Source organism: Micromonospora sp. NPDC048905, assembly GCF_040649655.1.
GTDB lineage: Bacteria > Actinomycetota > Actinomycetes > Mycobacteriales > Micromonosporaceae > Micromonospora.
Genome location: NZ_JBEZFV010000014.1, coordinates 54,563 through 109,304 on the forward strand (window position 1 = coordinate 54,563; position 54,742 = coordinate 109,304).

Genomic DNA, 54,742 nt, shown 5'->3' on the forward strand with positions numbered 1-54,742 from the left:
CGGTGTCCAGGGCCGACGGGTTACCGTGGGCCGGATCGGCGCCGGCGGCGAGGAGCGCGCGGACCGCCTCGGTGCTGCTGCGGAAGACCGCGGCGGCCAGCGCGGTCTGACCGCGGTCGTTGGCCCGGGAGTGGTCGGCGCCGCGATCGAGCAGGGCGGCCACCGTGTCCGGGTGGGCGTGGTACGCGGCCAGGATCAGCAGCGTGTCGCCCTTGTCGTTGGTGAGGTTGACGGGCAGGCCGGCGTCGAGCTGCGCGGCCAACTCCTCGGTGGAGCCGGCCCGGGCCAGGTCGAACATCCGGTGCGCGAACGCCAGCGTCTCGGCGTCGAGGTGGTCGGTCACCGGTCCAGGTTAGTCGCCCCGGTCCTGGTAGGTTGCTCGGCCGGCACGCTGGGGGAGGGGCCGATGGCGGAGACGGTGTACGTGGGTAACGCGGGTGTCGACGGTGCCGCCGACGCCGGTTGGCTGCTGGGGCACTTCGTGCCGCCGGGGGAGGTCCGGCACAGCACCGAGGTCGAGGTGAAGTGGGGCGTGCATCCGCCCGGGCAGGCCCGGTCGCGGTGGGCCACCGGAGAGCGGCGTACCACCCTGCTCGTCCTCGTCGAGGGGTGTTTCCGGGTGGAGTTGCCGGACCGGACGGTACGGCTGGCCGCGCCGGGCGACTACGTGGTGTGGGGCCGGGGGGTGGACCACTCCTGGTTTGCCGAGCGCGCGTCGGTGGTGCTGACCGTGCGGTGGCCCTCCCTGCCCGGCTACCGGGTGGATCCTCCGGTCCTGCGCTGATCGGCTCCACGGCAGCCCCGCTGCGGCCACGGTGCCGGCAGGTGGGTGGAACAGCTAGGAGCCGAGGTACTGCAGGATCGCGAGGATGCGGCGGCTGTATCCGGTGGCGTGGGTGAGGTCGAGCTTGTCGAAGATGGTGTTGACGTGTTTCTCGACCGCGCTCTGTGAGATGTGCAGGCGCGCGGCGACGGCGGCGTTGGTGTGCCCCTGAGCCATGTGGTGCAGTACGTCGCGCTCCCGCGGGGTGAGACGGTTGAGCGGGTCGGTGTGTCGGGTCGCGGAGATGAGCTGCCGGACGACCTCGGGGTCGAGGGCGGTGGAGCCTGCGGCGACACGGTCGAGCGCGTCGAGGAAGTCCTCGACCTGGGCGACCCGGTCCTTCAGGACGTAGCCGACGCCTTCGGACCGGTCGGCGAGGAGCTTCGCGGCGTAGCGCTTCTCGACGTACTGGGAGAGGACGAGTACGGCGATGTCGGGCCATCGGCGGCGGATCTCCAGCGCGGCCCGTAGCCCGTCGTCGGTGTTGGTGGGTGGCATGCGGACGTCGGTGACGACGACGTCGGGGCGGTGCTGCTCGACGGCGCTGACGAGCTGGTCGGCGTCCGCGACGGCGGCGACCACCTGGTGTTCCTCGTCGGCGAGGAGGCGGGCCAGCCCTTCGCGGAGCAGGGTGGAATCTTCGGCGAGAACTATGCGCACGGCAGCACCGCCCGGATCGTCGTCGGACCGCCGGCTGGGCTGTGCAGGTCGAACTGCCCGTCCAGAGCGGTGACCCGGCGGGCGAGCCCCTGTAGGCCGTTGCCGTGCGGGTCGGCGCCGCCGGCGCCGTCGTCGCGTACGCGCATCTCGATTCTCGCGTCCCGTTTCTCGATCTCGATGGTGATCAGGGTGGCTCGGGCGTGTTTGGTGGTGTTGGTGATCGCTTCGCAGGCGACGAAGTAGAGCACGGTCTCGATCGGTCGGGTGGGCCGGACGGGCACGTCATAGCTGATCTTGACAGGGGTGGCGGATCGTTGCGCCACCATGGTCAGCACCTCGTCCAGGGTGGTGTGGTCGAGCGCGGAGGGGTAGACCCGCCAGGCCACGTCCCGCAGCTCGTCGATAGCGCGTTGCACGTCCTCGTGCGCCTGTCCGAGAAGTGCGCTCGCCTTGTCCGGGTCGCGGCTGCGTCGCGCCCGCCCCAGCAGCATGCCGAGCGCGACGAGGTGTTGCTGCAACCCGTCGTGGAGATCGCGTTCGATGCGCTGGCGTTCGGCGTCGACCGCGCTGAGGACGCCGGCTCGGCTGACGGTCAGGTCGCTGATCCGCTGGTGCAACGCCGCCCGGGTGTGAGATTCGAGCAGGCTGTGCGCCAGCCAGCGGTCCAGCCTGGCGACGCTGGCGATCGCCTGAAGGTTCACCAGCAGCAGGGCCGCCCCGACGAGCCCCTGCAGCAGGAGGGTGGCCACGGTCATGCTGCCCGCGACGAAGGAGCGCACCACGATGGCGGCGAGTGCGGCGCCGACCACGAGCAGGCCGGCGGTGAGCAGGCCGAGCGCCGCCGGCAGGAGGCGGGCGGCGAGGTAGCCGAGCACGCGCGGTCCGCTCGCCTGGGTCGGTGGCGGGGGTGGCTGCGACGCGCTGGCGGCCAACCGGTGCTGCTCCCACTCCGCGATACGTCTGGCGTACCGGACGGTGCTGGTGCCCGTGCGCCGGCGGACCGCCGGCGCCGGCGAGAGCGCGACCACGGCCAGCCCGGCGAGGAGCAGGAACAGGACCTCGGCCCCCGCGGTGAGGACGCCGAGCACCACGCCCGTGGTCGGGCGGGCCACGGCGGCGATCCACGATCGCCGACCGTGCGCGGCTCGCTCTGCCATCCGGCGGTCCCCCCATGGCTCAGGTCGTCTCGGGTCCAGGTCGTCTCGGGTCCAGGTCGTCCGGGGTCGGTGGCGGCCGGTCACGAGGGCCGCGCCCCCGGCCGCCACCCAACCGGGCTACCGGTCCACGCTCGCCATGATGACCTGTGTGTCGGCGTCACCGTCGCGGGGTGTGCCAGCGATCCCACGGCGGCTGGTCAGGAATCGTGGGGCCCACCAGTTCGCCTCTCCGAGCAGTCGCATGAGTGACGGCAGGACGACCGCGCGGATGATGGTGGCGTCGATCAGGATCGCGGCGGCGAGTCCCACGCCGAGCTGTTTGAACTCGACGATCGACAGCGTGGCGAAGACGCAGAAGACGGCGACCATGATGATCGCGGCGCTGCTGACGGTGGACGCCGACGAGACGATGCCCTGCTCGATCGCCTGCCGGGTCGGTACACCGTGCTGAACAGCCTCGCGAATGCGGCTCACGACGAACACGTGGTAGTCCATCGAGAGCCCGAAGAGGATGACGAACAGCATCAGTGGCAGCCAGGACACAACCGCGCCGTTGGAGGTGAAGCCGAGCAGGCCCTCCGCCCAGGTGTACTGGAACACCAGCACCAGCAGCCCGTACGAGGCGGCCACGGAGATCGTGTTGAGCAGGACCGACGTCAGCGCCACCACGACTGACCGGAACGTGCAGAGCATGATCAGGAACGTCGTGGCGAGCACGAACCCGACGACCGGTGGCAGCGCCGCCGCCATGCGGTCACGGAAGTCGGCGTCGCTGGCGGTACGTCCGGTCACTGCCCACCGCGTTTCCGGGACGGTGCCGACCGTCTGCGGTAGCAGTTCGCCGCGCAGCCGCCGCAGAGACTGCGTCGCCACGCGACTGTCGCTGGCGCCCGCCACGTGGACGGTGGACAGGAAGACGGTGCCGTCGGCCGACCTGCGGACGGTCGGGGGACGGTCCTGGGCGAACCGGCTGTCGCCCCTGATCCGCCTGGAGAGCTCGGCGAGTTCCCGGTGCACCGCCGCGCCGCCGGCGGTGGTGGTGCGGACCGCGACGACGTGACTGGTGCCCAGGTCGTTGCTCGGGAACGCCTGCGCCAGGCGGTCGACGGTGCGCAGGATCGGAATCGAGCGGGGCAGGTCGGTCATGGTCGGCTTCTTGAGGTTCATGTCCAGCGCCGGGATGGCGACGAGGACCAGTGCTCCGACGGAGATCACGAGGGTCGGTAGCGGCGCGCGCAGCGCCGGCCGTAGGACCGCGGCCCAGAGGCGGCTCCGCTGCGCCCGGTGGATCCGCCGACCGAGGAAGGGCACGCGTAACCGGTCCACCCAGCGCCCGAGGGCGACCAGGATCGCGGGCAGCACGGTGAGGGAGCCGACCACGGCAACGCCGACCACCAGGATCGAGCCGGTCGCCATCGAACTGAACGTGTTGTCGCCGACCAGGAACAGGCTGGCCATGGCGACCATGACGGCGACGCCGGAGACCAGTACCGCGTGCCCCGAGGTGGCGGCCGCGATCTCGACCGCGCTGCGATGGTCACGCCCGCGCGCTCGTTCCTCCCGCTCCCGGCGGAGGTAGAACAGCGAGTAGTCGACGCCGACCGCCAAGCCGATCAGCAGGATGATGCTGCTGACCATCTCCCCGGCCGGGAAGAGGTGCGAGGCGAATTCTGCCAGCCCCATCGCACCGGCCACGGCTGACAACGCCAGGACGACGGGCACTCCGGCAGCGATCAACGCGCCGAAGCTGAACAACAGGATCACCAGCGCCACCGGCACGCTGATCAGCTCCGCCCGGACGAAATCCCCCGCCAGCGTCTCGGTCAGTGCCTTTCCCAGGGATGCCGACCCCACCTGTTCCACCCACAGGTCGGGATACCGCTGCTGCGCCTGCGTCGTGGCCTCCAGCAGCGGTCCGACGCGAGCGTCCGCGTCGTCCGCCGACCCGGTCATCTCCACCTCGACCAGCACTGCACCGCGATCGGGCGAGGTGACCGGGTCGGCGACCGTCGCCACCTCGGGCAGGACGCGCATCCGCGCGGACAGGTCGATCGCCGCGGTCTGCGCACGCCGGAGATCGAGATCGCCCGCCCGCGCCGTGATCAGGACGCTCTCCGCCGCCGGGGCGTCGGGGAAGGCGCCGGCCTGTTCGATGCGATCCGCGCGGGCCAGTTCCCCGTGCAGGCTGTCCTGCGTGGTGGCCTCGACCGTGCCGACCAGGCTGCCACCGATCACGCTGGCTGCCACGAAACACAGCCAGGCCGTGATCGCCAGCCAGGGATGGTGGGCGCTCCACCGGCCGATCCGCGCGGTGAAAGGCTTACCGGCGAGCGCGCGGACCGGGGTGACGACGTTCTGGATCATGTCGACGACGTTATGGACTCCCGGTGGCCCGGACCATGAGGTCGACCGCCGACCTCAGCGGGGCGACCACACCAGCCGGGTGTGGAAAACCGCACCCCTGAGCTGGTCGTCGGGAGCGGACCGTCGTCCCACCAGGCGGTATTACCTACTAAACCTATAGGCTTTGCCGTCTAGAGTACGAGGGCACCCCGCCGAACGACCCGCGAGGAACCGCCATGACGCACCGCCGCCCGGAGCCCGACCTGCTCACCGTCGCCGCCCGGTGGGCCGACCCGGCCGGCTGGCCGGTCGCGTTGCGCTTCGACCCTGCCGAGCGCTGGTACGCGCGCCTCGACGTCGGCGACGACCACGAGGTGTGGGCCCTGAGTTGGCTGCCCGGGCAGGGCACCGACCTGCACGACCACGGCGGCTCCGCCGGAGCGTTCCGGGTCGTCGACGGCGCGCTCACCGAGGAGACGGTCAGTCTCGGTCGGCTACGCCCACGGCTGCTGTCCGCCGGCGCCGGTCGTCGCTTCGGCCCCCGACACGTACACCAGGTGACCAACCAGGGCTCGGTGCCGGCGGTCAGCGTGCACGTCTACCGGCCGGCGCTGCTGCGGATGACCCGCTATCACCTCGTCGACGGACGGCTGCGGGTCGCCGAAGTCGCCGAGGCTGGCCGGTCCTGGTGAGCGCCGGCCAGCCACGATTCATACCTGTCACCGGAAGGAACCCATAATGCAGCTAACCGCCGAGCACCGCCCGGCCCCCGTGCCGCCGCCGGGCTCTCGGGGCATCGACGAGATCCTGGACGCCGCGCGCGCCCGCCTCGACCGGCTGGACCCGGAACGGGCGCACCTGGCGTACCGGACCGGAGCGCTGCTTGTCGACATCCGGCCGGCGGCGCAGCGGGCCGCGCACGGCATGGTGCCGGGTTCGCTCGTGGTCGAGCGCAACGTGCTGGAGTGGCGCTTCGATCCGCGCTGTCCGGCACGCCTGCCGCAGGCGGTCGACTACGACGTGCCGGTGGTGATCCTCTGCCAGGAGGGTTACACCTCGTCGCTGGCCGCCGCCGCCCTACAGGACATCGGCCTGCACCGGGCCACCGACGTGGCGGGTGGGTTCGCCGCCTGGCGGATCGCCGGTCTGCCGGCCCTCGGCCCGACCCCGCTGCACCGCACCACCCCTCACGCGTCCCCGGTCAACACCGGGCGAGCGCGCCACTGACCGTCACGCCGTACCCGGCGTGGCGGGCGTACCGCCACTCAGGAGGCACCATGTCCGTCGTCGCCATCCCCACGCGCCGTCACCCCGGGCTGCGCCCCGCGCGGCCGCGCACCGCACCGACCCTGACCATCACCCTCGACCTCGTCCCCGGGCCGCTGAGCCCGCGGCTGGCCCGGCTGGTGCAGTTGCTCGGTGAGCTGGCCGAGTCGGGTGAGGGTCAGCTGCGTACCGTCGAGAATGTCGCGGCGGTGCCGCGACCGGCCCCGAGGCCGGCCATCGCCGAGCCGCCCGCCGACACGGACCACGTGGACATCCTGGCCGGCTCGCGGCTGGTCCGCCGCGGTGGCCGGGTCGTCCCACTGACCCGCATCGAGTACGAGCTGCTGCTGTTCCTGGCCGAGCGGCCGCGCCGGGTCTTCACCCGCCTGCAGCTGTTGTCGAGCGTCTGGGGTTACGAGCACGCGGTGGCCCGGACCGTGGACGTGCACGTGCGCCGGTTGCGCGCCAAGCTGCCCGGGGCGGAGCTGATCACCACCGTCTACGGGGTCGGCTACCGACTGGCCGACGAGGCGGGGATCAGCGTCGACCACAGCCGCTGAACCCCACTGCGGCGACCCGGCGATCGTCCCGCTGAACAGGACGGGGACCCCCGTATCGGTGCATCGCGTGGGCTCTGCTGTAATCATCTGACTTCACACGCAGAGCGAGCATCTGGCTCCGATGTGTAAGTCAATTGTCACAGTCATGCAACGCGGTCGCCTCTTGACCCTCGCCCAAGCGCCGGGAAACATCGATGAAGCGGCGTCCCGGGCCGTGGGGAGATACCCGGATCAGCCCAAGGAGGACCATGTCGGTCAGCCCTGCCTCGTCGCGCGCCGGATGGCATACGTCCCAACCCCCGGTGCCCGGTCGACCGCCCGGTGGCCAGCGTCGCCCGGCCAACACCGCCGCGCCCGTGCTCACCGTGACGCTGTCCATCCCGCTGGCCTCTGAGGAGTCGCTGACCCCGGCGGCACGTCGGCTGCTCGACGCCGCCCGGGAGATGCTGGAGCGGGGCGAGGGCGTGATCATCGGGACCGTGCCGGCCGAGCGTCGCCCCGACCAGGCCTCCCCCAACCGGTCGCCGACCCTGGCGCTCAGCCCGACCATCCCGGCCCTGCACATCCTCGCGTCGTCCCGCTCGGTGCTGCGCGACGACGAGCCGCTGCCGCTGACCCGGTTGGAGTTCGACCTGCTGCTGCACCTGGTCGCCCACCCGCGCCGGGTGTTCACCAGGCTGCAACTGCTCAACGCCGTCTGGGGCTACGAGCACGCCGGCGTCCGCACCGTCGACGTGCACGTGCGTCGGCTGCGCGGCAAGGTCGGTGTGGACGTACCACTGGTCACCACCGTCTACGGCGTGGGTTACCGGTTGGCCGACGACGCCCGGGTGACCATCGACCGCTCCGGCTGACCGGCGTCACCGGCCCGTCCACGCCGGGGCAGGATGGTCCGGTGCGCATCCGCCCCATCTCGCCCGACCTGCTCGTCGACGAGCTGACCGGCCGGCTGGCCGACGCCGCGACACGCGCCGCGACCGACGGCGCCGGACCCGCGCGGTTGCGCGTGGCCGTGGACGGCGCTCCCGCCGCGGGCGTCGACGACCTGGCCGACGCGCTCGTCGACCCACTGCGCGCCCGGGGTCGTCCGGTGCTGCACGTCCGCGCCTCCGACTTCCTCCGCCCCGCCTCGCTGCGCTTCGAGCTGGGCCGCACCAACCCGGACTCCTTCTACGAGAACTGGGTCGACGAGGCCGGGCTGCGTCGCGAGGTGCTCGACCCGGCTGGTCCGGGCGGCACCGGGCGGCTGCTCCCGTCGCTCTGGGACGCCGACGCCGACCGGGCCAGCCGCGCCCGTTACGTCCACCTGCCACCCGGAGGCGTCGTCCTGGTCAGCGGCCCGCTGCTGCTCGGCGGTGGCCTGCCCTTCGACGTCACCGTCCACCTTCAGGTGTCCGCGGCGGCGCTGCGCCGGCGTACCGAAGCCGGACAGGTGTGGGCGCTGCCGGCCTTCGACAGGTACGCCGAGGAGGTCGCCCCGGCGAGCTTCGCCGACGTCGTGGTGCGGGCCGACGACCCCCGCCACCCGGCGCTCGTGGAGGCCGACGGCGACGCCTGAAAACCGTCGGGAAATCGTCGGTTTGCTCGGCTCGTACGGCGGGTACTCGCCCGGCTCACAGAGCGCGGGTGACCGCCCGCGTACCGAATGCGACCGTGACCCGGGGCACGATGCCGCCGGCATCCGGTTCACCGTGAGCCTCAGGCCCAGGAAAGGCAGGCAGCGATGCTCGTCGACGACACGGTCGGTACGACCCGCCCCCAGGCGGAGATCGACCAGATCCGGCTCTCCCTCCAGGCGCGCTACGACGAGCTGACCGCCGAGTACGACCAGGCTGTGCTCCAGAGCCAGGTGCTGCGCCTGGTGGAGGTCGGTGACACCGCGGGCGACGACCAGGCCGACAGCGGGACCAAGACGGCCGAGCGGGACACCGCGCAGTCGCTGTTGCGCACCATCCTCGACCGCCGCGCCCAGTACGAGCACGCCCTCGGCCGGCTCGAGGAGGGCACCTACGGCTGGTGCGAGGGGTGCGCGGCGGCGATCCCGGTGGAGCGGCTGGAGATCTTCCCGGCCGCCACCACCTGTGTGACCTGCAAGCAGACCCGTGAACGGCGGGCGGCCTGAGTAACGCCAGCGGTTGCCGGTCGGCCCACGACGCGATGGACTTGAGCCATGGGTGACATCCTGGTGGGCACCGCGTCCTGGACCGACCGCACCTTGCTGGACTCGGGCTGGTATCCGCAGACCGCGGACAACCCGGAGAAGCGGCTGGCCTACTACGCCCGGAAGTTTCCGCTCGTCGAAGTGGACGCCACCTACTACTCCCCGCCCGCCGAGGCGACCGCGAGGCTGTGGGCCGAACGCACCCCGGACGGCTTCACCTTCAACATCAAGGCGTTCAGCCTGCTGACCGGACATCCCACCCGGGTCAGCGCGCTCTACAAGGACCTGCGGCCGGAGACCGACAAGAAGAACGTCTACCCCGACGACCTGCCCGCGCAGGCGTACGAGGAGGTCTGGACGCGGTTCCTGTCCGCGCTGGACCCGCTGGTCGAGGCGGGCAAGCTGGGCGCGCTGCTGTTCCAGTTCCCGCCCTGGTTCACCATCAAGCGGGCCAACAAGGAGTACCTGCTGGAGGTGGCGAAGCGCTGCGCGCCGTTGCGCCCGGTGTACGAGTTCCGGCACGCCTCCTGGTTCGACGGCGACAACGCCGACGAGACCCTGGCCTTCCTGCGCGAGCACGACCTGCCGTACGTCTGCGTGGACATGCCGCAGGGCCACCGCTCGTCGCTGCCCCCGGTGCTGGCCGCCACCGCGGACCTCGCGGTCGTGCGTTTCCACGGGCACAGCGACAAGTGGACGAGCAAGGACATCCACGAGAAGTTCGGCTACCACTACTCCAAGCGGGAGTTGGCCGACTGGGCGCCGAAGCTGCGCGAGCTGGCCGACCAGGCCGGGCAGACCCACGTTTTGATGAACAACTGCTACCGCGACTACGCGCAGACGAATGCCACGACCCTGGCCGGGCTCCTCGGCGCCGACTGACCGCCGGCGGGGCGTCGCGGATCACCCGATCGGGGTGGTGCCGGCTCACCCGCCCCGCCGGCAGGGTGGACACGGTGGTGCCGGTCGCCCGCAGGGTGGCCGACGCCGGAGACGACACGGAGGTGACGGGGGATGACGGTTCGAGTGGTGACGGATCGACGGCGGGGAGCCGTCCTGCACGTGGTCGGCACGCCCGACAACGCCCGGAGCGCCCCGCAGGGCAGCCCGGTGCGGGCCCGACGCGGCCCGGTGGGACCGCCACGTCGTACCGACGACCGACGGTGGGACAACACGGAACGGGGGGCCTCCGATGGCTGACGCGATGATCTCAGCGTTCGAATCCTCGCTGGACAAGACGAACCTGATCCTGAAGGACATCGAGAACGCCTACGGCTGGCCGAAGGATCGGCGCAACCAGTCGTACGCGGCGCTGCGCACGGTGTTGCACCTGTTGCGCGACCGGCTGCCGGTGGACGAGAGCGTGGAGTTCGCCCAGCAGTTGCCGGTGCTGGTGCGGGGCATCTACTTCGACGGGTGGGTCCCGTCGGACGTGCCGATCAAGCTCAACCGGGACGACTTCCTCTACGAGGTCCGCCAGGGCTTCCCGTACGACGCGGAGGGCGGCGCGGAGCGTGTCACGCAGGTGGTGCTCGACACCCTGCGCCGACACGTCACCCAGGGCGAGTGGCAGGACGTGAAGGACACCATGCCGGCCGACCTGGCCGTGATGATGCCGTGACGACCTGACGCGCCAGAGCCCGCCCGACGACCTGTCGGGCGGGCTCTCAGCCGTTTGTCGGGTCCGCCTCGGCGGCGGTCGGCACCCGGGACACCGGATGTCCGGCCCGACGGGCCAACGCGGCGAACGCGACGGCGTCCACGATCGCGGCGCCGCCCGGGTCGTTGTTGAAGTAGACGTACGCCGGCTCGTCCGCGTCGAACGTGTCGGCCAGCCGGTGCGCCCAGGACCGCAGCGCCGCGCGACCGTACCGGGGCCAGGGCCGCGCCCGGCCCTCGTGCAGCCGGAGGTAGCCGAAGTCGGTGGTGCGCCAGAGCGGGGCGACCGGCCGTCCGAGCCGGTCCGCCCAGACCAGGGCCGCCCGACGCCGTTCCAGCACCGCCCGGGTGGCGTCGGTCCACCAGGAGGGGTGCCGGGGCTCCACCGCGACCCGCACGTCCGCGGGGAACAGCCGCAGGGTGGCGTCGAGCGCGGCCACGTCCACCCGCAGGTTAGGTGGTAGTTGCAGTAGCACCGGGCCGAGCCGGTCGCCGAGGGCGGTGGCGCGACCGAGGAACCGGGCGACCGGCTCGGCCGGCTCACGCAGCCGCTTGATGTGGGTGAGATAGCGGCTCATCTTCACCGCCACGCAGAAGTCCGCCGGGGTGCGTGCCCGCCAGGCGGCGAAGGTGTCCCGCTCCGGCAGCCGGTAGAAGGCGTTGTTGACCTCCACCGTGGCGAAACCCTCGGCGAAGTGTTCCAGCCAGAGTCGCTGCGGCAGCTGCTGCGGATAGAAACGGCCCCGCCAGTCCCGATACTGCCAGCCGGACGTACCCACCAGGATCACCGTCCCATCGTGACACTCTCCGCCACGGCTCGCGAACCGCCCGTGTCGTCCCGCTTCGACGTCTACGGTGAGGGTTAGAGAAGATCGCGCGTGGGGTACCACCCGCAGCACGACGGACCCCGGCGTACGGCGGGGGCGGCACACCCGAGGGAGTACCGATGGCACTCAACGACGACGACATGCAGACCACGGGCGGCGGCGGCCTGGAGGGCCCGGCCGACGGTGGCGCGACCCCCGGTCACCAGGACGGTGGCGCGGACGGTGGCGCGGAGGGCCCGGCCGACGGTGGCGCGACCCCCGGTCACCAGGACGGTGGCGCCGATGGTGGCGCGGAGGGTCCCGCCGACGGCGGTGCGACGCCGGGTCACCAGGACGGTGGCGCCGACGGCAGCGCGCGGTAGCGGCACACCATGACGCACCTCGATCCGCCGGGCGGCCACGGCCGCCCGGCGGTTCCGTCCGCATCCGCCGCCGCGGCGCTGGCCCGTTGCGTCTCGGTCGAACCGGCCAAGTTCGCCGCCGCGCACTGGGGACACACGCCGCTGCTGTCCCGCGCCGCCGAGCTGCCCGACCCGGCCGGCTTCACCGACCTGCTCAGCCCCGCCGACGCCGACGAGCTGCTGAGCCGGCGCGGTCTGCGTACCCCGTTCCTGCGGGTCGCCAGGGACGGCCAGTTGGTGCCGGCGGCGCGCTGGACCGGCGGCGGCGGTGCCGGCGCCGAGATCGGCGACCAGGTGCTCGACGAGCGGGTCCTGGAGCAGTACGCCGCTGGCGCCACCCTTGTGTTGCAGGGTCTGCACCGGATCTGGCCGCCGCTCGTCGACTTCGCCCGCGACCTGGGCCTCGCGCTCAACCAGCCGTTGCAGATCAACGCCTACCTGACGCCGGCCGGCAGTCAGGGATTCGCCACCCACTACGACACGCACGACGTGTTCGTCCTCCAGGTGGACGGCCGCAAGCACTGGCGGATCCACCCGCCGGTGCTGCCCGACCCGCTGGAGAAGCAGCCGTGGGGTGGCCGGGCCGACGAGGTCGGCGCGACCGCGCAGGGCCCCGCCGCGCTGGACGTGGTGCTCGCCCCCGGCGACGCCCTCTACCTGCCCCGGGGTTGGCTGCACAGCGCGCAGGCACAGGACGCCAGCTCGCTGCACCTGACCGTGGGCATTCGGGCGCTCACCCGGTACGCCCTGGTCGAGGAGTTGCTCGCGCTGGCCGCCGAGGACCAGCGGCTGCGGGCCACCCTGCCGTTCGGCACCGACGTCGCCGACCCGGACGCCATCGAGCCGGAGCTGACCGAGACGGTGGAGGCGCTGCGGGACTGGCTGCTGCGCGCCGACCCGGGCGCGGTCGCCGCGCGGCTGCGCCAGCGGGCCTGGCCGGCTGCCCGCCCGGCACCCATCCGACCGCTCGCCCAGGCCGACGCGGTGGCCGCGCTGGACGCCGACGCCCGGGTCACCCTGCGGCCCGGCCTGCGCTGGCAACTGGTGCCGCACGGCTCGGACACGGTGGCGTTGCGGCTGTTCGACCGCACGATCACCCTGCCCGCCGAGTGCGAGGCGGCGGCTCGTGTCCTGCTCAGCGGCGCGGTCACCCGGGTCGGTGACCTGCCCGGCCTTCCCGACGACGCCGACCGGGTCACCCTGACCCGCCGCCTGCTCCGCGAGGCCGTCCTGGTCCCGGCCTGACGGCCCGGCCCGCGGTCGCTGGACCGGTGTGGTGCGGCCTGGTGTGGCGCGGCCTGGTCCGGTGTGGCGCGGCGGGTGATCGACTCGGCTTTCTTGAAGTCGCGGGGTCCGGGCGGCGGGGATGGCCCGTCTTTCCGGACCCGAGTCCATCATCGCCGGCCGCGGCGCCCCGTGGAAGACCGCGGCGACGGCCGGCGGACCCCCGCTGGACGACCGCGCTCAGCGGCCGAGCGCCAGCAGCAATGCGGTCGTGACCAACCCCGCGCCGAGCACCACGATGATCGGCCGGGGTCCGAGCACCGCGTGCCGCCGGTCGGCCAGCACCCGCGCCGGCGCCAGCCCGACCAACGGCCCGAACAGGGTCACCACCAGCGCCAGCACCGGCATCCCGACCGCCAGGTCGCCGCCGTACCCGACGCCCAACGCCCGTGCCCCGGCCCCCAGCGCGTACGCGAACACCGCACCGCCCACCCCGCAGAGCGCCAGCAGGGGGTTGACCGAACCCGGCAGCTCACCCGGCTGGCCGGCCCGGTCGAGCAGGTCCCGGGCCCGGGTGAGGAGCGCCAGCGCGTCGGTGGCCCCGCCGCTGTTCGCCGGAGCGGGCGGGCCGCCGAGACGACGGGCGCCGAGGCGGGTACGCACCTGCTGCCACAGGTGCGCCACCTCGGCGTCGACGCGTTCCTGCTGCTCGCGCGCCTCGACGAGTTCCACCTCGGCGTGCTGGACCTGCTCGGCGGCGTCGGCGACGGCCCGCTCGGCAGCCGCGCACTGCCGCTCGTACCAGGTGTGCGCCTCGGCGCGCTGCTCACCCACCCGTGCGGTCAGCTCGGCCAGTCGCCGCAACTGCGCCGCGTACGTCTCGCTGGCCACTGGTTCGTTCATCGCGACGGTCCGTAAGGGATGATCACCTGTCCGGTGCGGTGGACCGCCCGGTCGAAGAAGAGCCCGCGCCACGGGCGGGGATACCAGTCCGGGCCGCCGGTGCCGGGGTAGAGCGAGGAGCCCAGCTCGCCGCCGTGCGCGTCCAGCGCCACCCAGGCGCCGATCTGGTCGGTGCGGGCGGCCGGACCACCGAGGTCGGCGCGCATCCGGGCCACACCCCGCCACCAGGCCAGCACGTGCGTCCGTCGTTCCGGCCCGTCGTGCAGGATCCGGCGTAGCTGTTCCAGGCCGGTGCGCCGGCCAGCGCGGGCGGCCAGCGCGCCGGCCGCCGCGTCGACCGCGAACAGCAGCAGGTAGTGCGGGCTTCCCGGCCCGGTCAGGCTGTCGGCCGTCTCGGCCATCAGCTCGCCCACGGTCTCCTCGTCGTACCAGGCGGCGTCGTCGGCCAGGTCGTCGTAGAGGGCGCGGGCCATCGGGTCGGCGTCCGCGTCGAGGCAGGCGATGGAGAACCGGGCGGTGCCGGGCGGATGTTGGCGGGCCAGTGACCGGGCCGCCGCGTCCAGTACCGCGCACGCCTCGTCCACCCGGGTGCCGAGCACGGCGAGGTTACGCCCCGGGGCGCGCGGCAGGCGCAGCGCCGCCGAGCGGGACTGCACGTCGATGATCTCGCCGAGCAGGGCCACCGGGCTGCGCGGCACGCTCCCGTCCGGGGGTGCGGCGAGCGCCCGGAAGTCCGGGGCGTCCGCCAGCCGGGGGATCGCGTCGCCGTCGAAGAGTCGGGCCGGCGCCGCGTCGGGCGGGCGCATCCGCCACAGCCGGTGCTGCAACCCGCTCCACGTCTCCCAGTCGCTGGCCGACGGGATCCGGGCGACCTCGTTGCCCTCCACCATCCCCGACTCGGCGTTGACGACCGCGTGCCAGCGGGGCAGCGACTGTGCCGCGTCGTTGCGTTCGGCGAGGATCCGCAGCGCCTTGGGCAGCGCGATGCGCAGGGTGAACTGGGCGACGAGCGCGGGCCGCCCCCACAGCGCCTCGATGCCCCGCACGTCCTGCGAGGCGAGCACCAGGTGGATGCCCTGCGACCGGCCGCGCCGGGCCAGGTCCTCCAGCAGGTCGGCCGCCTCCCGGGCGACCACGTCCCGACCGGCCAGCAGCATCTGGAACTCGTCGACCACCGCGACGATCCGCGGCCAGTGCCCGGTCGGGTCGACCGCCCGCAGCTCGGCCAGCTTGGTGACCTCGTGCTTCTTGGCCGCGTCGGCGCGCCGGCGCAGCTCCTCGGCGAGGAACCGCAGCAGCGCCAGGCCGAACTCCCGGTCGGTGTTCACGTTGATGCCGACCAGGCGCATGTGCGGCAACCAGCTCGGGTCACGGCGGCCCTGCGCGAACCGCGCGAAGGACACCCCCTCCTTGAAGTCCAGCAGATAGAACTCCAGCTCGGCGGGGGAGTAGCGGGCGGCGAGCGCGCCGATCCACGCGAAGATCAGGTTGGTCTTGCCGGTGCCGGACGGCCCACCGATCAGCGCGTGCGGCGGGTAGTCGCCCAACGACAGCCGTACCGGTCGACCCTGCGGCCCCTCACCGATCGGGGCGGTCAACCCGTCGGCGGAATCCTCCCGCCACATCAGCTCGGGCGGGGGCAGCAGGTCCGCGAACGGGGTCGGCGGCGGGCCGGCGTTCACCTGGACGGCGATCTCCCGGCACGTCTCGGTGACGAGCGTCGCCGGTGGCGGCGGATCCAGCCGGACCGGCAGCCCGGCCGACCCGCCGATGCGCGCACCGGCGGCCCCGGCGACCACCCGGGTCACCGTCGGGTCCTCCGGCACCGGCACCCCGTGCACCACCAGGTGCACCCCGCAGGCCGCGCCGGCACGGACCACCCGGTCCAGTTGGCCGCGCTCGTGCCGGTTGAGTTCGTCGCCGCCGAGCAGCACCGCCACCCGCCACGGTTCGGGTCGCCGGCCGGTCGCGGCGGCCAGTTCCCGCAGCGAGGCGTACTCGCCGGCGAGCACCGTCTCGTTGATCCGGCGGATCTGCTCCACCAGGTCGTCGAGCAGGGGACCCAGCCCACCGGGGCCGACGAAGGTGAGCAGCCCCGCCGTGCCCAGCGGCGCGAACCCGGCCAGGCCGCCGCCGAGCTGCTCCGGGTCGTACCCGACCAGCCGTACCGCCCCGGGGTCGGCGCGGCCGGCGGCCCGCAGCAGCAACGCGGACACCACCGCGTCGCAGCCGGCCCGATCGTCTCCGGAGAGGTGGACGTGGCCGGCGTCGAGCAGCGGCACCAGCGCGGGCACCGGATCGACGCCGTCGATCCGGACCGTGCCGACCCGCAGCGCGCCGGGCGGCTCCGCGCGCCGCGTCGGCGTCGGCGCCCACCCCACCCAGTCGGCCCCCGCGCAGCCGGGCGCCTCCTGCCGGGCCGCCTCGGCGGCGCGCCGGGCCAGCTCGGCGATCCGGGCGGAGTAGCGGGCGTCGATCTCGGCGATGCGGCGGTCCCGCTGGGCGCCCACCCGCTCCGGTACGGCGGCTGCCGCCCGCTGGACCCGGGCCAGTCGTTCCCGCCCGGCGGTCAGTTCCGCCTGGGCGGCGGACAGCCGGGTACGGGTGGCTCCCAGCGCCTCGGCCAGGCTGTCCCGGATTCGCCCGGCCAGCTGACCACGCCGGTCAGCCATCGGAGCTCCGACGCGTCGGCGCGTCCCGCCACGGGCTGCCCGAACGCGGCGGCAACCCACCGGAGCGCTGTCCACCCGCATCCCCCGGCCGCCGAACCGCACCACCAGGACGCGCACCCACGCCGCCGTGCTGACCCGCGCCGCCTGGCTGACCCGCTCCGCCGTGTTGACCTGCGCGGCCCGCACCGCGTTGCTGGCCCGCGCCGCCCGATTGGCCCGCGCCGCCCGGTTGACCCGCTCCGCGTTGGTCGCCCGCGCCGGCTGGTTGGCCCGCGCCGGAGGGCAGGTCCCGGCCGAGACGGGCGAGCAGCAGCCCGGTCGCCACACCGGCGGTCACCGCGGAGTCGGCGGCGTGCGGCGGCTCCCCGGAGGCACGCGGCGGCGGCATCCGGCACACCCGGGTCAGCAGCGTCTCCAGCACCGGCGGCGGCAGCCCGGGCAGCAGGTCGCGGACCCGCCCGTCCAACTCCCCGCGCAACCGACCGAGGTCGGCGGCGCGCGGCGGATGCCCCAGCAGCTCACCGGCCAGCTCGCGCAGCAGCGGCGGCGCCAGCGCCGCCATCCCCAGCCCCACGTCGGCCGGCGCCCGCCGCAGCTCCGTGCGGAGCCGGTCCCGGTCGCCGGAGCGGACACCACCCACCACTCGGCGCAGCAGTTCCTGGGAGTCGTTCACCCGCTCGTCGGGCTCGTCGTCGGCGCCCTCGCGCCCGCCGGTCAGCTCCGCCACCCGCACCGACCACCAGCGGCGCATCCGGACCTGCTCGGTCGGCTCCGGGGCGACCGCGCTGGGACCGGCCGCCGGCGGCGTGTCGTGTCGGGGAGCGCGTTGCTCGGGGCGGGGCGCCGGAGCGCCGTCCGCGCCCAACCCGATCGCCGCCAGATACGCCGAGAGCTGCTCCTGCGCCACCCGTAGCGCGTAGCCGGCGCTCTCGGCGTGCTCGGTCGCGGCGGACAACTCCGGCACCCCCATCGGGTTGGCCGACTCCTGGCGGACCCAGCGCAGTCGCTCCGCGGCCAGGCCGAACTTCTCCAACGCCTGTCCGAGCAGGGCCAGCGGGAACTCCTCGCTGGCGGCGCGGACCTGCCCACCGACGTCCTCGATGATGGACATGGCGGCCTACAGGGTCGCGACGTAGAGCTGCGCCTGCTCGACCGCGACAAGTGTCGCGGCGAGACACTCCTCCAGCTCCTGGCTGGCCTGTGTCAGCGACGCCTGGGCCGCCTCCACTGTCTCGTGCCCGCTGCCCTCCAGCGCGCCGGCCAGGGTCTGCTGCGCCTCGGCCAGTTTCTCGCCGGCCGCCTGCACGGCTGTCTGCCCGTCACCGATCTGTTGGAGGGCGACATCGATGGCAGCCTTCAGCTCGGCGACGCTCGCCACGGCGGAACCTCCTGGGGGCGGGGAGATCTCCATTAGAGCCTATCGGCCGCCGCGAAAGAACATCCGCCCTGTCGGTGTTCCTGCCCGCCTGTCCGGAAGGCACCTGGAAGTGCCGGGAGTCCGTTCTGTGGGACTCCCAGTGCGAGAACTTCTCAGTTCTCCCGGAGCCAGCGCGGTCCGTACACCTCCGCGCCCAGGGCCGTGACCCGCTCGCGCAGCTCCCGGTCCGCGGTGACCACCAACCGACGCCGAAGCGGTGCGCCCGCGACCAGGTCGACCACGCTGTCGTCGCCGGAGCCGGGTGCGGAGACCACCCGGACGCCGTCGGTCCCGGGTACGTCCCGCGCGGCACCCTCGACCACCAGCACCACCTCCACCGGTGCCGGCAGTCGGGCCGGCAACCCGATGGTCGCCACCGGCGCGAGCGAGTCGCGCAGACGGGCGGCCGCACCGGCCCGGTCACGCCACCACCCGTTCGGGCGGGAGCCCACCACGTTGGCGCCATCCACGATCAGCAGCGGGGTCTCATCCATCCGGCCAGCCTGCCACCAAACGGCCTGTCCCGACCCGACGCCACTCCCGGGATGCCGGTACGCCGTCTCCCGCGGCGTTTGTCGGGGCGCGCGCCGGGTAGCCCCTGCCGACCGTGCCGCGCCCGACTGCGGAGGACAGACATGATGGGACCCGGTGACACCGGCTCCGACCCGTGGGACGAATTCCTGGCCAGGTACTTCGGTCGGGGCGAGGGAGGACGCCGACCGCCGCACCGGGTCGACATCACCCGACTCATGACCGCGGACGCCCGGGAAATGCTGGCCGACGCGGCCCGACGGGCCGCGCAACGCCACAGCAACGACCTGGACACCGACCACCTGCTCTGGGCGGCGCTGCAACGCGAACCGCTACGTGACCTGGTACGCCGGGCCGGAGCAGACCCGGACACCCTGCTCAACGCGCTCGGCGGCAAGGGCGACGGCGCGCCACGCGGAGAGGTGCCGCCCAACCTGTCGCTGACCCCGGCCGCCAAGCGGGCGCTGCTCGACGCCCACCAACTGTCCCGGGCGATGGGCGCCAACTACATCGGCCCCGAGCACATCCTGATGGCGCTGCCGCTCAACCCGGAGTCGCCGGCCGGTCGGATGCTGGCCGCCGGCCGGATCCAACCCGAGTCGCTGCAGGCCGCCAACGCCGAGCGTGGACCGATGACCGGGCCCAAGCCGGATCGCGGCACGCCCACCCTCGACCAGTACGGGCAGGACCTCACCGAGCTGGCGCGGATGGACCAGATCGACCCGGTGGTGGGACGCGCCGACGAGATCGAGCAGGCCATCGAGATCCTGTCCCGGCGCACCAAGAACAACCCGGTGCTGATCGGGGAGGCCGGCGTCGGCAAGACCGCCATCGTGGAGGGGCTGGCCGAACGGATCTGCGACGGGGACGTGCCGCAGACCCTGCTCGGCAAGCGGGTCGTCCAACTCGACCTGGCGGGCCTGGTCGCCGGCACCCGCTACCGGGGCGACTTCGAGGAACGGCTGAAGAAGGTGATCGACGAGATCCGGGCGCACCGGGACGAGCTGATCATCTTCATGGACGAGATCCACACGTTGGTCGGGGCGGGCGGCGCCGGCAGCGAGGGCGGCATGGACGCGTCCAACATGCTCAAACCCGCCCTCGCCCGCGGCGAGCTGCGGGTGATCGGCGCGACCACCCTCGACGAGTACCGCAAGAGCATCGAGAAGGACGCCGCGCTGGCCCGACGCTTCCAACCGGTGCTGGTGCCCGAGCCCAGCGTCGACGACACCATCGCGATCCTGCGTGGCCTGCGCGACAGGTACGAGGCCCACCACCAGGTGCGCTTCAGCGACGAGGCGCTCGTCGCCGCCGCCGAGCTGTCCGACCGGTACGTCACCGACCGGTTCCTGCCCGACAAGGCCATCGACCTGATCGACCAGGCCGGCGCCCGGGTGCGGTTGCGGACCCGTACGCCCGCCTCCGACGTGCGGGAGCTGGAGCAGGAGCTCGACGAGGTACGCCGGGACAAGGAACAGGCCGTCACCGACGAGCAGTACGAGCGCGCTTCCGCCCTGCGGGACCGGATCTCCGAGCTGGAGGGGGACATCCGTCGCGCGAACGGTGACGACGGCTCGTCCACCTCGCAGGTGCCCGAGGTGGGTCCGCAGGAGATCGCCGAGGTGGTCTCCCGGGCCACCGGCATCCCGGTCAGCCAGCTCACCGAGGAGGAACGCGACCGGCTGCTGCGCCTGGAGGGGCACCTGCACCAGAAGGTGGTCGGCCAGGACGACGCGGTCACCGCCGTCGCCGAGGCCGTCCGTCGCTCCCGGGCCGGGCTGGCCGACCCGGAACGACCGATGGGCAGCTTCCTGTTCCTCGGCCCGACGGGTGTCGGCAAGACCGAGCTGGCCCGTGCCCTGGCCGAGGCGCTGTTCGGCGAGGCGGACCGGATGGTCCGGGTGGACATGAGCGAGTTCCAGGAACGGCACACGGTCAGTCGACTGGTCGGCGCTCCACCCGGATACGTCGGCTACGAGGAGGCCGGTCAGCTCACCGAGGCGGTGCGCCGCCGCCCGTACGCGGTGGTGCTGCTAGACGAGATCGAGAAGGCCCACCCGGACGTGTTCAACATCCTGCTCCAGGTGCTCGACGACGGGCGGCTGACCGACAGTCAGGGTCGCACGGTGAACTTCAAGAACACCGTGCTGATCATGACGAGCAACCTCGGCTCGGAGCTGATCACCGGCGCCCAGCGCTCGGTCGGCTTCGGCAGCGGGGACGTGGGCAGCGAGCAGGAGAACGACGAACTGCGGGAGCGACTGATGCGCCGCCTGCAGGAGAACTTCCGCCCGGAGTTCCTCAACCGCATCGACGAGGTCATCATCTTCCGCCGGCTGGAGGCCGAGCAGCTGCGCGACATCACCGCGCTGCTGTTGGAGGAGACCCGCCGCCGCATGCACGCCCAGGACCTCCAGGTGGAGTTCACCACCGCCGGCATCGACTGGCTCGCCGAGCACGGCTACCAGCCGGAGTTCGGCGCCCGTCCGCTGCGTCGGGTCATCCAGCGGGAGGTCGACAACCACCTGTCCCGGATGCTGCTGGAGTCGGCGATCTCACCGGGGCAGAAGGTCACGGTGGACGTCCGCGACGGGGCGCTCACCTTCGACGTGACCGCGGGCGAGCGGGGGTACACCGCCGCCACGACCACCCACCCGCGATGAGCGGGCCGGCGCGACGAGACGAGCACGAGGACCCGCACGAGCCCACGAAAGCCCGGGACGAGGACGACCATCCCGACCCGATCCTGGCGCCGCCCACCGCGAACCCCCGCCGTACGCGGGTGCCCGCGGAGGGCCTGCATCCCAAGACCGACCAGGACGACCCGGAGACGTCCGGGAAACCGCCCGGAGAGGAGACCTGATGGTACGCGAAGCGCGGCTCGACCCCGAGGTGGAAGTCCTCTGGGAGGACTTCCACGCCGAGGTCAACGTCCCGTCGGAGCAACTGCGGACGTGGTTGCTGACCAGGGGTTCCGGGGAGGAGTCGTTCAGCCCGAACCCGAACCTCGACCTGCCCCAGCCGGGCCGGGAGATCCTCAAGGTGCTGAACAAACGCAAGGTCGACCTCACCCCGGAGGACATCGAGGTGATGCGGGAGGCGGTCGAGCGGATCCGCGAGCTGATGGACGCCAAGCCGTCGCGCGGCAACGCCGACGACACCTGGCGGCACTCGCTGCTCGACCTCGGACACGACCCGCTCGTCGAACTCTGAACGACACCACGCGCGAACGGTGCCGTCCCGGCCGGGGACGGCACCGATCGCGTCTGCGCTACTGGCCCTGGTCCGGTTCCAGGCTGGCGATGGTCAGCCCCGCCGCGTCGGCGGCGGCGTCGCGGTCGGTGCGGGTCTGGTCCTCCCGGGTGAGCAGGTTGGCGTACTCGGTGACGGCGGCCGGGTCGGGCACCTGCGGCAGGCGGCGCAGGAACGCCTCCACCGCACGGGTGGCGGCGGTGTGCGCGGCGGCCGCCTCGCGGAGCAGTTCCCGGTCGTCGGCGGGCGGGTAGAGGTCGGTCATGTCCGCCAGATACCCGGCCCACGGCGGTTCGCACCGCCACCGGCCGGTTACCTCCCGCTCAGCCCGGTCGGACCCCGGTGGGCTGCCGGACGCCGAACGCCGGGTGACGCAGCAGCCAGTCCAGGTACGCGGGATGCGGGGCCAACGAGTCGACGTACGCCGCCTTCGCCGTCTGCACCATCAGGTCGGCCTCCCGGGCGGCGGGGGAGTCCGGATGCCAGCCGAGCAGGAGCCGCCAGCGCAGCGGTACGCCGGCGAGACGGCGGGTGACCAACCCGGCCACCGGGCGGAACGTCGCCTGGCACAGCGCGATCGCCACCCCGGCCTCCACCAGGTCGACGCAGCCGCGGATGTCGGTCTCGTACACCTTGCGGGGGGTGAATCCGGCGCGCGCGCAGGCGGTGGCGAAGCAGTCGGCGAAGCAGCCGTCGCCCGGGGCGGCCACCCACTGCTCGTGCCGCAGGTCCGCCAGGCGCACCTCGTCGTGCGCGGCGAGGGGGTGCGTCTCGGGCAGCAGCACCAGCACCGGGTCGATGGCCACCTCCTGCCAGCTCAACCCGAACCCCGCCGACGGGCTGGCGTCGCCGCACACCCCGGTGAGGGCGAAGTCCAGTCGGCCGCCCGCCACCAACTGCGCCAGCTCGTCCACCGACCAGGAGGCGAGCGTGGTGATCTGGGCCGGCGGCTGCTCGGCCGCCAGACGGTGCACCATCCGGCCCAGGATCGGGCTGTTCACCCCACCGAACCGGTAGCACGGCGGCGCGTCGCCGGCCCCGGCCAGCCGGGCCGCCTCGTCCTGCAACCCCTTCATCGCCGGCAGCAGCACCCGGGCCCGAGCCAGCACCAGCTCACCGAGAGCGGTGGGCCGGGCGCCGCGCCGGTCCCGGTCGAACAGCGGGCCGCCCAGGGTCCGCTCGATGCGCTGGAGCTGGGCGGTCAGCGCCGGCTGGGCCAGGCCGAGCGCCGACGCCGCCTTCGTCACACTCCCCGTCTCCGCGATCGCGCAGACCACCCGCAGGTGACGCAGCTCCAGGTTCATACCGTGACGGTAGGACTACACGTCAGTCGGCGGAATAGCCCGAGCGGATCGGTGATAATGAATGCACCTGGGATCGCCGCCGCCGTCAGTCCCGCGGCGACTCCGGCAGGTCCGCCAGGTACGTCGGCCGGCGGGTCACCGCGTCGAGCACCTTGTCCACCACCCCGACCGCCGGCTCCACGATCCGGTTCCACGGAGGGGTGGCCGGAGTGCCCGGGTGCGGCCGGGTCGGTGCGGCCTCCTCGGCGATCTCCAGCCGGTTGCCCAGCCGGATCAGCTCCTCCTGGGTCGCGACCGCGCGCAGCTCGGTGACGAGCGCACCCACCCCGTCGACGTGGTGGCGGACCCGCTCGGCGATCTCGGCCAACGCCTCGTCGGTCGCGCCCTTCAGGGCGCTGAGCAGACTGGCGTCGGCGTTGATCTCGGCGTCCACCCGCTCGGCGGCCGCCGGCAGCGCGGCGCGTACCGCCGGCAGCAGGTACTGCTCCTCAGCGGAGAGGTGCCGCGACAACGCGGCGGTGAGCACCGGCAGCCCTTCCCGCGGTGTGGCGTCCGGGCCGGTCAGCTGGTCCAGCAGCGCCACCAGTTGACGGTGCTCCCGATCGACGATGTCGGCGATGTTGCGGCCACCGGGTCGGTAGCCCTCCTCGGGTGCGGGTGCGGGCGGCAGCGGCGGCAGGGGAACGGCGGACATGGTGCCCTCCTCGACTGGCGGGCGGAAGCTCCGGCAGGGATGTGCGGTCGTGGGCGGCGGTACCCGAACCCGCTCCCGGCGAAACCGGGCCCGTCGATGCGCCGGCGCGTGGCCACCGGTGTGCCGGCCCGCGTGCACCGGTGCGCCGCCCGGCCGACCGGGGCCGGCTGGTATGAAGAGGCGATGACGAGCGATGCGGCCTCCACCCGACCCGACCCCAGCGCGGAGGTCGTGGACCTCTGCCGCGACCTGCTGCGCATCGACACCACCAACACGGGGGACAACGACACGAGCGTCGGCGAGCGCCGCGCCGCCGAGTACGTGGCGGAGAAGCTCGCCGAGGTGGGCGTGGAGTCCGTCCTGCACGAGGCCGCGCCGGGCCGGGCGAACGTGGTGGCCCGCATCCCCGGCACCGACCCGAGCCGGGGCGCGCTGCTGGTGCACGGCCACCTGGACGTGGTGCCCGCCGACGCCGACGAGTGGTCGGTGCACCCGTTCTCCGGCGAGCTGCGCGACGGTTACCTCTGGGGCCGCGGCGCGATCGACATGAAGGACTTCGACGCGATGGTGCTCGCCGTGGTGCGGCACTGGCAGCGCACCGGCGTACGGCCACCGCGGGACATCGTGCTCGCCTACACCGCCGACGAGGAGGCGGGCAGCGACTACGGCGCGCGTTTCCTGGTGGAGAACCACCAGGACCTCTTCGACGGCTGCACGGAGGCGATCGGGGAGGTCGGCGGTTTCTCCTACTCGGTCAACGACAGCCAGCGGCTCTACCTGATCGAGACCGCCGAGAAGGGCATCGACTGGCTGCGGCTGCACGCCAAGGGTCGCCCCGGGCACGGCTCGATGGTGCACGACGACAACGCGGTCACCGCGCTCGCCGAGGCGGTCGCCCGGATCGGCCGGCACCGCTTCCCGGTGGTGGTCACCGACACCGTGCGGGCCTTCCTGGAGGAGGTCTCCGACCTGCTCGGCGTCGAGCTCGACCCGGAGGACCCGGAGACGGCCATCGCGAAACTCGGCCCGATCGCCAACATCATCGGGGCGACCATCCGCAACACCGCCAACCCGACCCGGCTCGACGCCGGCTACAAGGACAACGTCATCCCCGGCCGGGCCACCGCCACGATCGACTGCCGCAGCCTGCCCGGCCAGTCCGAGCTGCTGGAGCGGCAGCTGCGGGAGCTCGTCGGCCCGGACATCGCGATCGAGTACATCCAGCGGCAGCCCGCGCTGGAGACCACCTTCGACGGCGACCTCGTCGAGGCCATGTCGGCGGCGCTGCGCGCCGAGGACCCGGGGGCGCGTCCGGTCCCGTACATGCTCTCCGGCGGCACCGACGCCAAGGCGTTCTCCCAGCTCGGCATCCGCTGCTTCGGGTTCGCCCCGCTGCGGCTGCCCGCCGACCTGAACTTCTCGGCGTTGTTCCACGGCATCGACGAGCGGGTTCCGGTCGACGGACTACAGTTCGGCGTGCGGGTTCTCGACCGGTTCCTCCGCACCTGCTAGCCGCGCCCGGCGCTGCATCCGGCGCGCGACCTCCCCAACGTGAAGGGACTGCCCCACATGACCGACCAGCACGGTGAGCTGGACGCCGCTCTCGAGCGGGTGATCGAAGCGGCCCGCCACCACCTGGCCGCCGTACGCGCCGCGCAGGGCCGCGTCGACGACGACGACGTCTGGCAGGCGTACGTGGCGTTGAACAACGCCTCCTTCGCGTACGACGAGCGGTTGCTCGACGCCTTCGGCGAGGTGACGCCGTGGGATGTCGACTCGATCGACCCGGACGAGGCCGACGAGCGCTTCGGCGGCCCCGAGGGTTCCGAGGCCAGCGACCCGCACCCCCGGGTGATCTCGGTGCGGCAGCGTCGCGACTACCGGGTGCCGAGCGTCGCCGCGCTGCTGCGGGTGGCCGAGGCGGCCCGCCGCGAGGGCACCCCGGAGGACGACGAGCCGGCGCCGGTGGAGGGCGTCGGCGAGGCGGTGCTGGAGTTGCTGCAGAGCGGCGACGGCTCGCTCGGCGCGCTGGACGTCCCCGAGCTGGAGCCCCTCGACGGGGTGGTGATGGTCAGCGAGGTGGGCACGCCGGTCGATCTGGAGTCGTTCGACGACGACGACGCGGTCGGTCCGTTCCAGCCGGCGGTCGACGACCGCCTGGTCGGCCGGCTCGACGAGCACCCGTTCGTGGAGCTCGACGACGATCACGACCACGCCGGGCACCAGCACTAGGGCGCACCAAGGCCGTTCGACGCCCGGGGTCCACGTGGCCCCGGGCGTCCGGCCGTCAGTACGACAGGCCCGGCTGCGGCTGGTTGACCCGCCGCCGCCGCAGCACCACCTGCCGCGTGCCGTCCCGGTACAACCGCACCCGGGCCAACTCCCATCCGGAGAACTCCGCCTGGATCGCCAACTGCGCCGCCGCGGTCAACCGGTCGACGTTCGGCGGCAGCCGCAGTGGCGCGTATTCGTAGTCCATGCCATCCATGCTGCCCAGCCCAGCGGCTGTTCGCCACCCCCTTGGGGGTGACCAACGACGCTGCCGTGGGGTGGTTCGTGCCGACCTGTGCGCCCCTGCCCCGTGCAGCGTGCTGTCCGTGCCACGGGGTGGTGCCGGGTGGCCGGGAATCGTATCGTCGGTGCGCTCGACTCGTGGGGGAGGAACGGCATGCCGCCGGACATCGACGTCGACGTGCGGGCGGTCCGTCGACTGGAGACCGCCGCCCGCCGCCTCGACAGCTCGCTCGCCGCGGTCGAGGCGGACTGGATCAACCAGCGTGTCTTCGGGCAACCGCCGGCGGGCCGGTCGGGAGGGGACGCGTGATGTCAGGGGAGCGGGGCCGGCTGGGTCGGTTCACCGACGCGGTGCTCGGCGGCGCGCGGGCGGCCCGGGACAAGGCCCGTGAGCTGCGCGACGAGTTCCGCACGAGCGACGAACCCGAACGGGCCCTCGTCGCGCCACTGCTGCCCGGGCAGGAGCTGCGGTACGTGGGGCTCGGCCCGGTCGGCGCCCCGCAGACCCACAAGGCCGGGCGGCAGCTCGCCGGTGTGATGGCCGACGAGTTCGTCGACTCGCTCGACCCGAAGGTGCTGTTCGGGTTGCTCAACATCGTCAACCCGGTGGTCTGGGTGGACGCGGTGCTGACGCCGGTCCGGCTGGCGGCGGGCCTGCTGCTGCTGCCCGCCAAGGCCGCTGCCGTCGCGGCCGGTGTGCCGGAGGCGGCCGAACCGGAGCCGGTCCCGTCACCGCAGCGGGCGCAGCGGGATCCCATCCCGCTCACCGAGGAACAGGAGGCGTTCCGCGCCCTGTTCCGGCTCAGCCTGTACCGCCCGCTGGCCGACCAGCTCGCCGAGATCGCCTACCGCCGCCGGTACGTCTTCAGCGGCGACCTCGCCACCCTCGCCGGCAGCCTGCTGCTCTTCCTGGAGCGGTACAACGGCACCCCGCTGGCGGTGACCGACACCCATCTGCACCTGCTGCGGATGGGTCCCCGCCCGGACGCCGACCGCCCCGACCGGCGCCAACCGCGGGTCCTGTGGAGTGTGCGACGTGACCGGGTGGCCCGGATCGACTCGGAGCGCGGCGCGGCCGGGTTCGTGCAGCTGACCTCCACGATCGTCTTCGACGACGACTCGTGGATCCGACTCACCCAGCCCGCGGTCCGCGACGACCAGTCGCGCTTCCTGACCGCGATCCACGACCTCCCCGGGCAGCGCCCGTCGCCCTGACGCCCTGCCCCGGCATGCACCTGCCGCCGTGCCGCGCCCAAGATCGCGCCGTGCCCAGGATCGCGCTCGATCCATGATGTAGTGGCTACGTCGTCGTGGGATGCCACCGCATCCAGGATCGAGCACGATCTTGCCGAGTGCCGCAACCGGGGGCGAGGAACATCGCCGGTCAGCCGTCGCGTTCGGGGTAGCCCAACGGCACCGCCGAGACGTCGTCCAGCGCGGTGGTGATCTCCTCCGGCAGGGTGATCCGTTCCACGGGCAGCGCGCCGAGCAGTTGGCCGACCGTGCGTGCGCCGAGGATCGGCGCGGTCACCCCAGGCCGGTCCCGGATCCACGCCAATGCCACCTCCAGCGGTGACACCCCCAGGCCGCCAGCCGCGGTGGCCACCGCCTCCACGATGCTGGAGCAGCGCGGCTCCAGGTACGTCGAGACGAACCGCTCGAAGTGCGGCGACGCGGCTCGGGAGTCCGCGGGACGGCCGTGCCGGTACTTGCCGGTCAGCACGCCCCGACCCAGCGGTGACCAGGGCAGCAGGCCGAGGCCGAGCGCGTCGCACGCGGGCAGCACCTCCCGCTCCACGCCCCGCTCCAGCAGCGAGTACTCCACCTGGGTGGCGACCACGGGTGCCCGCCCCGGCCAGGCGGTCTGCCAGGCGGCGGCGCGTGCGGTCTGCCAGCCGGAGAAGTTCGACACGCCGACGTAGCGAACCTTGCCGCTGGCCACCGCGTGGTCCAACGCCGCGAGGGTCTCCTCCAGCGGGGTGTCCGGGTCGTACCCGTGCACCTGGAACAGGTCGACGTGGTCGGTGCCGAGGCGGCGCAGCGACGCGTCCAACGTCCGCAGCAGGTGCCCCCGGGAGCCGTCGCGACGTCGACCACTGCCCGGGCGCAGCCCCGCCTTGGTGGCGATCAGCAGCTCGTCGCGGGGCACGAGGGTGCCCAGCAGCGACCCGATCACCGACTCGGCGTCGCCGTCGCCGTACACGTCGGCGGTGTCGATCAGGTTGCCGCCCGCGTCCAGGTAACTCTTCAGCTGGGCGGCCGCGTCGTCGGCGTCGGTGTCCCGGCCCCAGGTCATGGTGCCGAGCGCGAGCCGGGAAACCGCCAGCCCGCTTCGGCCGAGCGGTCGCTGTTGCATGGGTGAACCTTATTTCGAACCTGCCGCCACGGATATCCTCGCTCCCGTATCTCTGCCGGTTCTGCCGGTTCCGCCGCCGTGGGCTGCCCCGATGGAGGGGGAGCGAAGGTGTCGAGCCGGTGATCGAGTCCGTTTTCGGCATTGCGTAACCTGGTGCGACCTGTGCCACGGATGGGGGAGGACCAGTGCGACTCGGGCTCAGTCTCGGATACCAGACAGCGTGGAGCACACCGGCCGACCACCTGGCCCTCGCCCAGGAGGCGGACCGGCTGGGCTACTCGGTGGTGTGGGCGGCGGAGGCCTACGGCTCCGACTCGCCCAGCATGCTCGCCTGGATGGCCGGCCAGACCGAACGGATCGACGTCGGCGCCGCGGTGATGCAGATCCCCGCCCGTACGCCGGCCGCCACCGCCATGACCGCCGCCACCATCGACGCGCTCTCCGGTGGCCGGTTCCGGCTCGGCCTGGGTGTCTCCGGTCCGCAGGTGTCGGAGGGCTGGCACGGTGTGCGCTTCGCCAAGCCCCTCGCGCGGACCCGCGAGTTCGTCGACATCGTGAAGCTGGCCATCGCCCGCAAGGAGGTGGCCTACGACGGGCAGCACTACACGCTGCCGCTGCCGGACGGCCCGGGTAAGGCCCTGCGGTTGGGTTTCCATCCACCCCGCGAGCACATACCGATCTACCTGGCGGCGGTCGGCCCGAAGAACCTGGAGCTGGCGGGTGAGATCGCCGACGGCTGGCTGGCCGTGTTCTACGCCCCGGAGTTCGCCGAGGAGCAGCTCGCCTCGGTCCGCGCCGGTCGGGCGAAGGTCGGCAAGGAGTTGGCCGGGTTCGACGTGGTGCCCTCGGTGCCCGTGGTGATCGGCGACGACGTGGCCTCCTGCGCCGAGCTGGTCCGCTGGTACGCGGCGCTGTACGTGGGCGGCATGGGCAGCCGCGAGCAGAACTTCTACAACCAGCTCGCCACCCGGATGGGGTACGGCGACGCCGCCCGCGACGTGCAGGACCTGTACCTGGCCAAGCGGCAGCGCGACGCCGCCGCGGCCGTACCCATGGAGTTCATCGACCGCACCTCACTGCTCGGCCCGAAGGAGCGCGTCGCCGAGCGGATGCGGGAGTACGCTGCCGCCGGCGTCACCACGCTGTCGGTGAGCCTGTTCGTCGCCGACCGGGACAGCGGTGTGCAGACCCTGCGTACCGTCGCCGAGGCACTGGAGCTTTCGGGAGTCGGCGAGTGACCTGGGTTGAGGCCATCGTCCTGGGCATCGTCCAGGGACTGACCGAGTTTCTTCCGGTCAGCTCGTCGGGGCATCTGCGGATCACCTCGGCGATCTTCTTCGACCGGGACGCCGGCGCGTCGTTCACCGCGGTCACCCAGCTCGGCACCGAGGCGGCCGTGCTGATCTACTTCGCCAAGGACATCTGGCGGATCACCCGGACCTGGCTGGTGGGCATCCGGGACACGTCGGTCCGCTCCAGCCTCGACTACCGGATGGGCTGGTACGTGATCGTCGGCTCGATTCCGATCGGGTTGTTCGGTTTCCTGTTCAAGGACCAGATCAAGACCGCGGGGCGCAACCTGTGGGTCGTGGCGACCACGCTCATCGTGTTCGCCTTCGTGCTGGCGTTCGCGGAGTACTGGGGGCGGCAGACCCGCACCCTGGAGAACTTCCGGATGAAGGACGGCATCGTGATGGGCTTCGCCCAGGCGATGGCGCTGGTCCCCGGGGTGTCCCGCTCCGGTGGCACGCTCACCGCCGGCCTGCTGCTCAACCTCACCCGGGAGGCGGCGGCACGGTACTCGTTCCTGCTGGCCATCCCGGCGGTGGTGATGTCCGGCGTGTTCAGCCTCGGGGACGTCTTCGAGCCGTCCGCCCCGGGCACCTCCGTGCCGACGGTGGCCCAGACGATCGTGGCCACCCTCATCGCCTTCGGCATCGGGTACGCGGCCATCGCCTGGTTGCTGCGCTACGTCGCCCACCACACCCTGTACGTCTTCGTGCTGTACCGGGTGGCGCTGGGCACGCTGGTCCTGGCGCTGCTGCTGACCGGCGCGATCGACGCCACCTGAGCGACCCGCCGACGACGGCCCCCGACCCCGCCCGTGCGCGGAGTCGGGGGCCGCGGTCGTCCTCCCGCCGCCCACGACGGCCGGGCACGGGGTCCAGGTCATAGGGTGGTCTCCGTGGCGACCCTTCTGCTCTTGCGACACGGCCGAACCACGGCGAACGCCGATGGCGGCCTCGCCGGCCGCCAACCGGTCGAACTGGACGACACCGGACGCGCCCAGGCCACCGCGGTCGGCGAGCGACTGCGGGCGGTGCCACTGGCCGCCGTGGTGACCAGCCCGCTCATCCGGTGCCGGCAGACCCTGGAGTTGGCGCTCCCGCAGGCCACCCCGGTGGTCGAGGACGGGCTGATCGAGTGCGACTACGGCAGTTGGGAGGGGCAGCCGCTGAAGAAGCTCGCCAAGGAGCCACTCTGGCCGGTTGTCCAGCAGCACCCCAGCGCGGCGGTCTTCCCGGGTGGGGAGGCGATGGCGGCGATGGCGGCGCGTGCCGTGGCGGCGGTGCGCTCCTGGGACGCCCGGGTGAGCGCCGAACACGGGCCGGAGGCGGTCTGGCTGGCGTGTAGCCACGGCGACGTGATCAAGGCCATCGTGGCGGACGCGCTCGGCGTACACCTGGATGCCTTTCAGCGGATCGTGGCCGACCCGGCGTCGGTGACGGCGATCCGGTTCACGCCGCTGCGTCCGTTTCTGGTGCGGCTCAACGACACCGGCGGCGACCTGGCGGCGCTGGTGCCGCCGCCGGCCAAGCGGCGTCGGCGCGCGAGCCGCGTGGCCGACTCGGACGCGGCCGTCGGCGGCGGCGCGGGCGTGTCGCGGTGAGGCACGTCACGACACCGCCCCCGGTCGGGGCGTTCTGGCACGCCGAAGAGGCCGCCACGCCCGGGTGTAACCCCTGGCACACCAGGCGCGCCGCACCTCGGGCGATTCGGGTCGGTGGGGTGCGCGGTGCCCTGGCGGGCCGGATAGGGTCGTGGGTATGACCCACCAGGTGCACGCCTTCGAACCGCCGGAGCGGTTCGTCGCCGGGACTGTCGGGCCGCCGGGGGAGCGCGCGTTCTTCCTGCAGGCCCGCGGCGGCGGCAGGCTGGTCAGCGTCGCGCTGGAAAAGGTTCAGGTGTCCCTGCTCGCCGAGAAGCTGGAGGAGCTGCTCACCGAGGCGCAACGTCGCTTCGGGGTGGACCTGCCCGAGCTGGCCCCGGTGATCGGCGACAACGAGCCACTGGACACGCCCGTCGACGAGGAGTTCCGCGTCGGCACCCTCGGGCTGGCCTTCGACGTGGACACCGCGACCGTGGTGATCGAGGCGATCGCCGCGGGCGAGGTGGAGCCCGAGGTCGAGTTGGGCGACGAGGACGACGAGGACCCCGACGACGACGATGTCGAGGACGACGAGCCGGACGAGGACCTCGACCGGCTCCGGGTCCGGCTCACCCCGCAGGCGACCCGTCAGTTCATCGAGCGGGCCCGGCGAGTGGTCAACGCGGGTCGGCCTCCGTGCCCACTCTGCGGCCAACCGTTGGACCCCGCCGGGCACCTCTGCCCGCGGCACAACGGTTATCACCGGTGACCTCGTCCGGCCTCCAGCCTCGCCAGGACGGCGACGCGGCGCTGCGGCTGCTGCGAGACGGCACGCTCGACCTGGAGGGTCGGCTGGTCGACGCGTCGAACACCACGTTGCGCGGCATTCTGACGTTGGACGGGGCCACCGCGCGCTGCGTCTACAAACCGGTACGCGGTGAGCGTCCGCTCTGGGACTTCCCCGACGGCACGCTGGCCGGGCGGGAGGTCTCGGCGTATCTGGTCTCCCGGGCCACCGGCTGGGGCCTGGTGCCGCCCACGGTGCTGCGCGACGGCCCGTTCGGCCCCGGCTCCTGCCAGCTGTGGATCGACGAGCCGGAGGACGCCGACCCACTTGTGGGTTTCCTGCCGGCCGGGGAGCTGCCGCCACGCTGGTTCCCGATCGCCGCGGCCCGTGACGACGACGGCACGGCGTACGCCCTCGCGCACGCCGACGACCCACGGCTGGCACGTCTCGCGGTGCTCGACGCGGTGATCAACAACGCGGACCGTAAGGGCGCTCACGTGCTGGTCGGCGCCGACGACCGGATCTACGGCGTGGACCACGGGGTGAGCTTCCACGTGGAGGACAAGCTGCGCACGGTGCTCTGGGGCTGGGCCGGCAAGCAGTTGCCCCCGGATGCCGTGGAGATGCTCGACGGGCTCGCCGGGCAGGTCGCCGGGGCGCTCGGCGCGGAGTTGGCCGACCACCTCACCATCAGCGAGGTGACCGAGGTGGCCGCCCGGGTCGACAGGTTGCGCGAGACCGGCCGCTTCCCGCAGCCACCGGAGGACTGGCCGGCGATTCCCTGGCCGCCCATGTGAGCCGCTGTCATCTTGATCACCCGTGGGGCGCTCCGGCGGCGTCGCCGGGCTGGCTAGGCTGATCCCATGGAGTCTTGGGCGGGACACGAGGTGCCACGGCTGCCGGGCAGGGGCGAGCCACTGGCGTTGTACGACTCGGCGCGGCAGGGTGTCCACCCGAGCGAGCCGGCGGACGCGGGCAGCATGTACGTCTGCGGCATCACCCCGTACGACGCCACGCACCTCGGTCACGCCGCCACCATGATCACGTTCGACCTCGTGCAGCGGATGTGGCGCGACGCCGGCCGTCCGGTGCGCTACGTGCAGAACGTCACCGACATCGACGACCCGCTGCTGGAACGCGCCGCCCGCGACGGCGAGGACTGGGTGGTCCTGGCGATGCGCGAGACGGCGCTGTTCCGCGAGGACATGGAGGCGCTGCGGATCATCCCGCCGGCGCACTACGTGGGCGCGGTCGAGTCGATCCCGGACATCGCCGACAAGGTCGAGGTGCTGGTCAAGGACGGCGCCGCGTACCGGCTCGACGACGGCACCGGCGACGTCTACTTCGACATCTCCGCCACCGGCCGGTTCGGCTACGAGTCCAACCTGACCCGCGAGCAGATGCTGGAGATCTTCCCGGAGCGCGGCGGCGACCCCGACCGGGCCGGCAAGCGCGACCCCCTGGACCCGCTGCTGTGGCGCGGCGCCCGCGAGGGCGAGCCGTCCTGGCCGGGCGGCGACCTGGGGCCGGGCCGCCCCGGTTGGCACATCGAGTGCGCGGTCATCGCGCTCAACCTGCTCGGTGACCGGATCGACGTGCAGGGCGGCGGCAACGACCTGCTGTTCCCGCACCACGAGGCGTCCGCCGCGCACGCCGAGCGGCTCACCGGTCAGGCGCCGTTCGCCGAGCACTACGTGCACGCCGGGATGATCGGTCTGGACGGCGAGAAGATGTCCAAGTCCCGCGGCAACCTGGTCTTCGTGTCCCGGCTGCGCGCCGACAGGGTGGACCCGATGGCGATCCGGCTGGCGTTGATCTCCGGGCACTACCGCAGCGACCGCACCTGGACCGACGAGCTGCTCACGGCCGCGCAGGAGCGCCTGGACCGCTGGCGGCGGGCCGCCGCCGCGCCCGCCGGGCCGTCCGGGGCCGAGCTGCTGGCCGGGGTACGCGAGCGCCTCGCCGACGACCTGGACACCCCGGGAGCCCTGGCCGCAGCCGACCGCTGGGCCGACGCGACCCTGGCGGGCGCCGCCGACGACGCGGACGCCCCGGCCCTCTTCGCGAAGACGGTGGACGCCCTCCTGGGCATCCGCCTCTAGCCCACCCCACCCTCCCCACCCCACCCCACCCCACCCCACCCCCCACCCGCGGCGATCATGGACTTGTGGTGCCCGAAACGCGATGCCACGCACCTTTTGCGAGGCACCACAACTCCATGATCGGCGGGGCACCGGCCTCCGGGCGGACGGCCGCGTGCCGGGTCGATCAAGCGGCTCAGCCCAGGACCGGTCCGGGGGCGGGCCCGGACGGCCGGGCTACGGAATGAACGTCACCTCCGGGAAGGACCGGCTCGGGCCGCTCAGGAGGTGGCCGCCCCGGTGCCGTAGGTGCAGGTCGAAGAACGCCAGCGGGTACGCCTGCCCGATGCGGACCGCGCGGGCGGGGTCGAGATTGCCGATCAAGCGCACGAGTTCCTCGTCGCTCATCCCGATGAGCCGCGCCAGTTGCGGTAGGAGCCACTGGTTGTCGCCGTAGGACGAGTGGACCGCTTCGGCGGCCTGGACGTTGAGTCGCCATCCGCGTAGGTGGGTGAAGAACTCGGCGACGGCGGGCTCCGCGGCCCGGTTGTACTCGGCCGTCATCAGCATGAACGGCCGGTACAGGTCGGCGGTGGGCAGCGGCTGCGACACCATCGGGCCGTCCAGGCTCAGCCCCGCCCGGATCCGCCGGTCGGTGCCCATGGTCAGGGCCGTCGCGGTACCGCCCTTCGACCAGCCGAACATGCCGATCCGGCTCAGGTCGAGGGCGGCGCCCAGCCCGGCCGGCAGCGGAGTGTGGTCCACGTCGGGGTTGCGCCCGGCGGCGAGGTCGGCGATCTGGTCGAGGACGAATCGAACGTCGCGGGTGTAGGTCCACGGGGTCGAGTCGAAGTCGTCCTCCTGGACTGTGACCCGACCGTCGGGGAACTCGCTGACCCCGTCGTACGTGTGGTCCACCGTGACCACCGCATAGCCGTGGCTGGCGAGTTCCTGCACCACGATGGTGGTGTCCGAACGGTGGCTGCCCGAGCCGTGCGAGTACAGCACCACCGGCAACCGCCGGCCCGAATGCCGTACGGGTGCACCCTCGTGCCCGGCCGTCAACGGCGCCAGCACGGCGTCGGGGTCGAACCCGGCGGAGTCCAGCAGCATGCGCATCGAGGCGGGGGTCATCCAGGGCGCACGCGGGAACCGGCGCACGTCCCGGGCGGGGTACCAGACGCTGACCATCAGCTCCCGGTACCGGCCCGGGCCGGCCAGCGGATCCGGCTGCGAACGGTCGACCAGGTGCAGCGACACCGTTCCCACGCGGTACGGCCCGGTCGGCCGGGGGAGAGTGAGCCGGACCGGGCCCGAATCGGCGGTTGCCGCAGTGGCGCGACCGGCGATGCCCATCGGTACGCCGGCCCCGACCGCCAGCGCGGCTCCGACAAGGCCACGGCGCGTGATCCCCCGCGCACCACCAGGTTTCACGGTTGGCATTGATCCTCCCCTGGGTTGCTCGACGCCGCAACGGAGTGCTCCGGCCATCGATATAATCGCAGTGTATACACCGAGGGTGTAGTTGCAACGGCGTCAGCGCTCTTCGATGGTGAAGACATCGGTGCCCCGATGGTGGAGACGCCGGGGCTGCCCGTGGCTGGGCGGGACGGACCCCCGTGCGGCACCGGATCCGGTCCGCGCACGTCGGCTGGCCGTCAGGTCACCGGTCGGCGGTCGGCGCCGTCTCCGCTTGTTCGACCTGCTGGATGAGTTGCTTGAGATGGGTGATCTCATCGCGCAGGGCTGCCTGACCGGCGGCGGTGAGAGTCACCCAGGTGCGCGGGCGCTTGCCCTCGTAGCCCTTCTCGACCTCAATCAGCTCGGCCTTCTCCAGGACGGTCAGGTGCTGCCCGAGGTTTCCCGCGGTCAGCTGCAGGGTGGTGCGCAGGAAGCCGAACTCGACCTGGCGGGCCTGGTGCGCGATGGCCAGGATGCCCAGTCGGACGCGCTGGTGGACCACGTCGTCGAGGCCGTTGGTGGGATGGTCGGTCATCGCCCCGGAACCTCAGCGGTCGGCCGGATCAGAGCGAAGGCGGCACTGCCGAGCAGCAGCAGCGCCGCCGGGACGAGCAGGTACGGCAGGAAGAACCACGGCGAGGTCGAATGGATGACCTGGCCGCCCTGCACCATCACGATCGCCAGGTAGGCGAGGCTGTACGCCAGCAGCGCCCAGTTGCGTTCGACCCACGCGAGCACCAGCAGCGCCAACGCGATGACCGCTATGGGACTGGCCAGCCCATTGACGAGCCACGCCGCCGGCCCGACCTCGATCTCGACGGGGTCGGTGGAGAAGGGGTCGGCGGGGACGGAAATGAGCGGGTGGAACGTCAGCCAGATCGACACGGCTGCCATCAGAACGGCCAACGTGACGCCGACGACGACGTAGGGGCGGATCGGGGTGCCCACGCCACGCCGTCGGGACTGTCTGACGTAGAAGCCTGCGATCGCCGCGTAGGCGAGCACCAGCGCGACCGTCCAGTACCCGAGCTGTGCGGGGTTGGGAGCCATGCAGGCCGTGTGCTGCGGGCGGGATTGGCAGGTGCCGAACAGGTCGAGGTAGGGGGCGTACCGGTAGACGGGTATCGCGACCAGGGTGATCACCGCGAAGACCAGCAGTGGAAACCAGGTGCCGCGCTGGGCGACACGGACCTGGTGTGTCAGGTCGCGCACGGCCGCCAACAGCTCGTGAGGCCCGTCCGCCTGAGGAGCAGACTCGTATGTCATGCAGTCAGCTTTGCATTACAGACCTATCCGCGCAAGAGAGCGTGACCGCGTTTCCGGGGTGCCGACTGTGACCGCGCCGCTTACTGCGAACGCAAGCCAGGTGGAACGCGGGTTCAACAGGCGGGGTGGCCACCGACTACCGAGTCGCCCGCGACCGCGTCGTGGCGCTGGACTGGCTACGCGCCATGCCCGGCGGACCTGAGCGGCGAGCCGGAACCTAGCCCAGGACCAGGCCTGGGTCGGGTTCCGGGTCGGGGGTGGGGGCAGGAATCTTGTACTCCTCGGTCAGGGTGGTCATCGGGCCGGGCCAGGTGGCCTGCGCCACCTCGATCGGCTTGCGGTGCGCGTCGTACGCGACGTGCAGCAGGTGCAGCACCGGGGTGTCCGGCCGGATCTGGAGGGTCTCGGCCTCCTCCCGGCTGGGCTGGCGGGCGCTGATCGTGTCGGTGGCCGAGACGTACCGCCGCCCGGTGGCTTCCTCGGCCTCCTGGTAGAGCGGGCGGCCGAACGCCTCGGTGCGCTCCAGCGAGGTGCCGGCGGTGTCGCGGGGCAGGAACCAGGAGGCGCCCACCTCGACGGGGGAGTCGTCGGTGCGGACGAGGTGCCGACGGCAGAGCAGGCTGGTGCCGTCCGACACGCCGAAGGCGTCGGCCACCTCGGCGGGGGCGGGGGCGTGCCCGACGGAGACGAGTTGTTGACGGTATCGGGCGGCCAGGTCGGTGTGGTAGCCGCGGAAGCCGCCGTACCGGCCTCGGGAGAGCCGGTTGAGTCGGCGGCGGGTGCCCCGGACGTACGTACCGGAGCCGGGTTTGGTGATCAGGATGCCCTCGACCCGCAGCTGGTCGACGGCGCGTTGCACGGTCTGCTTGGCGACGCCGAACATCTCGGCGATGGCCGGGATGGACGGCAGCCGCTCGCCGGGCCCCCAGTCGCCGCGGCGGACCTGGGCCTTGAGCTGCGCGGCGATCTGTCGGTGCGGGAACTCGGCGGCCCCGGGGTTGATCTGCACACCCACCTCCTTGATCACATCTAGGTTCCTAGGATGCCGTAGAGGGTGTGACGGCGCCACCCCGGACACGCGAAAACGGACCCCCGGACCACAAAGGTCCGAGGGCCCGCAGCGAGCAGTGTTACCAGGAGCCGGCGGTGGGGCCGGCCGAACCGCCCCGACGACGCAGGTACTTCTCGAACTCCTGGGCGATCTCGTCACCGGTCAGCGGGGTGATGCCCTCGTCGCCGACCCGTTCCTCCAGCTCGCGGACGTACTCGCCGAGCTCGGCATCCTGCTCGGCGGCGCTCCGCACCCGCTGCTCCCACTCGGCGGACTCCTCGGCCAGGTCGGCCATCGGCACGGGCAGGTCGACGACCTCCTCCACCCGGTGCAGCAGGGCGAGGGTGGCCTTGGGGCACGGCGGGTTGTTGGCGTAGTGCGGCACGTGCACCCAGAACGAGACGGCATCCACGTCGGCGCGGGTGCAGGCGTCGTGCAGCACGCCGACGATCCCGGTCGGCCCGTCGTAGCGGGTGGGGGTGAGCTGGTAGCGCTCGGCGGCCTGCGCGTCGGACGCGCTGCCGCTGATCGGCAGCGGCCGGGTGTACGGAACATCGGCCAGCAGCGCCCCGAGCAGCACCACCCGTTCCACCTCGAGGCTGTGGCAGATCTCCAGCACCTGCTCGCAGAACGTCCGCCAGCGCATGCTCGGCTCGATGCCGCGGATCAGCACCACGTCACGGTCGGTGCCCTCCGGGCTGGCCACCATGAACCGGGTCGTCGGCCACTCCACCCGGCGGGTCTCCCCGTCGGCCATGGTGATGGTGGGCCGGCTGACCTGGAAGTCGTAGAAGTCCTCCGGATCCAACTCGGCGATCTGCCGGGCGTTCCAGACCTGCTCGAGGTGTTCGACGGCGGCGGTGGACGCGTCGGCGGCGTCATTCCAGCCCTCGAACGCGGCGATGGCCACCGGGGACCGCAGCACCGGCAGTCCGTCGAACTCGGTCACGCCGTCACCTCACCCTGCTCGTCGCGGCCGGCGCCGGGATGGCGCCCGGTCGTCAGACCGTGGGGCACGGCGGCGTCGCTGTTGTCCTTCACGTCCGTCAGCCTACGTCCCGGGCGGAGGTACGGCCTGTCGGCCGCGCCGGTCGGCCGCTTCCAGGCCCGGTCAGACAGGAACGGACCGGACAGCGTGATCCCGCTGACACAATGTGGGATCGCCCGTTGACGGCCAGTGGGCGGGGCGGACGCCGCACTAACCTGGACGGGTGCGGACTTCGTTGATGGATGTGCTGGCCGACCGGATTCTCATCGCCGACGGGGCGATGGGCACGATGCTGCAGGCCGCGGACCTCACGCTCGACGACTTCGACGGCCTCGAAGGGTGCAACGAGATCCTCAACGTCACCCGACCGGACGTGGTGCGTGGGGTGCACGACGCCTACCTGGCGGCCGGCGCGGACTGCGTGGAGACCAACACCTTCGGCGCCAACCTCGCCAACCTCGCCGAGTACGACATCCCGCAACGCATTCGTGAGCTGTCCGAGGCGGGCGCCCGGATCGCGCGGGAGGCCGCCGACGCGGCCAGCACTCCGCAGCGGCCCCGCTTCGTGCTCGGCTCGATCGGGCCGGGCACCAAGCTCCCCACCCTCGGGCACGCCCCCTACGCGACCCTGCGCGACGCGTACCAGGAGAACGCCGCCGGTCTGATCGTCGGTGGCGCGGATGCGCTGATCATCGAGACCTGCCAGGATCTGCTCCAGGTCAAGGCCGCCGTGGTCGGGTCCAAGCGGGCGATGGCCGAGCTGGGCCAGTCGGTACCGATCATCTGTCACGTGGCCGTGGAGACCACCGGCACGATGCTTGTCGGCAGTGAGATCGGTGCGGCCCTGGCGGCGATCGAGCCGCTCGGCGTGGACCTGATCGGGCTCAACTGCTCGACCGGCCCGGCCGAGATGAGCGAGCACCTGCGCTACCTGTCGCAGCACTCCCGCATCCCGCTGTCGGTGATGCCGAACGCCGGCCTGCCGGTGCTGACCGCCGACGGGGCGTACTTCCCGTTGACTCCCGTGGAGCTGGCCGAGGCCCTGGAGCGGTTCATCAACGAGTACGGCGTGGGGCTGATCGGCGGCTGCTGCGGCACCACCCCGGAGCACATCCGCGTGCTGGCCGAGCGGCTGCACGGCGTCTCCGCCCCGCCCCGGGAGCCCCGGCACGAGGCCGGGGTCTCGTCGGTCTACCACCCGGTGCCGTTCGCCCAGGACGCGTCGGTGCTGATGGTGGGGGAGCGGACCAACGCCAACGGCTCGAAGGCGTTCCGGGAGTCGATGCTCGCCGGCGACTGGCGCGCCTGCGTGGAGATCGCCCGCAGTCAGGCCCGCGACGGCTCACACCTGCTCGACCTGTGCGTGGACTACGTCGGCCGCGACGGCACGCAGGACATGCGCGAGTTGGCCGGCCGGTTCGCCACGGCGTCGACCCTGCCGATCATGTTGGACTCCACGGAGCCGGCGGTGATCGAGGCCGGGCTGGAGATGCTCGGCGGCCGGTGCGTGGTCAACTCGGTGAATTTCGAGGACGGCGACGGTCCGGAGTCCCGCTACGGGCGGGTGATGCCGGTGATCCGGGAGCACGGTGCCGCCGTGGTGGTGATGTGCATCGACGAGGAGGGGCAGGCGCGCACCGCGGCGGACAAGGTCCGCATCGCCTCGCGCACCATCGACGACCTGACCGGCCGGTGGGGGATGGACCTGTCCGACATCCTCATCGACACGCTGACCTTCCCGATCGCCACCGGGCAGGAGGAGACCCGCCGCGACGGTCTGGAGACCATCGAGGCGATCCGGCAAATCGCCGGGCGTTACGCGGGGATCAACTTCACCCTCGGCATCTCGAACATCTCGTTCGGGCTCAACCCGGCGGCCCGGCAGGTGCTCAACTCGGTGTTCCTGCACGAGTGCGTGCAGGCCGGTCTGACGTCGGCGATCGTGCACGCCAGCAAGATCCTGCCGATGTCGAAGATCCCCGACGAGCAGCGCGAGGTCGCCCTGGACATGGTCTACGACCGGCGCCGCGAGGGGTACGACCCGTTGCAGCGCTTCCTGGAGCTCTTCGAGGGCGTCGACGTGACGAGTGCCCGGGCGAGCCGGGCGCAGGAGTTGGCGGCGCTGCCGTTGGACGAGCGGCTCAAGCGGCGGATCATCGACGGTGAGCGTAACGGCCTGGAGGCCGACCTGGACGAGGCGATGGCCGGCGGCCGGTCCCCACTGTCGATCATCAACGACATCCTGCTGGACGGCATGAAGGTGGTCGGTGAGCTGTTCGGCTCCGGCCAGATGCAGCTGCCGTTCGTGCTCCAGTCCGCCGAGGTGATGAAGACCGCCGTGGCGTACCTGGAGCCGCACATGGAGACCATCGAGGACGGCGGCAAGGGTCGCATCGTGCTCGCCACCGTGCGCGGCGACGTGCACGACATCGGCAAGAACCTGGTCGACATCATCCTGTCCAACAACGGCTACGAGGTCGTCAACATCGGCATCAAGCAGCCGATCAACGCCATCCTGGACGCCGCCGAGCAGCACCGCGCCGACGCGATCGGCATGTCCGGGCTGCTGGTCAAGAGCACCGTCATCATGAAGGAAAACCTGGCCGAGATGGCCACGCGCGGGGTCGCGGAGCGTTGGCCCGTCCTGCTGGGCGGCGCGGCCTTGACCCGCGCGTACGTCGAGGACGACCTGCGGGCGATGTTCCCCGGGCAGGTGCACTACGCGCGGGACGCCTTCGAGGGGCTGTCCCTGATGGACAAGGTGATGACCGCCAAGCGCGGCGGGGCACCGGTCATCGACCCGGAGCGGGAGGCGGCCCTCGCGGCGCGGCGGGCCCGCCGGGAACGGCAACGGTCCATGGTGACCGAGTCCCTGCCCGAGCTGCACGACTCCTCGACCCGCTCCGACGTGGCCGCCGACGTGGTCGTGCCCACCCCGCCGTTCTTCGGCACGCGGGTGGTCAAGGGCGTGCCGATGGCCGAGTACGCGGCGCTGCTCGACGAGCGGGCCACCTTCCGCGGGCAGTGGGGGTTGAACGGCGCCCGCGGCGGCAACGGTCCGTCCTACGAGGAGTTGGTGGAGACCGAGGGTCGGCCGCGCCTGCGGTACTGGCTGGACCGGCTGATCGCCGACCAGGTCCTTGAGGCAGCCGTGGTGTACGGCTACTTCCCCGCGTACTCCGAGGGCAACGACCTGGTGGTGCTCGACGAGAACGGGCACGCGGAGCGCGCCCGGTTCTCGTTCCCCCGGCAGCGCCAGGAGCGTCGACTCTGCCTGGCGGACTTCTTCAAGCCCAAGGGCGACCAGCTCGACGTGGTCGCGCTGCAACTGGTCACCGTGGGTCAGCCGGTCAGCGAGTACGCGGCGAAGCTGTTCGCCCGCAACGAGTACCGCGACTACCTGGAGGTGCACGGGCTGTCCGTGCAGCTCACCGAGGCGCTCGCCGAGTACTGGCACCGGCGCATCCGGTCCGAGTTGACGCTGCCCGACGGCCGTCCGCTGACCTCCGACGACCCGGCGGACCTGGCGGGGCTCCTGCGCAACGACTACCGGGGCTGCCGGTACGCGTTCGGCTACCCGGCCTGCCCCGATCTGGAGGAGCGGGCGAAGATCGTGGACCTGCTCGGGTCGGAGCGGATCGGTGTGGAGTTGTCCGAGGAGTTCCAGTTGATGCCGGAGCAGGCCACCGACGCGATCGTGGTCCACCACCCGGAGGCCAGCTACTTCAACGCCAAGTGACCGGCAACGTCGCTGACCTGCATTTACGTCGTCCCGAGGACCCTTGGGCCATGATCATGCCGCAGGGGCGTCCGGGTCGCCCTCGGCGGCCTGGTCCGTAGCGAAGGCCGTAGCCTCCGCACCCGGCTCGTCCTCGACGATAGGCTCGGCCCAAGCCGCGTGGCCGAACTCCCAGGTGTGCGTGATGCCGTTTAGTTCGCCCATGCACAGGTTGACGGCCGCATCGATCAGGTGTTGCCCTGCCGGCACGATGGTGACGTGCTGCCGGACGCGCTTCGCGTGGCGGATGCGATACTTCAGGCCTTCGATGTGTACGACTGCGCACTCGTCACCTGGCTCGTCCACCGAGGTCGACTGCACCGTCAGGGACCAGCCTTCCTTGGTGGCTTTGTAGAGCCATACCTCCAAGGCGCGTTGCTTACCGTCGCGCTCTGACACCCCGGCGATGATCAAGACCGGGTCGGTTCGGTTGTCCATGTGTGTCCTCTGCCGACGGGCTGAGAGTGCACCTTAACGGGTTCGTGGTGGTGTGGACCTTGAACCGGGCGACCGCCTGCGGAGTGGTGCCGGGAATCTCGGTAAGGACCGGGGCGCCGCCACCAACACTCGGTGGAGGGTCACGCAGGCCCAAGACCGGCCAGCCGGCTGCCGGCGGTGTGGACGCTCTTATTGTTTGTCAAGGTGTCGCGGGCGGCTGGCTGAGCCCGTAGAGCTCGTTGAGGTCGAGCAGATGGTGGCCGAGCACTGAGGCTGCTCGGAGGTCGAGCACGAGCGCCATGTACACGTTCGGGGTTCCGGACGCGATGAGGACGTGCTGGTAGATGCCGTCGGGCATGTGCCAGACGTTCGTCACCTCCTCCCGGCTGAAGTCGTGGTCGGCGAAGTGGTCATGGGGGATGGCGTCGTAGTAGGGCCAGAAGTCGAAGGGAGGCGGCTCATCGACGTCGACTGGTGTTGGCGGTGTCCCAATCGTGGCGGTGAACTCATCTGCCGTCAGTAGTCGCATCGGGCCATGGTGCCCGCTCTGTCTGTCGAAGTGCGAGATCGGTGAAGGCCGTCTCCCGCGCGATGTAGGAGCTGGCAGGGATGGGGGCGACGAGAAAGGGCGAGCCAGCGCCGGGCGAGGCTGCGCGGCGCGACCGGCAGCCAAACCGGCGAGCCGGAGCGGATAATCCTGCACCTGGACCTCAGGGCCGCAGCGCGCGGAGGAACGCTATGGCATCAGTGCGGCGGGTAGGCGTCCTGGCAGCTGCCAGGGCAGCCATGTGTGCGTCGAGGCGCTCGCGCTCGTCGTTGGTCAGCGCGGCGGCGATGGCTTCGCCATACGTCGGGACCAGGGGGTTGGGGGCGACCCGCTTGAGCGCGTCCCAGTCGTTGATCGGCTCGGCGGGTACGTCGAGCTGGGCGCGGTAGTCCAGCTCGACCGCCTCGAAGCCCGAAGTCTCTGCCCAGGTCATGAGGTCGCGCTCGTCGAAGTCGACCATCGGTTGTATGCGTCCCCGGTACACGTCGCAGACCTTGGCGACCAGGTCGTCGACGGGGGAGCCGCCCGAGCCGAACAGTTCGTCGGGGCGGTGTTGCAGCTGGAAGCGGTTGATGGGCTCGAAGAGGGAGAGCCTTCCGCCTGGCCGCAGCACTCGGAAGAACTCCGCGAACGCGCTGGCTTTGCGGTCGGAGTAGATGAGTACTGACCGGGTGGTGACGACGTCGACGGAGGCGTCCGCAACGCCGGCAAGGTCCTCGGCCGGCGATTGTACGAAGCTGCACCGCTCATCGCCGTCGGCGATCCGCCGGCACTGGTCGAGCAGGTCCTGCGACACGTCGCTGAAGATGACGCGGCCGTCCGGGCCGAGACGGTCGAGCGCGCCAAAGCCGATTAAGCCGGTTCCGCATCCGACGTCGAGGAGGACGTCATCGGGTTTCAGATCGGCTCGGTCGAGGACGCCGTCGCGGAACCACGCCAGGTCTGGGGCGTGTCGGGCGCGCAGGGTGGCGCTTCCGCCGTCTCGGCGCGTCAACAACCACTGTGCCCACCTGTCGGTCGTCATCGGGTCACGATAGTGCCGGCGCGAGCACCGCACCGGCCGTGACCAACTCCTGAGGTCGTCTGACAGGCCGCCGGACCAGGAAATCCGGGCACCAACGTTCCGGACCGACCAGGGTTGGACGGCTGAGATCGGAATTGCTATGCGCCCTGACTCGGGAGATCCGTTGGCGTGAAACATGGCCGGCCGATCGCACCCTGGATTCCGGTGACTTGTCGAGGATTCGTCATGGCGATACTCACACTCGGTGCACAGTGGTCCGTAACTCGTCACGCACGTGCAAGCATCAACGCACGTTACGTAACTGTGGGCGTTGGGTGGTTGGGGGATCATGCCCAAGAGTCAGGTGCGACGTGACCAGTTCGGGGGCCTCCTCAAAACCCTCCGCTTGGAGCGGCGGCTGACCCAGGAGGAGCTTGCCGAGGCGGCCGGTTCCAGTGTCCGCGGCATCCGGGAGATGGAGCGCGGCCGGGTGCGCAGCCCGCAACGACGGACGGTGGTGCTGCTCGCCGATGCCCTGCGGCTGGCCGGGGCGGACCGCGACCGTTTCGTCGCCCTGGCCCGGGTCGAGCGGCAGCCGCACGACCGAACGCCGGTGCCGGACGACCGCGTCGTGGTGTCGGACGACCGCGCGGAGGTGCCGCACGATCGCTCGCCGGTGCCCCACGAGCGCCCGGCGGTGGTCGTACCCGGGGAACTGCCCGCCGCCGTGCCGGACCTGGCCGGCCGGGCGGAGATCCTGGAACGGCTTGCGGCGTTGGCCGCGGACGTCACCGCGGAGCGGCCGGACGCCGCCTCGGTGGTGGTGCTGCACGGGCCGCCGGGGATCGGCAAGACCAGCCTCGCCGTCGCCGCCGGGCATCGACTCAGCCCGGCCTTCGCCGGCGGACAGCTCTTCGTCGACCTGCAGGGCGCCTCGCCGGACGGCCCGGTCGACTCGGCCGAGGCGCTGGCCGGGCTGCTGCGGTCGCTCGGGGTGCCGGACAGCCGGGTGCCGGTGTCGCCGGCCGAGCGGGGTGGTCTGTTCCGCACCCTCACCCGGGACCGGCAGCTGCTGGTGGTCCTGGACAACGCCGCGAGCGAGGCACAGGTACGTCCGCTGCTGCCGGCCGGGCGGGGATGCCTGGCGCTGGTCACCTGCCGGCGTCCACTGACGGGTCTTGCCGGTGCGGTCCGCCTGCCGCTCGACCTGCTCGCCCCGGCTGCCGGTCGACTGTTGCTCGCGGCGATCGTCGGTGCCCACCGGATCGCCGCCGAGCCGGCCGCGGCCGACCAGGTCGTCAAACTCTGCGGCCGGCTGCCGCTGGCCGTCCGGATCGCCGGCAACCGCCTCGCCAGCCGACCACAATGGTCGGTCGGTTGGCTGGTGGACCTGCTCCACGACCAGCGTCGGCGGCTGACCGTGCTGACCGCTGGAGACCTGGGTGTCCGGTCCGCGTTCGAGGTCTCCTACCGGCAACTGGACCCGATGGCCGCGCGGGTGTTCCGGCGGACCTCGCTGATTCCCGGGACCGACTTCGAACCCGCGCTGGTCGCCGCCGTGGCCGGCACCGACGAGGAGACCGCGGCGGCGGCTCTGGAGGAGCTGGTCGAGGCCGGTGTCCTCCTGAGCATGGGGGACCGGTACCAGTTCCACGACCTGGTCCGGCTCTACGCCCAGGAACGCCTCGACGCCGAGGAACCACAGGCCGGCCGGACGGCGGCGCACGACCAGATGGTCGGCTGGCTGCTGCGGCGTACCCGGCAGGCGGGCTTGATGTTCGAACCGGTCGCCTGTCGGGGCGACTCCCCGTTCGACGACGACCGGGAGGCGGCGTCCTGGCTGGATCGGGAGTCCGGCAACTGGCTGGCGGCGCTGCGCGACGCGGCCCGGCGCGGTCGGCACGTCGACGTGGTCGCGGTCACCAGGGCTCTGCACTGGTACTCGGACGCCAACAGTCACCGGCATTCCTGGGACGAGATCTTCTCGCTGGGAGTTGCCGCGGCGCGGGCCGCCGGTAGCCCCCGCGACGAGGCCGTACTGCTGAACTTCCTGGGCTGGGCCCGCTACTTCTGCCGGGACCGCAACACCGACGGCCTGGACGCCCTGTCCCGGGCGCTGGAACTGGCCCGGCGGATCGGGGACCGCCGGGAGGAGGCGTGGGCGCTTACCTACACCGCCGCGATCTTCATTCGGATCGGCCGCGGCGGGTGGGCCGTCGACCACTGCCGCCGGGCCGTGGGCCTGTTCCGCGAGATCGGGTACGCCCTCGGCGAGCACAGCGCGGCGAGCGCGCTGGGCGGAGCGCTGGCCGCGCTCGGCCGGTTCGCCGAGGCGGCCGAGTTGCACCGAGACGTGTTGGCGTTCTACGTCCGGGGCAACGGTCTCAGCCCTACCGGCGCGGCGGTGGCCCGGGCCGGCGCGATGATGAGTCTCGGCGCGGATCTGGCCGGGATGGGCCGTTGGCGCAGCGCCGCTGACGAGTACGCCCGCGCCCGGCGGGTGTTCAACAGGTGCGGCGCGACGTTCAGCGAGGCCATCGCCATCCATCGCTACGGGCTCGCGCTTCAGGCGTTGGGCGAGGTCGACCCGGCGGCCGAGGCGCTGCGGGCGGCCTTGGCCCTGTATGCCGCGCTGTGCTGCCCGTGGTGGGAGGCGCAGACCCTGTCCGCGCTCGCGGCGCTGGCCGGCTCGGCCCCGGGCCGGGCCGCCGACGTCCGCCTGCTGCGCCAGCGGGCGCTCGACCGGTGCGGCGAACTGGACGCCCCGGAGGTGCGGACCCTGCGCGCCACCCTGCGACGCGAACTGGCCGAGTCCTGATCCCAAAGACGGACCGGGCCCCGCCGACGGTGCGGCGGGGCCCGGTGTGCACGGACAGGGGTCAGTTGCAGGTGGTGCCGTTGAGGGTGAACGGCACCGGGGTGGCGGGAGAGCCGTTCGCGGTGAAGCCGAAGTTGACGGCGCCGCCGGTCGGGATGCTGGCGTTGTGGTTCTCGTTGGTGACGGTCACCGCCGAGCCGGTCTGCTGGAAGATGCCGTTCCAGTGGCCCTGGACGAGTTGTCCACCCGGGAAGGCGAAGCCCAGCGACCAGCCGTTGGCGGCCGGGCCGTCGTTGTAGACGGTGACGCTGGCGCTGTAGCCGGTGCCCCACGAGTTGGTGACGACGAAGGAGACCCGGCAGGTGCTGGCGATCGTCGTCGCCGGCACGATGTTGCCGTAGTCGTCGCGGGCGGTGGCGAAGTCCTGGAAGCCGAAGCCCACGCCCAGAGACCGGGTGGTGGTGCCGGCGGCGAGCACGGTGCCGTCGGCGTTGACGGAGTAGACCGGGCCGCCACTGTCGCCGCCCCGTGCGGCCTCCTCGCCGTCGAGCTGGGTGGCCTCGACGAGGTCCTCGATGTCGTCGTAGTGGAAGTCGACCCGCAGGTTGCAGACCGGACCGCCGATCGCACCCGCGGTGGTGTTGCCGGACTGGCACAGCAGTTGGCCGGGGAAGACCTCGGTCCACCTGATCACCTGGGCGCGGACTTCGTCCTGCTGACCGCCGACGTAGAGGTGGCCGCCGGGCGTCGACGTCGAAATGATCATCGTGTCGTGGTCGTCATTGCTGTCGACCGCATAGCCGACCAGAGTGCCGGTGCCGGTGGACAAGCCGACGTGCCAGGGTGAGCCGATGGCACCGCAGTGTTCGGCGGTGAGGAGGTAACCGGCGTTGGTGTCCGCGTCGCGTACGCCGAAGCCTGCGGTGCACCAGGGTACGGTGACCCCGATGCTCGCCCCGCCGTCGAACGGCGCGGCATCGTTGGCCCGCGACCGTTCGACCATCTGGTCGCGTTCGACGATGCTGGTAGGGACGCCGGTGACCGGTAGCTTCGGCAGCTTGGCGACCGGGGTGTGGTCAACGGCGATCTCGATGCCGCTGCCGTCGGTGCGCAGCCTGACCGAGTGACTGGCGTCCGTCGGGTCGCCCTCCACCACCGGGGTGAGTTTGGCGGCCGCCTTGCGCAGTTCGGCGCGGGAGTAGGTGGCGTTGGCCACCTCGACCGGCGCGGTGCGGCGGGCGGCGGTGACGGCTGCGGCGATGTCGGCGGGCGGCGCACCCTTCCACCACACGGTGACGTGGTCGTCGACCAGGCCGATGCCCGCGTAACCGCGTGCCGGCGAGCGTTCCACAGCGGTGCGGATGACATTGGCCGCGTCGACAAGTGGGGCCTGGGCGACCATCTCGTCCAGGGTCTGTGCCGGGATGATGTCCAGGAGGGACGTGGCGGCCCCGGCGGCCCCCGGTTGGCCGGACTCCGCGTACACGGAGGTGGGACCGGTGAGCGACGTCGCGCCGACCAGTGCCCCGACGACCACCGTACGGGTGATCGCTTTCCGAAGTGATGTCATGCCGCTGAGTCAAGCAACGTCCGCTGCCGGTAGACAGGCAGGACGCCCGGCAGGAGTCAACATGCCGGCGGTCCTGCCGGGCAGCCGTCAATGGTCTGCCTCCCACAGCGTGCTCGGCGTGCACGGATCGGTGCTCGGGCTGGTCGCGGCTGATGTGCTGGGTTTGTGCATCCTCAGGTGGGCTCGGTCTGTTGAAAGGCGCAGACTCTCACGCGGTTCGTCTACGAGCGGTTGAAGGTACGCGTCAGGGCTCCGGCCACTGCGGTGAACAGGATCCAGCCCATCGCCGTCAGGACGTACGCCAGCCATTGCGCCCGCCCGCCGATGCCGAACGCGCGTTCCTGCCCGAAGTTGACGATTGGGATGAGCAGGTCCAGGGTGTAGACGAGTGGGTTGAAAGCCGTGCCGCCTGCCCCACTCGCCGGCGGGTTCAGGCTGAAGATGGTGGTACCGAGCGCGGTGAGCACGAGCAGCCACAGCGCCGCCCACGTCGGGCGGTAGCCGTATCCGACCAATCCGTCCTGCAGCAGGCCCCACGCCGCGCCTGCCGGGGACAGTTGCCGCCGGCGGCGTCGCTGCCTGACCAGCAGTACGGTGCGCGCGTCGGCCTCGTGCCCGATCTGCCGAAGGAACCTGGCCAGGTGTTCGTACGGCTGCGGCCGGTATCCGGCCGGATCCCGGTCCAGCCAGTTCAGCCGTTCTCCAGTTGTGCCGGCCGGTTCCAGCGCGGTGTACGTGGCGCCGTCCAGCAGTAGCTGGGCTGGCCAGCGGTCCGGGTCGTCGCGGAGCACGTCGACTCGGGCGTGCCGTAGGTCTACCGCGCCGTCGATGCGCTCAGGCAGCAGGGACAACTGCCCGGCCCGCAGGCCCCACGCGCCGAGGGCCACGCCACCGGGGTTCATCAGGACCGCGTCGGTCAGGTTGATTTCTCCCGACACCTCGGCACGGCGCAGCCGAAGTTCGCCGTCGACCCGCAGCCCTTGGTGGCCGTGCATTGTGCCCCCGACGCGCATGCCGGCCAGTTCAACATTGCCGGTGGCGGCGGTGCCCTGCAGATAGAGATGCCGGCCCACGTGGACCGCGTCGCCGAACACTGCGGCCGTCCGGTCGCCGAAGAGTTCCTCCGGACGCCGGTCGGCGGCCAGTCGTGCCCAGTCGAGGTCCAGGTCACCGCTGACGTGCAGGCCGTAGACGACGAGCGCGCCGGTGAAGGTGCATTTCACGAAGCTGAGGGTGCCCTGGACAGTCGCCGCGAACGCGTCGAGACCCGGCAGTGTGCTGCCCTCGAAGGACACGCCGCGGAGGCGCGCGAATGACAGCAACGGCACCGCATCGAATGTGCAGCCGATGAGGTCGATCGCAGGCTCGATCTCGGCTTGGGCGAGGTCGAGGCAGCCAACTACGTCGGCGCCACACAGGTGCAGCGCCGCGCGGTGGCCTGGTTCGGCTTCACGAGCGCCGAGGAGCAAAGACCGGATCACCGTGGCGCGTAACGTGCGAGGAGTGTCACCGGTCAGCACTACCCGCGTGCCACGCGGAAAGGCGTCCCACAGTCGCTGCTCCGTCGGGGACAACGCGCCGAGTTCTGGGGGGATCACTTCCGGAACCCTTCCGTGCGGGCATGGCTCAGGCAAGAGGGACCGACGAAAGATGTGTGGATAGCCGCGCCTCCTGTACGACGGCGGGTCGCGGACCCTGACTGGTAGAGGCATCAACACAACGCCTCCCTTGAATCCCGATCTGCGGGAACTCATCGTGGCGTTGCGAGCCGAACTGGAAGCAGACCAGCAGGCGACCTTCCTCGCCGGCTACGTCTTTCGGATGTCGCACAGGCGACGACGGGTGGTGGAGGGTTCTCGCCGTCACCCGAAACTCATCGGACTCACTCGATGGTCCACCCCTCCGGATCGGATGGTGGCCATTCCGCCGACCCGGACGGAAATGCCTTCCGTGGTGGCGGTTGCGGTGGCGAAGACCGACGAGGGGCGACCTGCGGTGTGTCCTTGCTCGACGTCGATGCTGCGGTGGCCGTGGGTCGCGAACAGATGCGCGGCGAGGCATCCGGTGCTGTTGGCGTTGACGACGTCCTCGCCGACTCCGATCGCCGGCGCGAACATGCGCGCGGACGCCGCCCTGCGGGTTGGGGAGAGCAGGTAGACGAAGCAGCCGAGATAGCCGAGACGACGGCAGTCGGCGGCGAGTCGGCGCAGGTCAGGGCGCATCGCGAGCAGGGTCGGCAGCGTTCTGACCGGTACCAGCAGGCGTGGCGTTCCCGGTGAGGCGACGCACGGGGCGTCGTCGGAGGCCATGTCGTTCGATGTGATGCCCAGTGCACCGAGGATGCTGTCGAGTCCTGCGGCTGTGCCGCCCTGAAGCTCCACCGTGCCCTGGTCGAACCAGACCTCAATGCCGTCGTCGCGCTGGATCGCGGTGGTGTCGAAGGTGCGGCCACCGGTCCGCTGACGTACGCGATGTTCCCGGATCCGGCGACGGTGCAGCAGGAACGCCTGGGCGGCGATTGTGCCGTGCCCGCAGTTGGTGAGCTCACCGTGTGCGGTGAAGAACCGTACCGTGGGCGTGGTTTCCGCGTCGGCGTCGACGAACGCCGCGTGCGAGGTGCCGGCGCGCCGGACGATCGCGCGCCGACTGCTGTCGCTGAGCGTGCTGTCATCGATCAGCACGGCGGTGGGGCTGCCACCTTCCCGGCGGCGAGTGCAGGCGTCGACGATCGTCACGTCGTTGCCGTTGCTTTCGGTCATGTCGGGGTTTCCTCCTCGGTGGCCGGGTCGCCGTCGGCGAGGGCGCCGGCCCAGTCGTCCGACCAGCGCACGAGGGGACGCAGGGCGCGGTAGGCGCCCTGTCCGAGCTGGGTGAGGGCATAGGCGGCGTCCGGTTCCTGCGTGACGAGGCGTGCCTCGATCAGCTCGGTCAGCCGCTGCCGCAGGACGCTTGACGACATGTTGTCGCAGTGGTGCTGCAGTGCGCGGAAGCCGAGTGCGCCGCGCTGCAACTCCCAGACGATGCGCAGGCTCCATCGACGTCCGAAGAGGTCGAGTGCCGCCATCAAGGGGCGCCCGGTGTTCGACCCACGAACCGGGGTTCCCGGTCTCGGCACTGCCATTGGCTCGTCCCACTTCTCCTGGTGCTTCTTTTTCCGATACGCTACCTCCTCGCCAGTGATTCGGTTTCCGAAGCGCAGGGGGTCGGGCACACATGACGTCCAGGTTGCGTACCGCTTTGTGTGAGCGGTTGGGTATCGACGTGCCGGTGGTGCAGGCGCCGATAGGTTCCGCGGCGGCGCCCGAACTGGCTGCCGCAGTGGCCGAAGCCGGTGGCCTCGGCATGCTGGCGTCGACCTGGCAGAGTCCCGAACGCGCGCGCCTCGGCATCCGCAATGTTCGGCAGCGGACGGCGCGGCCGTTCGGGGTGAATCTGGTGCTGGACTTTCCCGTCATCGACACGCTGGCGGTGTGCCTGGACGAGGCTGTGCCGGTCATCTCCACCTTCTGGGGTGATCCAGAACCCGTCAGCCACCGGATCCGTGCTGCCGGTGCAGTGCACATGCACACGGTCGGCAGCGTGCGGGAGGCTGTGCACGCCGCCGGCTGCGGCGTCGACGTCATCGTGGCGCAGGGCTGGGAGGCCGGCGGTCATGTTCGTGGGAAGACCGCCACCATGGTTCTGGTGCCAGCCGTCGTCGACGCGGTGCACCCGATTCCGGTCATGGCCGCCGGCGGAATCAGCGACGGCCGCGGCCTCGCCGCCGTCCTGGCCCTGGGCGCACAGGGCGCATGGATGGGAACTCGTTTCCTGGCGACCACCGAAGCCTTCACCCACCAGCTGTATCGGCAACACCTCCTCGCTGCCACCGCCGAGGACGCCGTCCACACCCACTGCTTCGATGGCGGATGGCCCGACGCCGTGCACCGCGCACTGCGGAATCCGACCCTGCGACGGTGGGAACTGGCCGGTTCACCCCCAGTGCCGGAGCGTCCGGGCGAAGGCGACGTCGTAGCCGTCGACGCCGCAGGCCAGGCCCATTACCGGTACGGGGATCTGATGCCCCTACCCGGCATGACCGGCGCCCTGGCGGACATGGCCCTCTACGCCGGCCAATCGGTCGAGCTCGTCCGGGACGTCCGGCCAGCAGGCCGGCTCATCCACGAACTCACGGCGCAGACCGTCGACGTCATCGAGCAGATGTGCCGCGCGATGCAGGCGGCAGACGGGACTTCGTACCCATGACCTCCCTCACTCGCGTCGGCGCAGACGCCGACCGCGGCGCTGCCGTGTTGTTCGACGTCGACGGCGTTCTGGTCGACTCCTACGCCACGTATCGCCGGATCTGGGACCGCTGGGCGCTGCACCACAGCCTGGACCCGGAGACCGTCTGGACTCACACCCACGGCCGCCGCCCGATCGACACCATCGCAGTCGTCGCTCCACACCTCGACACCGAAGCCGAATACCAGGTGGTACGCGACTTCATGGCCGACGAAGGTGACGCCTTCCCGGTGTACCCCGACGCCCCGAGCGTGCTGACGGCCATCCGGGATCGGCGGTGGGGTGTGGTGACCTCGGGCCGAGCCCCTACCGTGCGGCAACGACTGCGAGCAGGCGGTCTACCTGACCCCCCGGTCCTTGTGGACAGCACGCAGGTCGCCCTGGGAAAACCAGACCCGGAAGGCTACCTCCGCGCAGCCGACCTTCTGCGAACCCCGCCGGAGCGTTGCCTGGTCATCGAGGACGCCCCGGCCGGAATCGAAGCAGCTCGCGCGGCGCGGATGACCGTGATCGCACTGACCACCACCCACTCCGCCGCCCAGCTCACCGGCGCACACCACATCACCAAGACGCTCGGCGACGCGATGCCACGCATCGAGAGTTGGCTCAGCACACCGGTGTCATGACCAGTGCTCCACGCACTCGTGACGGTGGGCGAGACCGGTCGGTTGCGGTCGTCTCCACTGGAGGTGATCTCGCCGGTCACCGCCCCATGCGCCCCTACGGCTGGGACGGCCGGATGAACTGCCGATCATGGTCACTGACCGTGCTCCGGGGGCCGGCAGCACGCAGGACGACGTCGAGCACCAGGTCCGGGTCGGCGGCGTAGGACCCGCTGGCCCAGGCCGCGTTCGGCTCGATCACGGCCCAACGGCCGTCGATGACGCCCACGTCGACCACGATGGCGGTGGGGAGTGTGTGGCCGAATCCGGCCGCCAGGTCAGCGCCGAAGGCGAGCGCACCGGCTGTTGCGGGGCCGAGGCGCAGCCGCGCCTGCTCGGCGTACTGACTGGCGGCATGGACTGCGCCGTCGAGCAGGTACAGCCGGTACTCGGCGGTGAAGTCGACGATGTCGCT

Annotated in this window: 56 protein-coding genes and 1 pseudogene (2 of these 57 cut by a window edge); 29 read left to right on the forward strand and 28 right to left on the reverse strand. The window is 71.9% G+C overall.

Translation table 11 applies throughout. The features are described 5' to 3' along the window. Nucleotides 1–343, reverse strand: the 5' portion of a protein-coding gene (locus tag AB0C01_RS28340) for an ankyrin repeat domain-containing protein (protein ID WP_357254093.1). Its footprint begins 50 nt before the window's first position; only the first 343 of its 393 coding nucleotides appear in the window; its start codon is at nucleotides 341–343; its stop codon lies beyond the left edge, outside the window. Between the two features lie 63 nt (nucleotides 344–406). Between AB0C01_RS28340 and AB0C01_RS28345 the strand changes: the two genes are divergently transcribed. After that, nucleotides 407–784 carry a signal peptidase I gene (locus tag AB0C01_RS28345; RefSeq protein ID WP_357254095.1) on the forward strand — a complete coding sequence of 126 codons (378 nt, stop codon included), beginning with the start codon at nucleotides 407–409 and terminating at the stop codon, nucleotides 782–784. Between the two features lie 54 nt (nucleotides 785–838). On the opposite strand, the gene AB0C01_RS28350 is transcribed toward AB0C01_RS28345, so the two are convergent. The 3 genes from AB0C01_RS28350 to AB0C01_RS28360 all read right to left on the reverse strand — a co-directional run bounded on the left by AB0C01_RS28350 (nucleotide 839) and on the right by AB0C01_RS28360 (nucleotide 5,004). Continuing rightward, on the reverse strand, nucleotides 839–1,483 hold the full coding sequence (locus tag AB0C01_RS28350) for a response regulator transcription factor (RefSeq protein WP_357254097.1): 645 nt from the start codon (nucleotides 1,481–1,483) through the stop codon (nucleotides 839–841). Beyond that, nucleotides 1,474–2,640: a histidine kinase gene (locus AB0C01_RS28355; RefSeq protein ID WP_357254099.1), complete on the reverse strand. Its 1,167-nt coding sequence runs from the start codon at nucleotides 2,638–2,640 to the stop codon at nucleotides 1,474–1,476. Before AB0C01_RS28355 ends, AB0C01_RS28350 begins: the two co-directional genes overlap by 10 nt. A 117-nt stretch (nucleotides 2,641–2,757) precedes the next feature. Then, nucleotides 2,758–5,004, reverse strand: coding sequence for an MMPL family transporter (locus tag AB0C01_RS28360; protein WP_357254101.1), 2,247 nt, complete (start codon nucleotides 5,002–5,004; stop codon nucleotides 2,758–2,760). 215 nt (nucleotides 5,005–5,219) lie between these two features. Here AB0C01_RS28360 and AB0C01_RS28365 point away from each other — a divergent pair, with 215 nt between their 5' ends. From AB0C01_RS28365 to AB0C01_RS28405, 9 genes are all read left to right on the forward strand, one after another. After that, on the forward strand, nucleotides 5,220–5,675 hold the full coding sequence (locus AB0C01_RS28365; protein WP_357254103.1) for a cysteine dioxygenase family protein: 456 nt from the start codon (nucleotides 5,220–5,222) through the stop codon (nucleotides 5,673–5,675). A gap of 46 nt (nucleotides 5,676–5,721) precedes the next feature. Then, nucleotides 5,722–6,210 (forward strand): rhodanese-like domain-containing protein, encoded by a 489-nt coding sequence (locus tag AB0C01_RS28370; protein WP_357254105.1) that lies wholly within the window; start codon nucleotides 5,722–5,724, stop codon nucleotides 6,208–6,210. Nucleotides 6,211–6,260: 50 nt separating this feature from the next. Further along, entirely contained in the window at nucleotides 6,261–6,809 is a 549-nt protein-coding gene (locus tag AB0C01_RS28375) for a winged helix-turn-helix domain-containing protein (protein WP_357254107.1), read from the forward strand. Nucleotides 6,810–7,057: 248 nt separating this feature from the next. Continuing rightward, nucleotides 7,058–7,663: a winged helix-turn-helix domain-containing protein gene (locus tag AB0C01_RS28380; RefSeq protein WP_357254109.1), complete on the forward strand. Its 606-nt coding sequence runs from the start codon at nucleotides 7,058–7,060 to the stop codon at nucleotides 7,661–7,663. Between the two features lie 41 nt (nucleotides 7,664–7,704). Beyond that, nucleotides 7,705–8,367, forward strand: coding sequence for a uridine kinase (locus tag AB0C01_RS28385; protein WP_357254111.1), 663 nt, complete (start codon nucleotides 7,705–7,707; stop codon nucleotides 8,365–8,367). Nucleotides 8,368–8,532: 165 nt separating this feature from the next. Beyond that, nucleotides 8,533–8,931: a TraR/DksA C4-type zinc finger protein gene (locus tag AB0C01_RS28390; RefSeq protein WP_357254113.1), complete on the forward strand. Its 399-nt coding sequence runs from the start codon at nucleotides 8,533–8,535 to the stop codon at nucleotides 8,929–8,931. A 48-nt stretch (nucleotides 8,932–8,979) separates the two neighbouring features. Then, on the forward strand, nucleotides 8,980–9,852 hold the full coding sequence (locus AB0C01_RS28395) for a DUF72 domain-containing protein (protein WP_357572579.1): 873 nt from the start codon (nucleotides 8,980–8,982) through the stop codon (nucleotides 9,850–9,852). Nucleotides 9,853–9,984: 132 nt separating this feature from the next. Beyond that, a complete protein-coding gene (locus AB0C01_RS28400; RefSeq protein ID WP_357254117.1) occupies nucleotides 9,985–10,170 on the forward strand; it encodes a hypothetical protein in 186 nt (61 codons plus the stop codon). Next, the gene (locus AB0C01_RS28405) at nucleotides 10,163–10,591 is read left to right on the forward strand and encodes a DUF2267 domain-containing protein (protein WP_357254119.1); all 429 of its coding nucleotides are present in this window, start codon (nucleotides 10,163–10,165) and stop codon (nucleotides 10,589–10,591) included. The genes AB0C01_RS28400 and AB0C01_RS28405 overlap by 8 nt, the downstream gene beginning before the upstream one ends. A 46-nt stretch (nucleotides 10,592–10,637) precedes the next feature. Here AB0C01_RS28405 and AB0C01_RS28410 read toward each other — a convergent pair whose 3' ends face one another. Next, nucleotides 10,638–11,417: a DUF72 domain-containing protein gene (locus AB0C01_RS28410; protein WP_357254121.1), complete on the reverse strand. Its 780-nt coding sequence runs from the start codon at nucleotides 11,415–11,417 to the stop codon at nucleotides 10,638–10,640. 158 nt (nucleotides 11,418–11,575) lie between these two features. On the opposite strand from AB0C01_RS28410, the pseudogene AB0C01_RS28415 reads away from it, so the two are divergent. Continuing rightward, a pseudogene (locus tag AB0C01_RS28415) lies at nucleotides 11,576–11,812 on the forward strand (hypothetical protein); the annotation flags it as partial. Nucleotides 11,813–11,827: 15 nt separating this feature from the next. After that, on the forward strand, nucleotides 11,828–13,102 hold the full coding sequence (locus tag AB0C01_RS28420; RefSeq protein ID WP_357572580.1) for a cupin domain-containing protein: 1,275 nt from the start codon (nucleotides 11,828–11,830) through the stop codon (nucleotides 13,100–13,102). 219 nt (nucleotides 13,103–13,321) lie between these two features. On the opposite strand, the gene AB0C01_RS28425 is transcribed toward AB0C01_RS28420, so the two are convergent. The 5 genes from AB0C01_RS28425 to AB0C01_RS28445 form a co-directional block, all read right to left on the reverse strand. Further along, on the reverse strand, nucleotides 13,322–13,984 hold the full coding sequence (locus AB0C01_RS28425) for a hypothetical protein (protein ID WP_357572581.1): 663 nt from the start codon (nucleotides 13,982–13,984) through the stop codon (nucleotides 13,322–13,324). Further along, the gene (locus AB0C01_RS28430) at nucleotides 13,981–16,656 is read right to left on the reverse strand and encodes an FtsK/SpoIIIE domain-containing protein (RefSeq protein ID WP_357572582.1); all 2,676 of its coding nucleotides are present in this window, start codon (nucleotides 16,654–16,656) and stop codon (nucleotides 13,981–13,983) included. The genes AB0C01_RS28425 and AB0C01_RS28430 overlap by 4 nt, the downstream gene beginning before the upstream one ends. After that, nucleotides 16,649–17,767: a hypothetical protein gene (locus AB0C01_RS28435; protein WP_357572583.1), complete on the reverse strand. Its 1,119-nt coding sequence runs from the start codon at nucleotides 17,765–17,767 to the stop codon at nucleotides 16,649–16,651. Before AB0C01_RS28435 ends, AB0C01_RS28430 begins: the two co-directional genes overlap by 8 nt. A 6-nt stretch (nucleotides 17,768–17,773) precedes the next feature. Continuing rightward, nucleotides 17,774–18,034: a hypothetical protein gene (locus tag AB0C01_RS28440; protein WP_030504016.1), complete on the reverse strand. Its 261-nt coding sequence runs from the start codon at nucleotides 18,032–18,034 to the stop codon at nucleotides 17,774–17,776. 152 nt (nucleotides 18,035–18,186) lie between these two features. Continuing rightward, nucleotides 18,187–18,567, reverse strand: a complete 381-nt coding sequence (locus tag AB0C01_RS28445; protein WP_357254133.1) for a hypothetical protein — start codon at nucleotides 18,565–18,567, stop codon at nucleotides 18,187–18,189. Between the two features lie 141 nt (nucleotides 18,568–18,708). Here AB0C01_RS28445 and AB0C01_RS28450 point away from each other — a divergent pair, with 141 nt between their 5' ends. From AB0C01_RS28450 to AB0C01_RS28460, 3 genes are read left to right on the forward strand one after another with little or no spacing between them, the layout of a single operon-like run. Beyond that, nucleotides 18,709–21,267 carry an ATP-dependent Clp protease ATP-binding subunit gene (locus tag AB0C01_RS28450; protein ID WP_357572584.1) on the forward strand — a complete coding sequence of 853 codons (2,559 nt, stop codon included), beginning with the start codon at nucleotides 18,709–18,711 and terminating at the stop codon, nucleotides 21,265–21,267. Continuing rightward, nucleotides 21,264–21,467, forward strand: a complete 204-nt coding sequence (locus AB0C01_RS28455) for a hypothetical protein (RefSeq protein ID WP_357254137.1) — start codon at nucleotides 21,264–21,266, stop codon at nucleotides 21,465–21,467. Before AB0C01_RS28450 ends, AB0C01_RS28455 begins: the two co-directional genes overlap by 4 nt. Then, nucleotides 21,467–21,817 carry a DUF3140 domain-containing protein gene (locus tag AB0C01_RS28460; RefSeq protein WP_357254139.1) on the forward strand — a complete coding sequence of 117 codons (351 nt, stop codon included), beginning with the start codon at nucleotides 21,467–21,469 and terminating at the stop codon, nucleotides 21,815–21,817. Before AB0C01_RS28455 ends, AB0C01_RS28460 begins: the two co-directional genes overlap by 1 nt. A 58-nt stretch (nucleotides 21,818–21,875) precedes the next feature. Here the strand turns inward: AB0C01_RS28460 and AB0C01_RS28465 are convergent, their stop codons facing one another. The 3 genes from AB0C01_RS28465 to AB0C01_RS28475 all read right to left on the reverse strand — a co-directional run bounded on the left by AB0C01_RS28465 (nucleotide 21,876) and on the right by AB0C01_RS28475 (nucleotide 23,854). Next, on the reverse strand, nucleotides 21,876–22,121 hold the full coding sequence (locus tag AB0C01_RS28465) for a hypothetical protein (protein WP_357254141.1): 246 nt from the start codon (nucleotides 22,119–22,121) through the stop codon (nucleotides 21,876–21,878). A 58-nt stretch (nucleotides 22,122–22,179) separates the two neighbouring features. Beyond that, a complete protein-coding gene (locus tag AB0C01_RS28470) occupies nucleotides 22,180–23,160 on the reverse strand; it encodes a LysR family transcriptional regulator (protein ID WP_357254143.1) in 981 nt (326 codons plus the stop codon). 85 nt (nucleotides 23,161–23,245) lie between these two features. Continuing rightward, nucleotides 23,246–23,854, reverse strand: coding sequence for a hemerythrin domain-containing protein (locus tag AB0C01_RS28475; RefSeq protein ID WP_357254145.1), 609 nt, complete (start codon nucleotides 23,852–23,854; stop codon nucleotides 23,246–23,248). 183 nt (nucleotides 23,855–24,037) lie between these two features. Between AB0C01_RS28475 and AB0C01_RS28480 the strand changes: the two genes are divergently transcribed. Together AB0C01_RS28480 and AB0C01_RS28485 are read left to right on the forward strand one after the other, a co-directional pair. Next, nucleotides 24,038–25,366, forward strand: a complete 1,329-nt coding sequence (locus tag AB0C01_RS28480) for a M20/M25/M40 family metallo-hydrolase (RefSeq protein ID WP_357254147.1) — start codon at nucleotides 24,038–24,040, stop codon at nucleotides 25,364–25,366. Between the two features lie 57 nt (nucleotides 25,367–25,423). After that, nucleotides 25,424–26,086 carry a hypothetical protein gene (locus tag AB0C01_RS28485; protein ID WP_357254149.1) on the forward strand — a complete coding sequence of 221 codons (663 nt, stop codon included), beginning with the start codon at nucleotides 25,424–25,426 and terminating at the stop codon, nucleotides 26,084–26,086. A 55-nt stretch (nucleotides 26,087–26,141) separates the two neighbouring features. Here the strand turns inward: AB0C01_RS28485 and AB0C01_RS28490 are convergent, their stop codons facing one another. Beyond that, entirely contained in the window at nucleotides 26,142–26,333 is a 192-nt protein-coding gene (locus AB0C01_RS28490) for a DUF5703 family protein (protein ID WP_013734349.1), read from the reverse strand. Between the two features lie 138 nt (nucleotides 26,334–26,471). Between AB0C01_RS28490 and AB0C01_RS28495 the strand changes: the two genes are divergently transcribed. Next, nucleotides 26,472–26,678, forward strand: a complete 207-nt coding sequence (locus AB0C01_RS28495) for a hypothetical protein (protein ID WP_357572585.1) — start codon at nucleotides 26,472–26,474, stop codon at nucleotides 26,676–26,678. Then, nucleotides 26,678–27,583: a hypothetical protein gene (locus tag AB0C01_RS28500; RefSeq protein WP_357572586.1), complete on the forward strand. Its 906-nt coding sequence runs from the start codon at nucleotides 26,678–26,680 to the stop codon at nucleotides 27,581–27,583. Before AB0C01_RS28495 ends, AB0C01_RS28500 begins: the two co-directional genes overlap by 1 nt. 169 nt (nucleotides 27,584–27,752) lie before the next feature. On the opposite strand, the gene AB0C01_RS28505 is transcribed toward AB0C01_RS28500, so the two are convergent. Then, entirely contained in the window at nucleotides 27,753–28,724 is a 972-nt protein-coding gene (locus tag AB0C01_RS28505; RefSeq protein ID WP_357254155.1) for an aldo/keto reductase, read from the reverse strand. A 185-nt stretch (nucleotides 28,725–28,909) separates the two neighbouring features. On the opposite strand from AB0C01_RS28505, the gene AB0C01_RS28510 reads away from it, so the two are divergent. The 6 genes from AB0C01_RS28510 to mshC all read left to right on the forward strand — a co-directional run bounded on the left by AB0C01_RS28510 (nucleotide 28,910) and on the right by mshC (nucleotide 34,482). Beyond that, nucleotides 28,910–29,962: an LLM class F420-dependent oxidoreductase gene (locus AB0C01_RS28510; protein ID WP_357572587.1), complete on the forward strand. Its 1,053-nt coding sequence runs from the start codon at nucleotides 28,910–28,912 to the stop codon at nucleotides 29,960–29,962. Beyond that, nucleotides 29,959–30,795 carry an undecaprenyl-diphosphate phosphatase gene (locus tag AB0C01_RS28515; protein ID WP_357254159.1) on the forward strand — a complete coding sequence of 279 codons (837 nt, stop codon included), beginning with the start codon at nucleotides 29,959–29,961 and terminating at the stop codon, nucleotides 30,793–30,795. Before AB0C01_RS28510 ends, AB0C01_RS28515 begins: the two co-directional genes overlap by 4 nt. A gap of 105 nt (nucleotides 30,796–30,900) precedes the next feature. Beyond that, nucleotides 30,901–31,614: an MSMEG_4193 family putative phosphomutase gene (locus AB0C01_RS28520; protein ID WP_357254161.1), complete on the forward strand. Its 714-nt coding sequence runs from the start codon at nucleotides 30,901–30,903 to the stop codon at nucleotides 31,612–31,614. A 157-nt stretch (nucleotides 31,615–31,771) separates the two neighbouring features. Continuing rightward, a complete protein-coding gene (locus AB0C01_RS28525; protein WP_357254163.1) occupies nucleotides 31,772–32,362 on the forward strand; it encodes a DUF3090 domain-containing protein in 591 nt (196 codons plus the stop codon). Further along, nucleotides 32,359–33,177 (forward strand): SCO1664 family protein, encoded by an 819-nt coding sequence (locus tag AB0C01_RS28530; RefSeq protein ID WP_357572588.1) that lies wholly within the window; start codon nucleotides 32,359–32,361, stop codon nucleotides 33,175–33,177. Before AB0C01_RS28525 ends, AB0C01_RS28530 begins: the two co-directional genes overlap by 4 nt. A 66-nt stretch (nucleotides 33,178–33,243) precedes the next feature. Continuing rightward, the gene (gene mshC, locus AB0C01_RS28535) at nucleotides 33,244–34,482 is read left to right on the forward strand and encodes a cysteine--1-D-myo-inosityl 2-amino-2-deoxy-alpha-D-glucopyranoside ligase (protein ID WP_357254167.1); all 1,239 of its coding nucleotides are present in this window, start codon (nucleotides 33,244–33,246) and stop codon (nucleotides 34,480–34,482) included. 216 nt (nucleotides 34,483–34,698) lie between these two features. Here the strand turns inward: mshC and AB0C01_RS28540 are convergent, their stop codons facing one another. From AB0C01_RS28540 to AB0C01_RS28560, 5 genes are all read right to left on the reverse strand, one after another. Beyond that, nucleotides 34,699–35,904 carry an acetylhydrolase gene (locus AB0C01_RS28540; RefSeq protein WP_357572589.1) on the reverse strand — a complete coding sequence of 402 codons (1,206 nt, stop codon included), beginning with the start codon at nucleotides 35,902–35,904 and terminating at the stop codon, nucleotides 34,699–34,701. Nucleotides 35,905–36,124: 220 nt separating this feature from the next. Further along, nucleotides 36,125–36,457, reverse strand: a complete 333-nt coding sequence (locus AB0C01_RS28545; RefSeq protein WP_357254171.1) for a transcriptional regulator — start codon at nucleotides 36,455–36,457, stop codon at nucleotides 36,125–36,127. Next, nucleotides 36,454–37,188, reverse strand: a complete 735-nt coding sequence (locus AB0C01_RS28550) for a hypothetical protein (RefSeq protein ID WP_357572590.1) — start codon at nucleotides 37,186–37,188, stop codon at nucleotides 36,454–36,456. The genes AB0C01_RS28545 and AB0C01_RS28550 overlap by 4 nt, the downstream gene beginning before the upstream one ends. A gap of 217 nt (nucleotides 37,189–37,405) precedes the next feature. Beyond that, nucleotides 37,406–38,197, reverse strand: coding sequence for a GntR family transcriptional regulator (locus AB0C01_RS28555; RefSeq protein ID WP_357572613.1), 792 nt, complete (start codon nucleotides 38,195–38,197; stop codon nucleotides 37,406–37,408). Between the two features lie 121 nt (nucleotides 38,198–38,318). Continuing rightward, nucleotides 38,319–39,188 carry a PAC2 family protein gene (locus tag AB0C01_RS28560; protein ID WP_357254177.1) on the reverse strand — a complete coding sequence of 290 codons (870 nt, stop codon included), beginning with the start codon at nucleotides 39,186–39,188 and terminating at the stop codon, nucleotides 38,319–38,321. A gap of 262 nt (nucleotides 39,189–39,450) precedes the next feature. Between AB0C01_RS28560 and metH the strand changes: the two genes are divergently transcribed. Then, on the forward strand, nucleotides 39,451–42,966 hold the full coding sequence (gene metH, locus AB0C01_RS28565; RefSeq protein WP_357254179.1) for a methionine synthase: 3,516 nt from the start codon (nucleotides 39,451–39,453) through the stop codon (nucleotides 42,964–42,966). A 54-nt stretch (nucleotides 42,967–43,020) separates the two neighbouring features. On the opposite strand, the gene AB0C01_RS28570 is transcribed toward metH, so the two are convergent. The 3 genes from AB0C01_RS28570 to AB0C01_RS28580 all read right to left on the reverse strand — a co-directional run bounded on the left by AB0C01_RS28570 (nucleotide 43,021) and on the right by AB0C01_RS28580 (nucleotide 45,014). Then, entirely contained in the window at nucleotides 43,021–43,443 is a 423-nt protein-coding gene (locus tag AB0C01_RS28570; RefSeq protein WP_357254181.1) for a hypothetical protein, read from the reverse strand. Between the two features lie 199 nt (nucleotides 43,444–43,642). Continuing rightward, nucleotides 43,643–43,972 (reverse strand): hypothetical protein, encoded by a 330-nt coding sequence (locus AB0C01_RS28575; protein ID WP_357572591.1) that lies wholly within the window; start codon nucleotides 43,970–43,972, stop codon nucleotides 43,643–43,645. 181 nt (nucleotides 43,973–44,153) lie between these two features. Then, the gene (locus AB0C01_RS28580) at nucleotides 44,154–45,014 is read right to left on the reverse strand and encodes a class I SAM-dependent methyltransferase (RefSeq protein WP_357572592.1); all 861 of its coding nucleotides are present in this window, start codon (nucleotides 45,012–45,014) and stop codon (nucleotides 44,154–44,156) included. 328 nt (nucleotides 45,015–45,342) lie between these two features. Here AB0C01_RS28580 and AB0C01_RS28585 point away from each other — a divergent pair, with 328 nt between their 5' ends. Then, nucleotides 45,343–47,811 (forward strand): helix-turn-helix domain-containing protein, encoded by a 2,469-nt coding sequence (locus AB0C01_RS28585; RefSeq protein ID WP_357572593.1) that lies wholly within the window; start codon nucleotides 45,343–45,345, stop codon nucleotides 47,809–47,811. A 61-nt stretch (nucleotides 47,812–47,872) separates the two neighbouring features. Here the strand turns inward: AB0C01_RS28585 and AB0C01_RS28590 are convergent, their stop codons facing one another. From AB0C01_RS28590 to AB0C01_RS28605, 4 genes are all read right to left on the reverse strand, one after another. Continuing rightward, the gene (locus AB0C01_RS28590; RefSeq protein ID WP_357572594.1) at nucleotides 47,873–49,381 is read right to left on the reverse strand and encodes a cellulose binding domain-containing protein; all 1,509 of its coding nucleotides are present in this window, start codon (nucleotides 49,379–49,381) and stop codon (nucleotides 47,873–47,875) included. A gap of 221 nt (nucleotides 49,382–49,602) precedes the next feature. Further along, on the reverse strand, nucleotides 49,603–50,709 hold the full coding sequence (locus tag AB0C01_RS28595) for a hypothetical protein (protein ID WP_357572595.1): 1,107 nt from the start codon (nucleotides 50,707–50,709) through the stop codon (nucleotides 49,603–49,605). Nucleotides 50,710–51,243: 534 nt separating this feature from the next. Beyond that, nucleotides 51,244–52,140: a PhzF family phenazine biosynthesis protein gene (locus tag AB0C01_RS28600; protein WP_357572596.1), complete on the reverse strand. Its 897-nt coding sequence runs from the start codon at nucleotides 52,138–52,140 to the stop codon at nucleotides 51,244–51,246. Then, a complete protein-coding gene (locus AB0C01_RS28605; protein ID WP_357572597.1) occupies nucleotides 52,137–52,445 on the reverse strand; it encodes a helix-turn-helix domain-containing protein in 309 nt (102 codons plus the stop codon). Before AB0C01_RS28605 ends, AB0C01_RS28600 begins: the two co-directional genes overlap by 4 nt. 149 nt (nucleotides 52,446–52,594) lie before the next feature. Here AB0C01_RS28605 and AB0C01_RS28610 point away from each other — a divergent pair, with 149 nt between their 5' ends. Continuing rightward, the gene (locus AB0C01_RS28610) at nucleotides 52,595–53,626 is read left to right on the forward strand and encodes a nitronate monooxygenase (RefSeq protein ID WP_357572598.1); all 1,032 of its coding nucleotides are present in this window, start codon (nucleotides 52,595–52,597) and stop codon (nucleotides 53,624–53,626) included. Continuing rightward, nucleotides 53,623–54,291 (forward strand): HAD-IA family hydrolase, encoded by a 669-nt coding sequence (locus AB0C01_RS28615; RefSeq protein ID WP_357572599.1) that lies wholly within the window; start codon nucleotides 53,623–53,625, stop codon nucleotides 54,289–54,291. Before AB0C01_RS28610 ends, AB0C01_RS28615 begins: the two co-directional genes overlap by 4 nt. Before the next feature lie 94 nt (nucleotides 54,292–54,385). Here the strand turns inward: AB0C01_RS28615 and AB0C01_RS28620 are convergent, their stop codons facing one another. After that, on the reverse strand, nucleotides 54,386–54,742 hold the end of the coding sequence (locus tag AB0C01_RS28620; protein ID WP_357254200.1) for an ATP-grasp domain-containing protein. Its footprint extends 396 nt past the window's final position; 357 of the gene's 753 nt are visible here — the last part of the coding sequence; the start codon falls outside the window, past its right edge; the stop codon is at nucleotides 54,386–54,388.

Coding starts and splice junctions, on each gene's coding strand:
- AB0C01_RS28345 (WP_357254095.1), top strand. CDS start 407: ATGGCGGAGACGGTGTACGTGGGTAACGCGGGTGTCGACGGTGCCGCC.
- AB0C01_RS28355 (WP_357254099.1), bottom strand. CDS start 2,640: ATGGCAGAGCGAGCCGCGCACGGTCGGCGATCGTGGATCGCCGCCGTG.
- AB0C01_RS28360 (WP_357254101.1), bottom strand. CDS start 5,004: ATGATCCAGAACGTCGTCACCCCGGTCCGCGCGCTCGCCGGTAAGCCT.
- AB0C01_RS28365 (WP_357254103.1), top strand. CDS start 5,220: ATGACGCACCGCCGCCCGGAGCCCGACCTGCTCACCGTCGCCGCCCGG.
- AB0C01_RS28370 (WP_357254105.1), top strand. CDS start 5,722: ATGCAGCTAACCGCCGAGCACCGCCCGGCCCCCGTGCCGCCGCCGGGC.
- AB0C01_RS28375 (WP_357254107.1), top strand. CDS start 6,261: ATGTCCGTCGTCGCCATCCCCACGCGCCGTCACCCCGGGCTGCGCCCC.
- AB0C01_RS28380 (WP_357254109.1), top strand. CDS start 7,058: ATGTCGGTCAGCCCTGCCTCGTCGCGCGCCGGATGGCATACGTCCCAA.
- AB0C01_RS28390 (WP_357254113.1), top strand. CDS start 8,533: ATGCTCGTCGACGACACGGTCGGTACGACCCGCCCCCAGGCGGAGATC.
- AB0C01_RS28395 (WP_357572579.1), top strand. CDS start 8,980: ATGGGTGACATCCTGGTGGGCACCGCGTCCTGGACCGACCGCACCTTG.
- AB0C01_RS28400 (WP_357254117.1), top strand. CDS start 9,985: ATGACGGTTCGAGTGGTGACGGATCGACGGCGGGGAGCCGTCCTGCAC.
- AB0C01_RS28405 (WP_357254119.1), top strand. CDS start 10,163: ATGGCTGACGCGATGATCTCAGCGTTCGAATCCTCGCTGGACAAGACG.
- AB0C01_RS28420 (WP_357572580.1), top strand. CDS start 11,828: ATGACGCACCTCGATCCGCCGGGCGGCCACGGCCGCCCGGCGGTTCCG.
- AB0C01_RS28425 (WP_357572581.1), bottom strand. CDS start 13,984: ATGAACGAACCAGTGGCCAGCGAGACGTACGCGGCGCAGTTGCGGCGA.
- AB0C01_RS28430 (WP_357572582.1), bottom strand. CDS start 16,656: ATGGCTGACCGGCGTGGTCAGCTGGCCGGGCGAATCCGGGACAGCCTG.
- AB0C01_RS28435 (WP_357572583.1), bottom strand. CDS start 17,767: ATGTCCATCATCGAGGACGTCGGTGGGCAGGTCCGCGCCGCCAGCGAG.
- AB0C01_RS28445 (WP_357254133.1), bottom strand. CDS start 18,567: ATGGATGAGACCCCGCTGCTGATCGTGGATGGCGCCAACGTGGTGGGC.
- AB0C01_RS28450 (WP_357572584.1), top strand. CDS start 18,709: ATGATGGGACCCGGTGACACCGGCTCCGACCCGTGGGACGAATTCCTG.
- AB0C01_RS28455 (WP_357254137.1), top strand. CDS start 21,264: ATGAGCGGGCCGGCGCGACGAGACGAGCACGAGGACCCGCACGAGCCC.
- AB0C01_RS28460 (WP_357254139.1), top strand. CDS start 21,467: ATGGTACGCGAAGCGCGGCTCGACCCCGAGGTGGAAGTCCTCTGGGAG.
- AB0C01_RS28465 (WP_357254141.1), bottom strand. CDS start 22,121: ATGACCGACCTCTACCCGCCCGCCGACGACCGGGAACTGCTCCGCGAG.
- AB0C01_RS28470 (WP_357254143.1), bottom strand. CDS start 23,160: ATGAACCTGGAGCTGCGTCACCTGCGGGTGGTCTGCGCGATCGCGGAG.
- AB0C01_RS28475 (WP_357254145.1), bottom strand. CDS start 23,854: ATGTCCGCCGTTCCCCTGCCGCCGCTGCCGCCCGCACCCGCACCCGAG.
- AB0C01_RS28480 (WP_357254147.1), top strand. CDS start 24,038: ATGACGAGCGATGCGGCCTCCACCCGACCCGACCCCAGCGCGGAGGTC.
- AB0C01_RS28485 (WP_357254149.1), top strand. CDS start 25,424: ATGACCGACCAGCACGGTGAGCTGGACGCCGCTCTCGAGCGGGTGATC.
- AB0C01_RS28490 (WP_013734349.1), bottom strand. CDS start 26,333: ATGGACTACGAATACGCGCCACTGCGGCTGCCGCCGAACGTCGACCGG.
- AB0C01_RS28500 (WP_357572586.1), top strand. CDS start 26,678: ATGTCAGGGGAGCGGGGCCGGCTGGGTCGGTTCACCGACGCGGTGCTC.
- AB0C01_RS28505 (WP_357254155.1), bottom strand. CDS start 28,724: ATGCAACAGCGACCGCTCGGCCGAAGCGGGCTGGCGGTTTCCCGGCTC.
- AB0C01_RS28525 (WP_357254163.1), top strand. CDS start 31,772: ATGACCCACCAGGTGCACGCCTTCGAACCGCCGGAGCGGTTCGTCGCC.
- mshC (WP_357254167.1), top strand. CDS start 33,244: ATGGAGTCTTGGGCGGGACACGAGGTGCCACGGCTGCCGGGCAGGGGC.
- AB0C01_RS28540 (WP_357572589.1), bottom strand. CDS start 35,904: ATGCCAACCGTGAAACCTGGTGGTGCGCGGGGGATCACGCGCCGTGGC.
- AB0C01_RS28545 (WP_357254171.1), bottom strand. CDS start 36,457: ATGACCGACCATCCCACCAACGGCCTCGACGACGTGGTCCACCAGCGC.
- AB0C01_RS28550 (WP_357572590.1), bottom strand. CDS start 37,188: ATGACATACGAGTCTGCTCCTCAGGCGGACGGGCCTCACGAGCTGTTG.
- AB0C01_RS28570 (WP_357254181.1), bottom strand. CDS start 43,443: ATGGACAACCGAACCGACCCGGTCTTGATCATCGCCGGGGTGTCAGAG.
- AB0C01_RS28575 (WP_357572591.1), bottom strand. CDS start 43,972: ATGCGACTACTGACGGCAGATGAGTTCACCGCCACGATTGGGACACCG.
- AB0C01_RS28580 (WP_357572592.1), bottom strand. CDS start 45,014: ATGACGACCGACAGGTGGGCACAGTGGTTGTTGACGCGCCGAGACGGC.
- AB0C01_RS28585 (WP_357572593.1), top strand. CDS start 45,343: ATGCCCAAGAGTCAGGTGCGACGTGACCAGTTCGGGGGCCTCCTCAAA.
- AB0C01_RS28590 (WP_357572594.1), bottom strand. CDS start 49,381: ATGACATCACTTCGGAAAGCGATCACCCGTACGGTGGTCGTCGGGGCA.
- AB0C01_RS28600 (WP_357572596.1), bottom strand. CDS start 52,140: ATGACCGAAAGCAACGGCAACGACGTGACGATCGTCGACGCCTGCACT.
- AB0C01_RS28605 (WP_357572597.1), bottom strand. CDS start 52,445: ATGGCGGCACTCGACCTCTTCGGACGTCGATGGAGCCTGCGCATCGTC.
- AB0C01_RS28610 (WP_357572598.1), top strand. CDS start 52,595: ATGACGTCCAGGTTGCGTACCGCTTTGTGTGAGCGGTTGGGTATCGAC.
- AB0C01_RS28615 (WP_357572599.1), top strand. CDS start 53,623: ATGACCTCCCTCACTCGCGTCGGCGCAGACGCCGACCGCGGCGCTGCC.